Origin of the sequence: Pseudomonas sp. NPDC089534 (assembly GCF_044749305.1) — a bacterium.
Lineage (GTDB): Bacteria > Pseudomonadota > Gammaproteobacteria > Pseudomonadales > Pseudomonadaceae > Aquipseudomonas > Aquipseudomonas ekonensis.
In genome coordinates this window covers 1-53,384 of sequence record NZ_JBIVHR010000031.1, presented here as the reverse complement: position 1 = coordinate 53,384, position 53,384 = coordinate 1, and the positions used below count along the sequence as shown (strand labels likewise).

Here is a 53,384-nt window from a genome sequence, read left to right as displayed (position 1 = left end):
TGCGTCTTGGCGACACAGCGGAAACAGCCGGGCCGGAATCAGCTTATTGCTTGCTGGTTGCGGCGCCATCATTGCGCATCGACAAGGCAATTCGTTCGGCGGTGCCGATCGGGATCTCACCGACCACGGTCACCATCATTTCGCCCTCAGGCGTCGTCAGGCGACGGGACACGGCAACGGTCGGCCCGAGCTGGGTGCGGGTGTCCGTGACTGTGGCGCCGTTCAACGGTTCCAGGAACACCGAGAAACGCGCCAGACCATCGTCGTACATCAGGCTGCTGACCTGGGTCTTGGTGTCCGGATCCTTGTGGGAGGAACTGCTGGTCAGCTCGAAGCCCGGCGGCAGCCAATCCGAGCGCCAGCCCTGGGCGGCCTTGACGGCAGACGCCTTGTCGCTGTCGAGGGTGACGGCCCGGCAGTCGGAACCTGCCTGCAGGTCACTGTCGGAAGGGATTTCGGCGGTATCGAGGCGGGTGAACTGGAATCGTTCGAGCAACTGGCCCTTGTCGTTGAGCAGAAGCGACTTCAGGGGCAGGCCCGTCTGCTTGTCCAGGTGCAGTTCGAAACCGTAGCGGTGCTGGTCGCGGGGCGTCAACGATACGATCACCGCTTCACGCCCGGCCACACGCGACTTGCCGATGACGGCAAGCTCATACCAATTCTTGAGTTTCTGAGGATCGAGGGGGCGGGCGGCGGAATTCGGCGAATCCCCCAGCCCCGCAATCAGTGCGCCACTGACACATTGGGTACGTCCATCCACCCGCACAACTTCCTGCGCCGATCCATCGAGCTGAAGCAACCGCTCGCGAACCTGGCCGTTCTGGACGCGGTGCCAGATGTTGTGGGTAGAGAAACTACCGTTACGCTCGTAGACGAAAGTGCCGTGAAAGCTCTGCTGCTGTTCGGCCTGGCCCAGACGGGTCAACCAATCCTGGGCGTCGTCGGCATGGGCTGGAACGATGAACCAGCCGCCAAGCAGAAGCGAGAGTAGAGGTATGGCGCGCATGATCCTCCTTAACGGTTTTCCAGGCTGGCTGCACGCGCGTAAGGCAAGGCGCTTTCAGTACCCTTGAGTGCGGCCTGCTGGGCATGTTGGCGCAGGTAGCCTGGCAGACGCTGGTCGTGCCAACCCGGCTGGCCCTGCAGAACGCCGTTGGCCATGGGGCCGGTGGCTTCCGAGCTTTCATTGTAGCCTGCCAATACCGCTGGGCCCTTGACCTGTGGCACGGCCAGGGTCGGCTGGTTGGACTGCTGAGCCAACTCAACGCCAGCGATTTCGTCGTGGTTGTACAGACGCACACCCGCCAGCACCGCAACGGTCACCGATGCCGCAACGGCCAGGCGACCCAGGTTGCGCCAAGGGCCGCGGGAGACCTTGGCCGGAGCGGCCTCGTCTTCCAGCGCAGCGGAGACCGCCGCAGCGAGATCCAGACGCGGAAGCAGCAGATCCTTGTGCATGGCTGCACGGGCAATCTGGTAGCGAGCCCAGGTTTCACGGGTTTCAACATCGTCAAATGCGTTGAGCACCCGACGCAGTTCCAGTTCGTCCGCTTCGTTATCCATCACTGCGGACAGCGATTCCTGCAGGGCTTCCCGACTCATGGCGTTCCTCTCTTGGCTGTCGCCGCTGTCTTTAGTTTTCCTGCAACAACGGCTGCAGGGCTTTGTCGATGGCCTCCCGGGCGCGGAAGATCCGGGAGCGCACGGTACCCACCGGACATTGCATGACGCTCGCAATGTCCTCATAACTCAGACCGTCGAACTCGCGCAAAGTCAAAGCCGTGCGCAAATCTTCCGGCAGTTGCTGAATGGTTCGATGGACGGTGCCTTCGATCTCATCCCGCAGCAATGCGCGTTCTGGCGACTCGAGATCCTTGAGGCCGTGGTCGCCGTCATAGAACTCCGCGTCTTCGGAACTGACATCGCTATCCGGCGGCCGACGGCCGCGTGAAACCAGATAGTTTTTCGCCGTGTTGATGGCGATGCGGTAAAGCCACGTGTAAAACGCACTGTCTCCGCGAAAGTTGCCAAGCGCTCGGAATGCCTTGATGAAGGCCTCTTGCGCAACGTCCTGGGCTTCATGGGTGTCGTGCACGAAACGCACGATCAACCCGAGAATTTTGTGCTGATACTTCAGCACCAGCAGATCGAACGCCCGCTTGTCGCCGCGCTGAACGCGCTCGACCAGCTGCTGATCCTCTTCCTGGGTTAGCATGAACACTCCTCGATGAGCTCGGAGGAGGCTTGCATTACCAAACGACCGGACTTGCAAACATAGACTCGGGCTTTTCGCAAAAGTTCTCCCCCTCCAAGCAAGTTTCCTGCGGGGCTCTGATTAGGCACGCACGAAAAACGCAGCGCGGCATGAACCGGCTGCGCGAATAATCTTGTCATCGGTTCGCCGGCAGGAACCCGCTCGCAGGTTCCGCTTCGAAGCCGACACTGTCCCTTGTCTCAGGCACCTGTCTATTGATCTTGGGCCCTTGGCAAAAGTTCCAAATATTTATAGCCGCGCCACACCGACATTGGGCAACCGTGAGCGGAAAAAGTGTGTTTCATCCCCGATACGGTCGTCTTTTCGCAAAACCTGCAAAAAACTCTTCCGACGAAACGTTCGGATTTCTCCGTCACGGTAGTTTCACAATGCCATACGGGCCCGGCTATTGTGCCGATCCCCCCCTCTATATACTAGTGGGCTGTGTGGCGGTCCCGACGTGCCGATCCAGCTGTCTTGCGCCACCCCCGACCCGGGTCGCTTTGAGCGGAATCCTGAAATGAGCCAACAGTTTCAACACGATGTTCTGGTCATTGGCAGCGGCGCTGCCGGTTTGAGTCTTGCGCTGACCCTGCCGGGCCATTTGCGCATTGCCGTCCTGAGCAAGGGCGATCTGGCCAACGGCTCCACCTATTGGGCCCAGGGCGGCGTTGCGGCCGTACTGGACGACACCGACACCGTCGAATCCCACGTCGACGACACCCTGAACGCCGGCGGTGGCCTTTGCCATGAAGACGCCGTGCGCTTCACCGTCGAGCACAGCCGCGAAGCGATCCAGTGGCTGATCGACCAAGGCGTGCCCTTCACCCGCGACGAACAGTCCAGCGGAGAAGACGGCGGCTTCGAATTCCACCTGACCCGAGAAGGCGGCCACAGCCACCGGCGCATCATCCACGCCGCCGATGCCACCGGCGCGGCGATTTTCACGACGCTGCTGGCCCAGGCCAAGGAGCGCCCGAACATCGAACTGCTGGAGCAGCGGGTCGCCGTCGACCTGATCACCGAACGCCGACTGGGCCTGGACGGCGACCGCTGCCTCGGCGCCTACGTGCTCAACCGCCGCACCGGCGAGGTCGACACCTACGGTGCCAGGTTCGTGATCCTGGCCTCCGGCGGCGCGGCCAAGGTCTACCTCTACACCAGCAACCCCGACGGCGCCTGCGGCGACGGCATCGCCATGGCCTGGCGGGCGGGTTGCCGGGTGGCGAACCTGGAATTCAACCAGTTCCACCCCACTTGCCTGTATCACCCGCAGGCCAAGAGTTTCCTGATCACCGAGGCCCTGCGCGGCGAAGGTGCCCACCTGAAGCTGCCGAACGGCGAGCGCTTCATGCAGCGTTTCGACCCGCGCGCCGAATTGGCGCCCCGGGACATCGTGGCCCGGGCCATCGACCATGAAATGAAACGGCTGGGCGTGGACTGCGTTTTCCTGGACATCAGCCACAAGCCCGAAGCCTTCGTCAAAAGCCACTTCCCGACTGTCTACGAGCGCTGCCTCGGGTTCGGCATCGACATCACCAAACAACCGATCCCGGTCGTTCCGGCAGCGCACTACACCTGCGGCGGCGTGATGGTCGACCAGCAGGGCCGCACCGACGTGCCGGGCCTCTATGCCATCGGCGAAACCAGCTTCACCGGCCTGCACGGCGCCAACCGCATGGCCAGCAACTCGCTGCTGGAGTGTTTCGTCTATGCCCGTTCGGCCGCGGCCGACATTCTGGGGCAACTGGACGACATCAGTGCGCCCAGCGCCCTGCCCGCCTGGGACGCCAGCCAGGTGACCGATTCGGACGAAGACGTGATCATCGCGCACAACTGGGACGAACTGCGGCGGTTCATGTGGGACTACGTCGGCATCGTGCGCACCAACAAGCGCCTGCAGCGGGCCCAGCACCGCGTGCGCCTGCTGCTGGACGAGATCGACGAGTTCTACAGCAACTACAAGGTCAGCCGCGACCTGATCGAGCTGCGCAACCTGGCCCAGGTGGCGCAACTGATGATCCGCTCGGCCATGGAGCGCAAGGAAAGCCGGGGGCTGCATTTCACCCTCGACTACCCGGACCTGCTGCCCGAAGCGCTGGACACTATTCTGGTGCCGCCCACCTACGCCGGCTGAACTTGAGGCGCACGCGCAGGCGACGGTGCACATCCGCCGTCAGCGCGTCGCGGGGCACGCAGACCGACCGTGTGCGCCGCTCTCCCCGCAGACGGAAACGCAGCACCACGATCAGCGGCAGCGCCAGGCTGTCCGGCCGCAGCTGCACCGGCTGCCAGCCATCGGCGCGGTTCCACAGCCGCCAACCGTCCGCGGCGCGGCGCAAACCGCTGAAGGCTTTGGGATGGCTGAGAAGAATCTGGCGCGGCAACACCCACGCGGCATGGCCCAGACAGGCCAAAGCCCCGGGCAGGCTGGCCCAGAGCGGTACGGATAGAAAAAACACGGCCCCCAGGGCGAACGCCTGGGTCAGCAGATACGCCGCCAGCAGTTGCCCTGAGGCCTGCCAGCGGCATTCAAACACGTTACTTGGGCTGGACACGGTCCAGGATCATGCGAACCATGCGCTGCAGCTCCGGATCATCCGATTCGCTGCGCTCCATGAACCAGCCGAACATGTCCTGATCCTCGCATTCGAGCAGACGGACATACAGTGCGCGGTCCACGTCGTTCAGGTTCGCGTAGACCTCTTTGACGAACGGCACCAGCAGCACGTCCAGCTCGAGCATGCCGCGGCGGCTGTGCCAAAAGAGGCGGTTCAGTTCAACTTGTTCGACCATGGAGCGCTCCTCAAATAGGCCGCAAGTATACAGACCGGGCGCGCATCGAACAGTCGGCTTTGGTCGGGCGCCACCGATCCTTTATGAACTATCCATTTCAACGTGCCCCCCTTATGATGTGCCCCAGTCTATTTACCCTGCGATGACCCATGGCCGATTCTGCTTTTTTCTGCACCCTGTCACATGAAGGCGTTCTCGCGGTCCGCGGCGCGGATGCCGGCAAGTTCCTGCAAGGCCAGCTGACCTGCAACATCAACTACCTGAGCGACAGCCAATCCAGCCTCGGCGCCCGCTGCACGCAGAAAGGCCGGATGCAGTCGAGCTTCCGCATCCTGCTCGAAGGCGACGGCGTCCTGATGGCGATGGCCGGTGGGCTGCTGGAACCGCAGTTGGCGGACCTGAAGAAATACGCGGTGTTCTCCAAATCGAAGCTGACCGACGAAAGCGCAGCCTGGGTGCGCTTTGGCCTGGTTAACGGGGACGCGGCCCTGAACGGCCTCGGCCTGAACCTGCCGGCCGAGACCGACAGCGTGGCGCGCCACGAAGGCCTGATCGCGATCCGCGTCTCGCCGGACCGCGCCGAACTGTGGGTGCCCGCCGATCAGGCCGACGCCATCAAGGCCCGGCTGTCCGCCGCACTGGCCGAAGGCGACCTGAACGGTTGGCTGCTGGGCCAGATCCGCGCCGGCATCGGCCAGGTCATGCCGAGCACCCGCGAGCTGTTCATTCCGCAGATGCTCAACCTGCAGGCCGTCGGCGGCGTGAGCTTCAAGAAAGGCTGCTACACCGGCCAGGAAATCGTCGCGCGCATGCAGTACCTGGGCAAGCTCAAGCGTCGCCAATACCGCGTCAGCCTGGAGGCCGGCGAATTGCCGGAGCCCGGCACCCCGCTGTTTGCGCCAAGCCACGGCAGCTCCATCGGCGAAGTGGTGCTGGCCGCCCGCGCCGAACAGAACATCGAACTGCTCGCGGTGCTGCAGGCCGAAGCCGCCGACGAGGGCGCCGTGCATCTGGGCACGCTCGAAGGCCCGGCGCTGCACGTGCTCGATCTGCCTTACGAACTGGATCGCGACCGCGAGATCCAGCGCTGAGCGCGGCCTTTGGTGCAAGACCTAGAGATACGACATGAGCGAGCTGGCGGATAAGGTCCAACAGGATTTGGTTGAGGCCATCGACAACGATGATCTGGTTCTGCCGACCTTGCCGGAAGTGGCGTTGCAGATCCGCAAGGCCGCCGAAGACCCGGAAATCAGCGTCAGCGACCTGAGCAAGGTGATCGGCCGGGACACCGCGCTGTCGGCGCGCCTGATCAAGGTGGTCAACAGCCCGCTGCTGCGCGCGACGCAGGAAGTCACCGACCTGCACACGGCCATCACCCGGCTGGGGGTCAACTACAGCAGCAACCTGGCGATCGGTCTGGTGATGGAGCAGATCTTCCATGCCCGCTCCGACGTGGTGGAACAGAAGATGCGCGAAGTCTGGCGCAAGAGCCTGGAGATCGCCGGGGTCAGCTACGCGCTGTGCCGCCGCCACACCCAGCTCAAGCCTGACCAGGCCGCCCTCGGCGGGCTGGTGCACCAGATCGGCGTCCTGCCGATCCTGACCTACGCCGAAGACCATTACGAGCTGCTGTCGGACCCGGTCAGCCTCAACCACGTGATCGACCACATTCACCCGCTGCTCGGCGACAAGCTGCTGCGCGTCTGGGAGTTCCCGGAGCGGCTGGTGGAGCTGCCGGGGCTGTATCAGGACTTCAAGCGGGAATCGGCCGAGATCGATTACGTCGATCTGGTGCAGGTGGCCAGCCTGTACTGCCACAAGGACACCGAGCACCCGTTCGCGCGCATCGACCCCTTCAGCGTTCCGGCGTTCCGCAAGCTGGGGATCGACACGGAGAACAAGGAAATGTGCGCGGACCTGGAAGAATCGCGGTCGATGTTCTACTGACCGATGTGGCGAGGGAGCTTGCTCCCGCTGGGCTGCGAAGCAGCCCCGATGCTCGGCGGCGCTGCCTTCCAGAATCAATCCTAAAAAGCCTCATCCGGCGATGAAGCTGACCCTGACCTTCAACCCCCCGTGCTCGCCATCATGCAGCGAGATCTGCGCCAGGTGCGCCCGGCAGATCTCGCCGACGATCGCCAGCCCCAACCCCGATCCCGCCACCTGCTGGTTGCGCCGGTAGAAGCGCTCGAACACCCGGTCGCGCTCGTGCAGCGGAATCCCCGGTCCGTCATCCTCGACTTCCAGCACCGCCGGCGCCGTGACCCGCAGGATCACGTTGCCGCCCGACGGCGTGTGCGCCAACGCGTTGTCCACCAGATTGCTCAGCAGTTCGTTGAGCAGCGTCGGCTCGCCGCGCAGCCACACCGGCTGATCCGCCTCCAGCGCCAGCGCGACGCCTCGGGCATGGGCCAGCGGCGCCATGGCCATGCCCAGCTCCCTGGCCAACTGGCTCAGGTCGAGCAGCTCGGCGCCGCCTTCGGCGATGGCCCGCGCGCCGTTTTCCACCCGCGCCAGCGACAGCAACTGATTGGCCAGGTGGGTCAGCCGGTCCGTGCTTTGCGCCGAGGACTGCAGGGTGTCTCGCCAGACCTGCGGCTGATTCGATCGCAGGCCCAACTCCAGCCGCGCCTTGAGCGCCGCCAGCGGCGTGCGCAACTCGTGCGCCGCATCGGCGATGAACTGCGCCTGACGCTCGAACTGCCCGCGCAGGCGCTCGGTGAAATGGTTGAGCGCCCGCACCAGCGGCCATAGCTCGTGCTGCACCTGCACCAGCGGCAAGGGCCGCAGATCGTCAGGCTGGCGCTCTTCCACCGCCGTGCGCAAACGCTCCAGCGGCCGCAGCGCGGCGCTCACCGCGAACCACACCAGCAGCAACGCGCCGCCGGCCAGCATGCCCAGGCGCAGCAGCGTATCGGCCGCCAGGCTTTGCGCCATGCTGACCCGCGCTTCGTCGGTTTCGGCGACGCGGATTTCCGCCATGCCGTTCATGTTCGGTTCGCTGACGGCCTTGAGCAGGCTCACCACCCGCACGTTCTGCCCGCGGTAGGTGGCGTCGTAGAACCGCGCCAGGGCCGGATAGCTGTCGGTGCGCGGCGTGCCAGGCGGCGGGCCGGGGAGGTTCTCGTAGCCGGAGATCAGCTTCTGGTGGATGTCGTTGACCTGGTAGTAGATGCGCCCGGCGCTGTCGTAGGCGAAGGTGTCGAGGGCCACGTAGGGCACGTCGGCGCTGAGGCTGCCGTCACGCTGCGAGAGGCCGGCGGCGATGGTGCGGGCCGACGCCAGCAGCGTGCGGTCGTAAGCGGTGTCGGCGGCTTCGCGTCCGTTCCAGTAGGCGCTCAGGCCGCTGGCGAGCATCAGCACCACCAGCAGCAGCGCCAGGTTCCACAGCAACCGCCAGCGCAGGCTGCTGGGCTTATGCATCGCGGCTTTCCAGCAGGTAGCCCAGGCCACGGAACGTCACGATGGCCACCGCTTGCCCGTCGAGCTTCTTGCGCAGGCGGTGCACGTAGATTTCGATGGCGTCGGGGCTCGCTTCCTCATCCAGGCCGAACACCTGCGCCGCCAACTGCTCCTTGCTCATCACCCGCCCCGGCCGCGCGATCAGCGCTTCGAGCACGGCCTGTTCGCGGGAGGTCAGCGTCAGCAGTTCTTCGCCGAGGGTGAAGCGCCGGGTGTCGAGGTCGTAGGCCAGCACGCCGCAGCGCTGCTGGCGTTCGCCGCCGAGCACGCTGCGGCGCAACAGGGCCTTGACCCGCGCCTCCAGCTCGGTCAGCTCGAACGGCTTGGCCAGGTAATCGTCGGCGCCGAGGTTGAGGCCATGCACCCGGTCCTTGACGTCGCTGCGGGCGGTCAGCATCAGCACCGGCAGGTTCTTGCCGCGTGCGCGCAGGCGCGCCAGCACCTCGAACCCGTCCATGCGCGGCAGGCCCACGTCGAGGATCGCCATGGCGTATTCCTCGCTGCCCAGCGCCAGGTCGGCGGCCACGCCGTCGTGCAGCACATCCACGGTCAGACCGGTGCCCTTGAGCGCCTGCGCCACGCTTTCGGCGAGCGGCAAATGGTCTTCGACGAGCAGAACACGCATGGATCCTTACCTCATTCAGGGGGTGGCCGACGCCACTCTTTGGCGCGGAGTTTACCGCCGCCACCGCCGCTGTGAAGCCCGAAAACCGTGAAAGTCAACTGAAAGGTTAGCGAAAGGTTGGGCCGTTAGAGTCGGGTAACGGAATGTTTCGACTTCCGTCGCTGCCGCACACAGCGCTGCGAAAAACGCCACGAAGCGTTTTCGACCAATAAGAACAATAAACGGAGTACAGCATCCATGCAGTCCTTGCAGAGCCGGGCCTTCGCGCCTGTCCGTCCTTCCCGCTTCAGCCGCACCGCCCTCGCCAGCGCCGCCGCCCTTGCCGGCTTTTCCCCGCTGAGCCATGCCGACTTCATCGAAGACAGCAGCGCCACCTTCGAAACCCGCAACATGTACTTCAACCGCGACTTCCGCGACGGCACCAGCGCCCAGCAATCCAAGCGGGACGAATGGGCCCAGGGCTTCATGCTCAACCTGCAGTCGGGCTACACCGACGGCACCGTGGGGTTCGGAGTCGATGCGCTGGGCATGCTGGGGGTCAAGCTCGATTCGAGCCCGGACCGCACCGGCACCGGCCTGTTGCCGACCCACGATGACGGTCGCGCGGCGGACGAATACGCCAAGCTCGGCCTGACCGGCAAGGTCAAGATCTCCGCCACCGAACTGAAGATCGGCAGCCTGATCCCGGAACTGCCGATCCTCAAGCCCAACGACGGGCGCATCCTGCCGCAGACCTTCGAAGGCGGCCTGCTGACCTCCAAGGAGATCAAGAACCTGACGTTCACCGGCGGGCGCCTGGAGAAGGCCAAGGACCGCGACAGCACCGATTTCGAGGACATCGCCCTCAACAACAAGAACGGCCGCTTCGCCGGCACCGTCGCCGGCAAGCACTTCGACTTCGGCGGCCTGGACTACAAGTTCACCGACAAGATCACCGGCAGCTACCACTTCGCCCAACTCGCCGAGGTCTATAACCAGCACTTCCTCGGCCTGGTCGCCTCGCAGCCGATGGGGCCCGGCACCTTCGCCACCGACCTGCGGTTCGCCCTCAGCGACGACCAGGGCGCGGCCCGCGGCGGCAAGATCGACAACCGCTCGCTCAACGGCCTGGTCAGCTACGCCCTGAGCGGCCACAAGTTCACCGCCGGCTACCAGCACATGTCCGGCGACAGCGCGTTCCCTTATGTCGACGGCAGCGACCCGTACCTGGTCAACTTCGTGCAGATCAACGACTTCGCCGGCGCCGAAGAACGCTCCTGGCAAGCTCGCTACGACTTCGACTTCGCCAGGCTCGGCATCCCCGGCCTGAGCTTCATGACCCGTTACCTGAGCGGCGACAACATCCAGCTCAAGAACGGCGACGAAGGCAAGGAGTGGGAGCGCAACACCGAGATCAAATATGTAGTACAAAGCGGCGCCCTCAAGGACGTCGCCGTGCGCCTGCGCAATGCCACCTACCGCTCCAACTACTCCGCCCGCGATGCCGATGAAGTGCGTCTGCTGGTGAGCTACAGCGTTGCCCTTTGGTAATTCAGTACGTCCATAACAACAACTCCCAAGGAGACATAGATGAACTTATCACTGCGTAAAGTCGCTCTGGCCGCCGGCCTCATGGTGTTCGCCGGCCAATTGATGGCCGAACCCAAACGCCCGGAATGCATCGCGCCGGCCTCCCCCGGCGGCGGTTTCGACCTGACCTGCAAACTGGCGCAAAGCGCGCTGGTGAACGAAAAGCTGCTGACCAAGCCGATGCGCGTGACCTATATGCCCGGCGGCGTCGGCGCGGTGGCGTACAACGCGGTGGTCGCCCAGCGTCCGGCCGATGCGGGCACGCTGGTGGCGTGGTCGAGCGGTTCGTTGCTGAACCTGGCTCAGGGCAAGTTCGGCCGTTTCGATGAGACCAACGTGCGCTGGCTGGCGGCGGTCGGCACCAGCTACGGCGCCATCGCGGTGAAAAGCGATTCGCCCTACAAGACCCTCGACGACCTGGTCAAGGCGCTGAAAAAAGACCCGAGCGCCGTGGTGATCGGCTCCGGCGGCACCGTCGGCAGCCAGGACTGGATGCAGACCGCCCTGATCGCCAAGGCCGCCGGGATCAACCCGCGCGACCTGCGCTACGTCGCCCTCGAAGGCGGCGGCGAGATCGCCACCGCCCTGCTCGGCGGCCACATCCAGGTCGGCAGCACCGACATCTCCGACTCCATGCCGCACATCCTCAGCGGCGACATGCGCCTGCTGGCGGTGTTCGCCGAGAACCGCCTCGACGAGCCGGAAATGAAAAACATCCCGACCGCCCGCGAGCAAGGCTACGACATCGTCTGGCCGGTGGTGCGCGGCTTCTACCTGGGGCCGAAGGTCAGCGACGAAGACTACGCCTGGTGGAAAGCCTCCTTCGACAAACTGCTGGCCTCCGACGAGTTCGCCAAGCTGCGCGATCAGCGCGAGCTGTTCCCGTTCGCCATGACCGGCCCGGAGCTGGACACCTACGTGAAGAAGCAAGTCGCGGACTACAAGGTGCTGGCCAAAGAGTTCGGCCTGATCCAGTGATCTCTGTCTAGCGGCCGCCGCTGCCGGTTGCGCGGCGGCGGCCCAGGAGTTTCCCATGCTCGTTCAACGCCTCTTCGCGTCGGTACTGCTGCTGGCCTGCGCCGGCCTCGTGCTGATGGCCTGGCCCTACCAGGCACCGTTTTCCTACGAACCGATCGGCCCCCGGGCCTTTCCGCTGCTGATGCTCGGGCTGATGGGCCTGGCGCTGATCTACATGATCTACCGCCCCTCCCCCATCAAGCACACCGAAGAAGACCCGCCGCTGGACCGCGAAACGCTGAAGAAGATCGGCGTGTGCGTGTTGCTGCTGGTGGTGTTCGCCGGTCTGTTCGAACCCCTGGGCTTCATCCTCAGCAGCACCCTGATCGGCATTCCGATGGCGCGCCTGTACGGCGGCCGCTGGCTGCCCGGCGCGGTCATCATCAGCCTGCTGAGCGTCGGCCTGTACCTGCTGTTCGACAAAGTCATGGACGTCCCGCTGCCGCTGGGCCTGCTCGACGTCCTGGAGAACTGATATGGATACGCTTGGATACCTGAGTCACGGTTTCGGGGTGGCGATGACCCCCTACAACCTCGTCACCGCCCTGAGCGGCACCCTCATCGGCACCATCGTCGGCCTGTTGCCGGGCCTGGGCCCGATCAACGGCGTGGCGCTGCTGATCCCCATCGCGTTCGCCCTGGGCCTGCCGCCGGAGTCGGCGCTGATCCTGCTGGCGGCGGTCTACCTGGGCTGCGAGTACGGCGGCCGGATCAGCTCGATCCTGCTGAACATCCCCGGCGAAGCCTCCACCGTGATGACCACCCTCGACGGTTACCCGATGGCCCGCCAGGGCCTGGCCGGGGTGGCGCTGTCGCTGTCGGCCTGGAGCTCGTTCATCGGCGCCTTCATCGCCACCTGCGGCATGGTGGTGTTCGCGCCGATGCTGGCGAAGTGGGCCATCGCCTTCGGCCCCGCCGAATACTTCGTGCTGATGGTGTTCGCGATCGTCTGCCTGGGCGGCATGGCCGGCGACCGGCCGATGAAGACCTTCATCGCGGCGCTGATCGGCCTGTTCCTGTCCACGGTCGGGATCGACGCCAACAGCGGCGTGTACCGCTTCACCGGCGACAACATCCACCTCACCGACGGCATCCAGTTCGTGGTGCTGGTGCTGGGCCTGTTCTCCATCAGCGAAATCCTGCTGCTGCTGGAAAAGACCCACCGCGGCCAGGAAGCGTTCAAGGCCACCGGGCGCATGCTGTTCAACTTCAAGGAAGCCGCTTCGGTGTTCGCGGTGAACCTGCGCTGCGGCGTGCTGGGCTTCATCATGGGCGTGCTGCCCGGCGCCGGCGCGACCCTGGCCAGCGCCGTGGCGTACATGACCGAGAAGCGCATCGCCGGCCCCGGCGGCAAGTTCGGCCAGGGCGACAAGCGCGGCCTGGCCGCACCGGAAACCGCCATCGGCGCCGAAGCCTGCGGCGCCCTGGTGCCGATGCTGACCCTCGGCGTGCCGGGTTCGGGCACCACGGCGGTGATGATCGGCGCGCTGTCGCTGTACAACATCACGCCGGGCCCCCTGCTGTTCCAGCAGCAGCCGGACATCGTCTGGGGCCTGATCGCCTCGCTGTTCATCGCCAACATCATGCTGGTGATCCTGAACATCCCGATGATCCGCGTCTTCACCCGCATCCTCGCCGTGCCGAACTGGGCGCTGGTGCCGATGATCGCGATCATCACCGCCATCGGCGTCTACGCGGTGCACGCCACCACGTTCGACCTGTTCCTGATGATCGGCATCGGCATCTTCGGCTACATCCTGCGCAAGCTCGACTTCCCGCTGTCGCCGGTGCTGCTGGGCTTCATCCTCGGCGGCCTGATGGAGCAGAACCTGCGCCGGGCACTGTCGATCTCCAACGGTTCGCTGGAGATCCTCTGGTCGAGCGGCATCACCCTGGGTGTCTGGGCGCTGATCGTGGTGATGCTGCTGGTGCCGATCGTGCGCATCTGGCGCAAGCGTTCGGGCGCACGGCGCGTCGTCGCCGATGCCTGACCGGACGTTCAAATCCTGGTGGGGCACCCCGCTGGTCGGTCTGCTGGGCGGCTATGTCGCCAGCCAGATCGGCTGGCCGCTGCCGTGGATGGTCGGCTCGCTCCTGGCGATCATCCTCGTGCGCTGCCTGACGCCGTGGCAACTGACTGAAATCCCCGGCGGCCGCAAATGCGGCCAATGGATCGTCGGCATCGGCATCGGCCTGCACTTCACTCCGCTGGTGATGGAGCAGGTGCTGAGCCACTTCGGCCTGATTTTCTTCGGGGCGTTGGTCACCAGCCTGTCGGCGGTGGTCGGCGTGTGGCTGATGCGACGCACCGGCGAGGACCGCGCCACCGCGTTTTTCTCCAGCATGCCCGGCGGCTCGGGCGAGATGGTCAACCTCGGCGCCCGCAACGGCGCGATGCTCAGCCATGTGGCGGCGGGGCAGAGCCTGCGGGTGCTGGTGGTGGTGCTGTGCGTGCCGGCGGCGTTCAAGTATCTGCTTGGCGACGGCACACCGATTTCCCACGCCGGCAGCGTCGATTGGCGCTGGCTGGCGTTGCTGTTTCCGGCAGGCGCCCTGCTCGCCTGGCTCTGGCAGCGCCTGCGCCAGCCCAACCCCTGGCTGTTCGGGCCGTTGCTGGTGAGCGCGGCGGTCAGCATCGGCTGGGACCTGCACATCGGCCTGCCCAACGGCGGCAGCCAGATCGGCCAGTGGCTGATCGGCAGCGGCCTGGGCTGTCACTTCAACCGGCAGTTCTTCCGCCGCGCGCCGTCGTTCATGGGCCGCACCCTGATCGGCACGGCGCTGACCATGCTGATCGCCACGCTGGCGGCACTGGGGTTGAGTGCGCTGACCCATCTGGACCTGCGCTCGCTGACCCTGGGGATGATGCCCGGCGGGATCGCCGAGATGAGCCTGACGGCGGAAACCCTGCAACTGTCGGTGCCGCTGGTCACGGCGATGCAGGTGATGCGCTTGCTGTTCGTGCTGTTTCTGGCGGAGCCGTTGTTCCGGTACTGGAACCGCAGCCCCGAATGACACTGAGCCCATGTGGCGAGGGAGCCTGCTCCCTCACCTCAAGTTTCAGAGCGGCGGCAATTGCCACCGGATCGGCGTCTCGCCGTTCTGCTCAAGGAACTTGTTGGTGCGGCTGAAGTGCCCGCAACCGAGAAAGCCCCGATAGGCCGACAGCGGCGACGGATGCACCGAGGTCAGCACCAGATGCTTGGTCGCGTCGATCAGCTTCTGTTTGCTCTGGGCGTGGGAGCCCCACAGCATGAACACCAGGTGCGGCTGCCGCTGGCTGACCACCTCGATGATCCGGTCGGTGAAGAACTGCCAGCCCTTGTCCTTGTGCGCATTGGCGTTGGCGCGCTCGACGGTCATGGTGGTGTTGAGCATCAGCACGCCCTGATCGGCCCAACTCTGCAGGTAGCCGTGGTTTGGGATGTCGATGTTCAGGTCGCGCTTGAGCTCTTTGTAGATGTTGACCAGCGACGGCGGCGCCGGCACGCCCGGCTGCACCGAGAAGCACAGGCCATGGGCCTGGCCCGGGCCGTGGTACGGGTCCTGGCCGAGGATGACCACTTTCACCTTGTCCAGCGGCGTCGAGTTCAGCGCGTTGAAGATCAGCGGCCCCGGCGGATAGATCTCCTTGCCGGCCGCCCGCTCCTGCTGCAGGAAAGTGCGCAACTCCGCCATGTAGGGCTGGTCGAACTCGGCACGCAGTGCCTCCTTCCAGCTCGGTTCGAGTTTGATACGGTCGTCAGCAGTCATGGTCATACCCGGCAAAAACAATGGGGCGAACCCTAGGAAAGCCGACAACGCTTGTCAATTGATCTGACACGGAACCGGCACTTTCCCGTACAGCGATCATACTGAACGCTCAAATTCCCGATCGAGGTCACGATGAACCTGCACTTCGAAGAACGCACCGGCACCGACGGCGCCCGCCTGGGCATCGCCAGCCTGGATGCGGAAAAGTCGCTCAACGCGCTGTCCCTGCCGATGATCCACGCCCTGAGCGACAAACTGAGCGCCTGGGCCAAGGATCCGCAAATCGTCTGCGTACTGTTGCGCGGCAACGGCGCCAAGGCGTTCTGCGCCGGCGGCGAAGTGCGCAGCCTGGTGGAGGCCTGCCGCGCCCACCCCGGTGAAGTGCCGCCCCTGGCCGCACAGTTTTTCAACGCCGAATACCGGCTCGACTACAGCCTGCACACCTACCCCAAGCCGCTGATCTGCTGGGGCCACGGTTACGTGCTCGGCGGCGGCATGGGCCTGCTGCAAGGCGCCGGCACCCGCATCGTCACACCGAGCAGCCGCCTGGCCATGCCGGAAATCAGCATCGGCCTGTACCCGGACGTCGGCGCCAGTTGGTTCCTGTCGCGGCTGCCGGGCAAGCTCGGCCTGTTCCTCGGCCTCACCGGCGCACAGATGAACGGCCGCGATGCGCTGGACCTGGACCTGGCCGACCGGTTCCTGCTCGACGAACAGCAGCCGGAACTGATCGAGCGCCTGCTGCAACTGAACTGGCAGGAACAGACCGCCATGCAGCTCAACAGCCTGCTCAAGGCCCTGCAGCAGGAGGCGGCGGCGCAGATGCCCGACGCTCAGTGGCTGCCGCGGCGCCGGCAGATCGACGAACTGCTGGACGTCAGCGACGTGGCCTGCGCCTGGAAAGCCATCAGCCTGCAACGCGACAGCGCCGACCTGCTGATCGCCCGCGCGGCGAAGACCCTGAGCGAAGGCTCGCCGCTGACGGCGCACCTGGTCTGGGAACAGATCGTCCGCGCCCGCCACTTGTCGTTGGCCGAAGTCTTTCAGATGGAATACACCTTGAGCCTCAACTGCTGCCGCCACCCGGAATTCAGCGAAGGGGTGCGGGCACGGCTGATCGACAAGGACCAGAAGCCGCACTGGCATTGGCCGGATGTCAGCCGCGTGCCGGAGGCGGTGGTGGAGGCGCATTTTCACAAGGTCTGGGAGGGGCGGCATCCGTTGGCGGATCTGTCGGCTTACTGAGGCCTGCGGCCAATCTCGGACACAAAAAAAGCGGCGCTCGATGCGCCGCTTTTTTTGCGGTGAGTTACCAGCGTCCGCGACCGTTATGGTCTCCCCGGTCGCCGTGACGGTCGTGGTCGCCACGTCCCCGGTGGTCATCCCAGCCACCGCGATGGCCGTCCCAGCGTCCGCGGTCATTGTCGTGCCAGCGCCGGCTCTCGTAGTAGCGCGGGGCTGCCTGGTAGTAGCGCGGCGCCGAATAGTAGCGCGGAGCCGGTTGGTAATAGCGCGGCGCCGAGTAATAGCGGGGAGCCGGCTGGTAGTAGCGCGGAGCAGAGTAATAGGTGCTGCCCCCGCTGTAGTAAGTGCCACCACTGTTGTAGTACGACGGCGACTGTGACGTGTAGACCTCCGAACTGTAGTAGCCATCTCCGTAGGAGTAAGGGACGCATCCGCCAATGGAAAACAGCATCACGGCAAGCAGAAGAATTCGGCGATACATGGCGGCCTCCTGGACCGCGGGTGGGCCACGCCAGCGACGCTGGCAGGCGTCAGTCGTTTATTCGGTGACTGACGAATGATCTGACAGCGTTTTCGGAATCTGGTGCGTTTCGGTAACAACTTGAAACACGTAGCCGATGAAAGGTTGTTCATCTGCCACGATCCGATTCACGGGGTGATTAATGGTGCCAGCGGTGGTATCCGCCGCCGTAATAACGGGGCCCGTGACCGCCGTAATAGTAGTAGCGGGCGCCGCCGTAGTAGCGCGGGCCGTAGTAGCCGCCGTAGGAGTAAGGCGAGTAGTAGCCGGGATAGTAGTAAGGGGCGGAATAGGCATCGTAGGTGCCGGCGTAGTAATAGCATCCCGACAAACCAAGACCGAGCACCAGACCCAGCAGGATTCGACGAAACATGATGGCCTCCTGAAAGACCTGCGACCGACGACGAAGGAATCCGGCCGACACCTCTTTTGACTGATTGGCGGCCCCCAAGTGCCGATGCCGCCCGGGGTTCGGATCAGTGGCGCAGGCGCCTGGCGAGAGGCCAAAACGGACGAAGGTTCCTGCGAATCGGATTCGCTCCGCACAGGGGCAACCATTTCCCCCGCCGTGCCACTAGAATGCCTGCCATCAGGTCACCGCCAAGGGAATCGCCCATGCCGCTCAGATCCGCGCTGTACTCCCAACGCTCGCTGGTGATCACCGTGGTCATCCTGCTCGGCGCCGGTTTCCTGGCCACCTCGCTGCTCAGCTATTACGCCTCGCGCACCTCGATCCGCGACAACATCGTCAACACCGAACTGCCGCTGACGTCCGACACCGTTTACTCGGAAATCCAGAAGGATCTCGTCAGACCGATCCTGATTTCGTCGATGATGTCCCGCGACACCTTCATGCGCGACTGGGTGGTGAACGGTGAAAAAGACACCGACCAGATGACCCGTTACCTCGACGAAGTCATGACCCATTACGGCGCCTACACCGCGTTCTTCGTCTCCAACAGCACCCACACCTACTACCACGCCAAAGGCGTGCTCAAGCAGGTGAGGATCGACGAGCCCCGCGATGCCTGGTACTTCCGCGTGCGCGACATGAAGGATCCGTACGAGATCAACGTCGACCCGGACCTGGCGAACAAGGACAACATGACCTTTTTCATCAACTACAAGGTCTACGACTATCACGGCCGCTTCATCGGCGCGGCCGGCGTGGGGCTGACGGTGGACGCGGTGATCAAGCTGATCGACAAGTACCAGCAGCGCTACCAGCGCAGCGTGTACTTCGTCGACACCTTCGGCCGGCTGGTGCTCACCGGCGCCGAAGGCGGCCCGGAAGGCGCCCGCACCGGCAAAAGCCTGAACGACCTGGACAGCATGAAGAACCTGGTCAGCCAGTTGCCCAAGCCCCACAGCGGCAGCTACGAATATTCCGCCCACGGTCAGGGACATTTCCTCAACGTGCGGTTCATTCCGGAACTCAACTGGTACTTGTTCGTCGACAAGCGCGAAGACGGCGCCCTGAGCGAAATCCGCCAGTCGCTGTACCTCAACCTGCTGATCTGCCTGCTGGTGACGCTGATCGTGCTGGCCCTGCTCAACCGGGTGATCCGCCGCTTCCAGGAAAAGATCCACGCCCAGGCCACCCTCGACAGCCTCACCGAACTGCCGAACCGGCGCGGCTTCGACCTGCTCGCCGTGCAGGCCCTGCACGAGGCGCAGCGGGAGCCGAAACCGCTGACCGCGCTGCTGCTGGACCTGGATCACTTCAAGGCGCTGAACGACACCTACGGCCACATGGCCGGCGACCAGGTGCTGATCGGATTCGCCCGCGACCTGCAAAGCTGCCTGCGCCATTCCGACATCGTCTGCCGCTGGGGCGGTGAGGAATTCATCGTTTTGCTGAAGGACACCGACAGCGCCACCGGTCAGAAAATTGCCGAGAAGATCCGTCGGCATGTCGAGCAGCACGAATATGCCTACAACGGCCAAGCCTTGAATCTGACCGTCAGCATCGGCGCCACCACCCTGCAACGGGACGACACCTTGCACAGCCTGCTGTCCCGGGCCGATCATGCGATGTACCGGGCCAAACAATCCGGCCGCAACCGCACCTGCATGGAAATGCCGCACTCGACCTATGCCTGACATCCCTCGACCTGACCTCTGCCCGGCCTGTGGCGCCCGCAACGACTGCACCCTGGCCGACCCGCGCACCGCCGACCGCGCCTGCTGGTGCTACGGCGTGACCATCGATGCGGCGGTGCTCCAGGCCCTGCCGCCCGAGCTGCGCGACCGCGCCTGCCTGTGCCCGCGTTGCGCGCAGGTCGAAGCGCAACTGCAAGCGTCCGGGACGCCGATCCCGTAAGATGCGCCCCCCTTTGCCCACCGATTCCTGACCATGCGCGTCGACCGTTTCCTCAGCAACCTGCCCCGCTACAACCGTCAGCAAGTTCGCCTGCTGCTGGTGGAGAAGCGCGTGCGCATCGACGGAAACATCGTCAGCAACCCGCACAGCGACGTGCTGGAATTCAGCCGCGTCGAGGTCGACGGCGAAGTGCTGCAGGCCGGCAAACCGGCGCGCTACTTCATGCTGCACAAGCCGCCGGGCTGCGTCAGCGCCACCCGCGATCCGCAGCATCCGACCGTGCTGGACCTGATCCTGGAAGCGGACAAGGACGACCTGCACATCGCCGGCCGGCTGGACTTCAACACCACCGGACTGATGCTGATCACCAACGACGGCGCCTGGTCGCGGCGCCTCACCCAGCCGCAGACCAAACTGCCGAAGGTCTACTACGTAGAGACCGAACAGGAAATCGGCCCGGAATATGCGAGCACCTTCGCCAAGGGGATCTACTTCGCCTTCGAGGACCTGACCACGCAGCCGGCGGTGCTGGACGTGATCGGCCCGAAAACGGCGCGGTTGAGCATCGTCGAGGGCCGCTACCATCAGGTGAAGCGCATGTTCGGTCACTTCAACAACAAAGTGCTGCGCCTGCACCGCGAATCCATGGGCCCGCTGCATTTGGACGATGCGCTAAAACCGGGCGAGTACCGGGCTTTGCGCACCGAAGAGATCCATTTGTTCTAAGCCTGCGACCGCTCAGCAGAAGTTGTCGAACAATTTACCGACGGCACTTGCGCGATCCTGATCCCCCTGCTTGAATCAGGACGTCGGCCAAAATGTGACCGATGAGTCACAACATACTTCTAAGAAACCTTTTGCCGGTAGAGAGCCCCAAGGCTCCGCCTCCCCCGGCAGATCGCCCGCCAATAACAACACCCGTCGACCTGCCGTAACGGATCGACATGGGCCCGCAAAATTCCAGGCGTATGCCTACCTGTCACAAAGCTCGTGCAATCTTTTGCGCGCATACCCGCTTGCCAGGAGTCTTATGACATGAGGCCAGAAATCGCTGTGCTGGATATACAGGGTCAGTATCGGGTTTACACGGAGTTCTATCGCGCAGACGCCGCAGAGAAGACCATCATCTTGGTCAACGGCTCGATGGCCACGACTGCGTCGTTTGCGCAAACCGTCAAGAACCTGCACCCGCAATTCAACGTGGTCTGCTACGACCAGCCCTACGCTGGCCGCTCCAAGGCGCACAACCGCCACGACAGGATGCTGACCAAGGAAGTCGAGGCCCAGATCCTGCTGGAGCTGATCGACCACTTCGCCGCCGAGCATGTGCTGTCGTTCTCCTGGGGCGGCGCCGCCACCATGATGGCCTTGGCGCATCGTCCCCGGCGCATCGAAAGGGCCGTGATCAGCTCGTTCTCGCCGGTGATCAACGAACCGATGCGCGACTACCTCGAACGCGGCGTCGAACACCTCGGCAACCTGGACCGCGACCGCGTCGGCCACCTGGTGAACAACACCATCGGCAAGCACCTGCCGTCGCTGTTCAAGCGCTTCAACTACCGCCACGTCAGCAGCCTGGCCGAGCACGAATACGGGCAGATGCACTTTCACATCAACGAAGTGCTGAACAACGACCGCGACTGCTACCTGCGCGCCGCCAAGCAAATCGACGTGCCGGTGCTGTTCATGAACGGCGAATGGGACGAGTACACCTCGGCCGTGGACGCCAAGCTGTTCGGCAACCATGTGCAACTGAGCACCTTCACCACACTGCAGGCCACCGGCCACTTCCTCGACATGGAACACAAGGCCGCCTGCGAAGGCAGCCGCAAGGCATTGCTGGGTTTCCTGAAACCTGCGCAACACAGCAGCCGCGCGCGCAACGCGTTCGCCCAGGACTACCATGCATTGGCCATCTGAAAAAACGTCGTCGCGAGCAAGCCTGCGCCACTGAAGCCGTTACCGACTTCACGCCCGCAGCGCTTGCCCGCGAATGACCGACTGCACGTCTGCTTCAGGACTTTCAGAGCACCGCGCGCAAAGAAAACTTCAATTCCGCGCCCGAGTCTGGTACAAAGTCAGCCGTTCCGAGCGGGTGTCGTATAATGGCATTACTCCAGCTTCCCAAGCTGATAACGAGGGTTCGATTCCCTTCACCCGCTCCAATCAGATTTCAGTCCCGCGTCATTTGACGGGGATGAAAAAAACCGGCCTATAGGGCCGGTTTTTTTGTGTCTTGGATTCTCTGTTTCGTGGGCGGGCATCCGACCGCAACGGCATGCAACACACGCCTCTCGCCTCGGTTTCACCGCTGCCTAGACTGATCGACGCCACCGTTTGTCACTGAGCGAGCCACCGCCTGGTGGTTATGGTGTTGATCATAAAAAGCTCGTAGGTATAGTACCCACCAAGCACACCACAAGGAGGTGTTGTGAACAGCCGTTTTCTAATCGGCCAACTCGTCGCGGACGGTTGGTATCTGGTGCGGGTCCGCGGCAGCCATCATCACTTCAAGCACCCGACCAAACCCGGTCTGGTGACGGTGCCGCATCCGAAGAAGGATCTGCTCAAGAAGACGGCCATCAGCATTCTGCAACAGGCGCTGCTTTGACCCGCAAGGCCAGTCGCCATGGAGGACAATGAACATGCTTTACCCGATTGCGATTTCGGTGGGCGATGACGAACAGGCTTGGGGCGTGGAGGTGCCTGACATTCCGGGGTGCTTCTCCGCCGGCGACGACCTGGACGATGCGATGGCCATGGCCCGTGAAGCCATTGAAGGCCATTTCGAGATTCTGGCGGAGGACGGTTCGCCCATCCCGCCGGCCAACAAGGTCACGCTGCACGCCGCCAATCCCAAGTACGCAGGCTGCACTTGGGCTGTCGTGGACATCGATGTGACCAAGTACCTGGGCAAGGCACAGAAACTCAACATCACGCTGCCGGGGTATCTGCTCAACCGGATCGATGAATACGTGCTGCATCATCCCGAGGAAAAGAGCCGCTCGGGGTTTCTGGCGTCGGCGGCGCTCAAGGTGCTGCAGCAGAGCGGCAACTGAAAGAGAAAACCGGTCGCGATGACCGGTTTTTTTGTGCCTGCCCCAAAAGCCTCGTCACCCCTTCGGTTCGACGTTATCCAACGCCTGGTTCACCGCCACTTCCCCCAGCGCCACCAGTTGCGCAATGCCCAGCGCGGTCCGGCGGTGGCCGGCGTCCAGCACGGCGGCGAAGTTGTTGAGCATTTCCGAGGCCGAGCCGAGGTTCTCGCTGGCGTTGGCCAGCAGGGATTCGGTGTCGTAGACGGGGTTGGGGAGGTACATGGGTTCGGCGTCGAGGGACGTGGCCATGATCCCGGCGGCCGGATTCAGGTAATGGTCGAGCGCGCGTTCTGCGGCTTCGTGGAGTTTTCGTGAGTCGATCGAGGTGTAGGGGGATGTTGGATCGGTGGGGGTTTCGGGCGGATTCGGTGTTGGTTTTTTCATGATTTTTTACTCAGCGTGATGGTCAGAGCTGCCGCCTTCGGTTCCACGCGAAGGGTGGCAGCTGTACGCAGGTTGGAACCCGGGCCACTGAGCAAAACCCGGCAGACTCGAAGTCTCCCGCGCACAGCCGCCATAGCGGAGCGCACACCATCAAGGTGCGCAGCATACGTCATGAAAGGTGCGTTTGCTTTCAGTGATGTTCGGGGTTCCAATCCCGGTCGCCGATTTGTCAGCGACCCGCTCAGGCTAGAGAGCCAGCTTCCGACGGACAACCTGAAAACCGTGTGGGAAGCTTCGGCAAATCATGAACCTGCATTAAACATCCCGGATCAAACTATCGCCCTCAGAAAGCGCCCCGTCCGGCGCCCACCACCGCTTCCTCAACGCGTAGCGACAATGAACAGCCGAGGAAACGGCAACAGCACCGAACCGTCAGGCAACGCCGGATAGGCCTTAGCCACGGCCGCCAGATACTGCTCCAGGTACTGCGCCCGCTCCGTTTCCGTGAGGGGGCTGAGGAACGGAATCAGGCCGCTGCCCTTGAACCACTCCACCACCCCTGCCGCCCCGCCAGGCAGCGGATGGTGATAGGTAGTGCGCCACACATCGACCCGTGCGCAGTGCGGCCGCAGCATCGAAAAGTAACCGCTGGCATCCGCCATTTCGGTGCGCTGCCCGGCGGCGCCCGCCAATTTGTCGGCCCAGGGCCCGTTGGCGGCGACTTCGCGCATCAGCCGGTGGGACGGTTCATTGAGGTTGTCCGGCATCTGGATCGCCAGACTGCCCCCGGACGCAAGCTTGCCCGCCAGCGCCGGCAGCAACGTCGCGTGGTCGGGCACCCACTGCAACACCGCGTTGGCGAAGATCACATCGAACGGGCCTTCCTCGGCCCACGCATCGATGTCTGCCACCTCGAACCGCAACTGCGGCAGGCGCTTGCGGGCGGCCTCGATCATGTCCGGCGAACTGTCCAGCCCGCGCACCTGCGCCCCCGGAAAGCGCGGCACCAGCAGCTCGGTCGAATTGCCGGGGCCGCAGCCGATGTCGACCACCGTGCGCGCCTCGGGCGTGGGGATCGCCGCCAACAGGTCACGGGCCGGACGGGTGCGTTCATCTTCGAAAGCGACGTATTGCTTGGCGGACCAGCTCATTGCGTACTCCTGTCGGTGGGCGTTCCAGCGGTTCGCTACGATACCCCCTCCCTTGCGCTCAGCTCCAGAGCGACACGTTGCAATCCGTGTCCGCAGCCAAACCGTCGAACCGCTCCGAAGCGTCGCTTTGCCATGACGCCAAAGCGACCGTTCGTCGAACCGTCGATGACTCAGTTTTGACAGCTAAAAAAAGCTACCTATAGTCAATGGGCGGCAGTCGGAAGGAACCCGACGCATTCGATTTCGTGCAGGGAGCACGGCCAGCTCAAACCCCATGACCGGTGGGTTCCGTCCGTAGTGTGCTAGCAACGGCCAAGCGACAGGCAAGCGTTGCCGGGCTCGTCAACAGCCAGGCATTCACTATGAACAAGGAGCTTTACCATGTCTCGAGTCACGGATGTGCTGGTCTCTATCGACACCGAAACCATTCTGAAAAACTACCCCGGCATCAGCAAGAACCCGGCCTCGCCGACGCTGATCGACTGGAAACACGTCTACATGGTCACCAACCAGGACAACGTGGTCAGCGGTCAGGCCGGGGGCGAACTGGACATCAAGGCCCAGGTCGGCGACCTGATCCGCTGGCGTGAGACCAGCCTGTCGCAGAGCTTCGAAAACGCGGTGATCTTCTACAAGTTCATCGGCAACCAGGGCAACGACCTGATCTCGCCGCCCTCGCCGCGCAAGGCCACGGCGTGCGTCGCCGTGCCGAACACCAGCAATCCGTCGGTGCCCAGCTGCCAGAAGGTCGACAACCACTACTGGTCGTCCGAAACCCTGGCATGCGGCCGCGTGACCTACCATTTCCATTTCCTGATCGTCGACCGCAACTGCCAGATCGTCGGCTGCTGCTCCTGGGATCCGTTCATCTCCATCCACAACTGACGAGGCTCCGGGCCTCCCGGCGACGGGGGGCCTGCCGGATCCGCCACCGCCCCGCACGGAACAGGATGCCTGTCATGGCCGGGGCGGTCGCACTTCGCCAACATCATGAAAGGAATCCATGATGACTTCCGAACCGATCCCACCGCCGTCGACCCGCCCTGCCAAGGCGCTCAGCGCACTGTTGATCGTCGATGCCGAGTCCCTGCTGGCGAGATACCCGGACCCCAGCCTGGATCCCGACAACCCCACGGTCATCGATGCAGGTTTCGTTCTTGCGATCAGCGGAAACGCCGTTGGCAAAAAAAGCGGAAATGACAGCAAATTGACACTCCCGATGAACATCGGCGACGAATGTCACCTGCGCGGAAGATCCATCAGCCTGATCGCCGAACATAGCGTGGTGTTCTACGCCATGGACATCGGCGACAGCAGCGTTCTTTCCGCACCCAAGCTGGTCGTCAAACCCGGCCTGACCGTTCCCGCCCCCGATCCCGCCAACCCGACCGAACCGGGCAGCCACCAGGCCGATGACCATTACTGGCATTGCTCGGCAACGGCAAAGGGCTCGACGCCCTGCCGGTTCGATTTCATGTTGGTCAATCAGCGCTGCGAGGTGGCGGGGTGTTTCAGCTGGTCGGTTGAATTGGTGATCACCCAATGATTTGTACCCACAAAAAAACCGGCCAGACAGGCCGGTCCTTTTTGAATTGAATCAGTTGTAGAAACCCACTGTCTTTTTCAGTTGGTCTGAGTACTCGTAGATATCGTCCACCGAATTGATGGGATGTCGGGTTTCGTTCTTTTCTTCGTCGAAAATGCCGATGTATTTCTGGGAACGATTGAAATGCAGACGACAAATTGGCTTGCGATTGTTGTCATCAAGCAGGATCCCGAAATAGCTCTGAGTATCACGCTGGACAATTCTTTTGGCATCGACGACAGACCGCACGACCGCACGAACGATGTGGTAACCCTCCAGCTCCTCCAGCGTCGTCAGTACCTTGTCGTCGGACTCATCCCGCGGTTCAACTGGATCGGTTCCATTCGTTGCTGTGGGAATAGAAGCCAAGGCCGGCTGAATAGCGCCGCTCATGGCCGACTTGAGTCGATCATTGATTTGATCGTTGAGAAACTGAACAACAGCCTTCTTCGTCAACTCATGAAACTGATCCCGTACTTTCTGCGTGATCACGCCGTCGTAAACCCGGGATGCAAATACTTTGACGAAATCGTCATCCGGTTGGCTGACCTGTGAAGCGATGACCTTTTTTATCTGACTGACATACTTCAACTCCCCAGCAGCATTGATGATCGAATCAACATCGAAAGCAGACTTGGTCAGTTTGATCAGCTCGGGAACCGAGTATTCGTCGATATCCAGCAGATCCAGTTCGAGGAACGGTTTCTCATCCATCTTGTTAGGGGCATCCAGATCAGTGAAAAACTTGTAGACCTGCCCATTGGTAAGAATGGAAATGCGAGCGCTGGTGACGTGAAAGTAGCGAAACAGTTGGGAGGCATGGTTGATATGAAGCGGCTCTCCGATTTTCTTGCATTCGATGAGAATCTGAACTTCACCTTCCTTCATGATGGCGTAGTCAATCTTCTCTCCCTTTTTTGTACCGATGTCGCAAACAAACTCTGGCATTACCTCAGTCGGATCGAACACGTCGTAGCCCAGGACGGTGCTGATGAAGGGCATGACAAACGCATTTTTCGTAGCCTCCTCTGTCTGGATGGCTGCACTTTGCAACCGGACTTTGGCGGCAAGACTGACTAGTTTTTCGAAGAATTCCATGTGTGACCCCTAGCTAGGTTTCTATCCGTGCATTTGCGTACTGGCAAATTGACTGCCACTTGAGCCTAGACGCAAACCCAAACAAGGAAAGCTCCCTCCGCAAAAGGCATTTGGCCGACGAAACAGAAATCCTTCCGGGCAAGCACAGACCTGGCCATAGAGAATTTTCATCTCACTACCGATGTCAGAATTTCAAGCACATCCGCTAGAGGATCACCGCCATGAAATTCGCCAAGATCTCCCAGACACTCGCCCTGTGGGCCGGCAGCCCCAAGACGTTCATGGGCGCGTTGATCCTGATCGGGCTATGGGGGTTGAGCGGGCCGTTGTTCGGTTACAACGACACCTGGCAACTGATCATCAACACCTCGACCACCATCATCACGTTCCTGATGGTGTTCTTGATCCAGAACACCCAGAACCGTGACACGGACATCCTGCACCTGAAGCTGGACGAGTTGCTGCGGGTCACCCAGGAGGCGCAGAACGCGATGCTGGGGCTGGAGTCGCTGGATCTGAAGCAGTTGGAGGCGTTGCGCAAGCATTACCGCTCACTGGGCGAAAACGAGGTGTTCGACCTGGAGGGGCTGGGGGGCAAGAGCAAGCCGAAGCAGAACCTGAACGACTGTTGATGCGATGCCTGGGGTGCGGCGCACCACAGGCATCGGCGTCAGCGGCTGGCCTGCAGGGCCCTGGCCATTTCCAGGTGGTTCTGCAGTTTGGGCAGGGTCTCGGCGGCGAAGGCCTTGATCTCAGGCACGTCGGTGGTCTGCGCCTCCTGCTCGATCTGCTGGATGGCCTCCTCCGTCGCCTTGACCTGACTGGCGGCGTAGGCCTGGTCGAAGGTCGCGCCCTCCAGGGCTTCTGGCATCAGCGTCTTGGCCTTGTCGGCCATGTCGTCGCGGGACGCCACCGGCAAGTCGAGTTTCCTGGCGATCTTCGCCAGGTGCTGGTTGGCGGTGGTGCGGTCGTTGATGACCACGATGGTGTAGTCCTTAACCTCTTTGGATTCGGACTTCTGGTGCGCCAGGCGGCTGGCTTCGATGTCGGCCATGCCTTTGGCCGACGCGTCGTTGATGAAGTCGGCGGGCGACTGGGCGAGCGCGTTGCCTGCGCCCAGCGCCAGCAGGGTGAAGAAACTGATGTTGCGGACTCGGCAGGCCTTGCGGCTCATGGTCGCGCCCTCCTTCTCTGAAGCATTCAAGCGGGAGCTCGCGCCCCCGCCTCTCAATCAAACGGCTACTTCGACTTCTGCGCAGGCTTGCGGCCCATTTCGGCCTTGCCCGGATCCTTGTCGACGGTCGTGGTGGTGGTTTTCCCACCCTTGCGGCCGGCCTCGGACGCCTTGCTCCGGTCGTTGGCGAAGTTTCCCGAGTTCGAGTTTCTTGAATTAGGCATGATTCTCTACCTCTTGGCGTTGATCGTGGCGAGCAGGTGCCCGCCTAGGTTGAGAATTGCCTGACCGTCAAAGGTTTAGAAAAGTTGCCGGTGCCGCGACGAACGGCGAGCGTCGTTCAGCTGTCCAGGGCACGGTGGTTCAGGCGTTTGGCGGCGTACATGGCCTGGTCGGCGTGGCGGAACAGTTGCTGTTCTTCGCTGCCGTGCTCGGGATAGCGGGCGACGCCGATGCTCGGCTGGATGTGCAGGTTGTGGCCGTCCAGGCGCATGGGTTGCACCAGCACCTGTCGGATCTTTTCCGCCACGCCGTCGGCATCGTCGGCGGCGTGAATGCTGTGCAGCAGCACGATGAACTCGTCGCCGCCGATCCGCGCCACCGTGTCGGTTTCGCGCACGCAGCCTGTGAGGCGGTTGGCCACGGTCTGCAGCAGCATGTCGCCGACCGGGTGGCCCAGCGTGTCGTTGACCTGCTTGAAGCGGTCCAGGTCGACATACAGCAGCGCCATGTACCCCGACTGCTCCCGCGCAAAGGCCAGGGAGGCCTTGAGCCGCTCGCGCAGCAGTTCACGGTTGGGCAGTTGGGTGAGCTGGTCGTATTGCGCCATGTGGCGCAGGCGGGCGTGCAGTTGCTGGCGCTCGATGGCCGTGGCGATCTGGGCGCAGACGTATTGCAGCAGTTCCTTGTCCCGCTCGGTGTAGCGTTCGCCGCCGGGCAGGCTCTTGACGATCAGCGCACCGATGGTGCCGTTCTTCGAGTTCAGCGGCACGCCCAGCCAGCACGGGCCGTGCTGCCCGGCCACCAGTTCCTCGAACCCCGCAGGCGCGTCGGCGCTGTCGGGCGTCAACAGAATCGGCTGCCCGGTGCGGATCACCTCCGCGCACAGGCGTCCGGTCACCGTGCCGGGCTGCTCCGGTCGGCGCTCATCGTCGACGACGTGATAGGGAAAGTTCAGCTGCGCGCAGTGCTCGTCATACAGCGCCACGGAAAAATTCAGCGCCGGCAACCATTCGCCGATGATCAGGTGGATGCGCTTGAACAGCGCCAGCAGATCCTCCGCCGCATGGGCCGCTTCGGAGATCGCGTAGAGCGCGGCCTGCCGGGACTCGGCCTGCTTGCGTTCGGTGATGTCCCGCGCCACGGCGATGCGCAGTTGGTCGACCTCCGACCAGCGCGCCGACCACAGGATGTGCACGACGCTGCCGTCCTTGCGCACGTAGCGGTTCTCGAAGTTGTGCTTGGGCTCGCCGCCCATGATCTCGCGGGCCGCCCCCAGGGTGCGCTCGCGGTCGGCCGGGTGGACGAAGTCGATCATCGCTTGGCCGATCAGTTCGTCGGGCGTGTAGCCGAGAATCCGTTCGCAGGCGGCACTGACAAAAACGAAACGGCCCTGTTTATCCACCGCGCAGACGGCGTCCAGCAACAGATCGATGTAGCTCGCCAGCGGCGCGGAGTTTCGGCTTTCCATGGTTCGGCGTAGGTGTCCGGACAATACAGCACTGATCAACCGTCCCTGACCTGGCTACTGCGCATCCTTGCGTTCGGTTTCAAGCCTTGTTCGGCATCAGCCCCGGCAACGCATGCACCAGCGCGTTGACGGCGAAGCCGATGAACATCACCCCGCACAGCCGGGTGATCGCCAGCTCATGGCGCTGATACAGCGTGCGCACCTGACGGGCGCCGACGATGCCGATGAGAATAGCGTAGGCCAGCAGGCCGCCCAGGAAGCTCAAGGCGATGAGCATCGGCAGCATCGACCAGTTGAGCAGCTCGGCGCGGCTCGACAGCAGCGCGGTGAAGGTCGCCACCGCCACCGGGTAGGCCTTGGGGTTGGTCAGGCCGAACAGGATGCCGTGCCAGAACGGCTGGCGCGCCGCGCCCTGGGGCTGGTCGCCGTTGCTGCGCCGGGCCCGCACCGCACGCCAGCCGAGCCAGAACAGGTACAGGCCGCTGAGCACGCCGAGCACGTCGAACGCCGTGCTGCCGATTTCCCGGGCGCCGACGATGGCGATCAGCGCGGTGCTGCACCACACCACATCGCCCAACAGGTGCCCGCACAGGAACCCTGCCCCGGCCCGCCGCCCGCGGGCCGCGCCGATGCCGAACACCGCCAGCACGCCAGGACCTGGCGTGATGCCGTAGATGAACCCCGAGGCCAGCACGGCCATCAGCAACGATGAAGTCATGGAAAACCTGCAAGCGCCGGAAAACGTGGCCGCCAGTCTATCCCAGCGTTTGGCGAATATTCACGGTCCGTTGAAAAAACGCATGCCTGCATAGGGCTTTTGCCGACATGCGGCCAACCGCGAAGCCAGGTCGCCGACATGGGCCTCAAGCTTGTGGCCGTCCGGGTCGAGAAAGTAGAACGACGCACCTTCGCTGCGGTTGTCCCGCCATTCCCGCACGTTCGCGGCACGGAGCCTCTGCACGAACGGCAGGAAATCGACTTCGCCGAGGCTGAAGGCGTAATGGGTGTAGTCGGCGGCGGGTTCGGAGTTGCGCTCGGGATCCAACGACAGGCACAGCCAAAGGCCCGGCAGCGACAGGTAGGCACCGGCGTCCCAGGTGGCCTCGACACGCAGGCCCAGCAGGTCCCGGTAGAACGCCAGGCTGCTCGCAAGGTCGGTGACCGCGAGGGTCAGGTGATTGAGCCCGGTGAGCATCGTTTCAGTAACCTCGCAGGTCTTCGGGGACGGTGTACTGCCGGCCGTCGTAGCTCAGGGTGATTTGGGTGGCGGCCAGTTCCGTGGTGCTGGACACGCACGCCTGGCCCGACTTGACGGTCTTCAGTTGCGTGCCTTTGGTGGTCACGATCAGGTCGGAAAACCCGTGGTGGGTCTGCGGCCCGACCTCAAGGGTACGGCGAAGCGTCTTGCCCTCGCCTTCGCAATTGGCCATCCACTCGCCGCTGTTCTTGTAGACCACCAGTCCCTCCAGCACCGGCCGCAGCTTGTCGCCCTCGCGGACATACAGCGCCAGGTCGGTTTTCTCGTAGGGGTTGGCCCGGGAGCTATGGCCGAAACTGGAACGCAGCCCGAACGCCCGCACTTCCGTCGCCAAGCGGTAACGGGCGGTATCGATCTTGAGGTCGTCGAAGCGGATGGCATCGGAGTTGAAGGCGCCGGGTTTGACGTAGGTGACCAACGGCTTGAGGCTGGAGGCGTTGACGACCGACAGTTCCAGGTCGAATACGCCGTCCTGACCGCCGTCCGCATCCGGCACGAACGAGGACTTGGCGGAAATCGCCTGATTCGCGAAGGCCGGCCAAATCTTGCAGCGGGACAGGGAATGGCCGTTGAAGGGCTTGGTTTCGCAGGCGGCCTGGGCTTGGGCGGTGATGGCCAGAAGGCCCAGGACGATGAGCAGTCGGGTTGGAGTCAGCATGGGTCTTCCTTGAAAAAGTCGTGTATCAGGCATCCGTCAGACACCTTTGAAGCCTGCGGGCAGCACATAGGACTTCCCGTCGTATCGAAGCGTGGTGAGGACGGGTTTACCCGTCGTGGTTTTCAGCTCGCACGTCTGCGGGTCGCCCTCACCGACGAGCCAGGTAGTGACCGACTTTACGATCAGGTCGGCGTAACCGTGTGAACGGGTCTGGCCGATCTCAAGGGTGCGAACCGTACCCGCGCGCTCACCTGCGCAGTTGCCGTCCCACTCGCCACCGAAGTCGGAGACGACAAGTCGATCCAACACCGGGCGCAACTTGTCGCCCTCCTTTACATACAGGGTCAGCCAGGTTTCATCCATCGGATTGACGCGGGAGGAGCCCTTGAAGCTGGCCCTGACACCAAACGCACGAAGTTCAGGGGTGAGCCTGTACCTGGCGGTATCGAGATCAACGGCACTCAACGCAATGGCATCAGACAGGAACGCAGCGGGTTGGCGGTAGGTGGCAATCGGCTCAGAACGACCGGTCGATAGCACGGCCAAGCTCAAATCGTAGCTTCCGACCCGACCGTTTTTGCCGTACACCGGATCCGGCTCAAACGTTGAAACGGCAGAAAGCGTCAGACCGGGGTAGGCCGGCCAAGCCTTGCAAACGGAAAAATCCAGCGATCCCGTTACCGGTTCAGGCGCACAGTCAGCGAGCACTGTCCCTGCCATCAGCCCACCGCAAAGCGCCACGCAGCCCATCCAAGCCAACTTCACTGTCACGTCCCGCTCCTTGATGAATATCAGCCGCGCACTATCCCCTCCCCGATCCGCCGATTCAACCAATTCAACGCCTGATCCCCACCCCGCCGCCCATGCCACGCCAGCACAAAGGTGAACGGCGCGATCTCGAACGGCGGCGGCACGACAGCCAGCGATGTCCGGTCGATGCCATTCAACGCCCGTGAAGCCACGGTCAGGATCAGGTCCGTGCCGCTGATCAACTGCGGGGCGACGCTCCAGTGCGGCAGGCTGACGGCGACGCGGCGGCGTTCGCGCAGGGCCGTCAGGGTGCGTTCGATTTCCGGGGTGCCGCTGCCGCGCATTTCCAGCAGGACGTGGGGACGGGACAGGTAGGTGGGCAGGTCGAGCACGCCGTCGGCGGGCAGGCTCTGGCGATCCAGCAGGCAGGCGTAGCGCTCTTCGAACAACGGCGTGCTGCGCAGCTCGCCGGGCAGGTCGGGGAAGACGCCGGCGGCGACGTCGATGTCACCGTTGAGCACGCCTTCGAGCATGCCTTCGCGGCTGGCGTGGCAGATCTGCAGGTCGATGCCCGGCGCTTCGTGACGCAGGGTGCGGATCAGCCCCGGCAGGATGATCGCGGCGCCGTAGTCGGACATTGCAACGCGGAAGGTGCGCCGGGCGCTGGCCGGGTCGAAGGCGTTCGGCGCCAGCAGCGTCTGCACCTGCGCCAGGGTCTCGGCCAGCGGCGCCGCCAGTTCCAGCGCCCGGGCCGTGGGCGCCAGGCCGGCGCCGGCCCGCACCAGCAGCGGATCGCCGAGCAGGTCGCGCAAGCGGGCCAGCGCATGGCTGACCGCCGGCTGGCTCAGATGCAGGCGCTCGGCGGCGCGGGTGACGTGGCGCTCGCCGAGCAAGGCGTCGAGGATCACCAGCAGGTTGAGGTCGATGCGGCGCAGATCATTCATCCGATGCATGTTCCGGATAGCAAAACGGAATTTAAATCTGCGCGACGAATACCTTAGAGTCCAGCGAAACCTTCCTGGAGAACGTACATGGGAACTTTGCAGTGGGCTGGACTGTTGCTGTTGGCGGCGTTTGCCGGCGCCGTGGTGCCGTTTCAGAGTGCGATCAACCTCAACCTGGCGCGGGGCCTGGGGCATCCGTTGTGGGCGACGATGGCGTCGCTGGTGGTGAGTGTGCTGGTGTTGTTGCCGGTGATGGTCGCGATGCGCCTGCCGCTGCCGTCGCTGGCGCAGATCGGAGTTGCGCCGCTGTGGATGTGGACCGGCGGGGCGTTCGGGGTGTGTTTCGTCGGGCTGGCGGTGGTGCTGGTGCCCAGGCTCGGCGCCTCGGGGTTTGTGGCCCTGGCGCTGGCCGGGCAAGTGGTTTCCTCGATGATGCTCGATCACTTCGGGCTGTTCGGCCTCGTCCAGCGGCAGGTGACGCCGTCGCGAGCGGTGGCCGCCCTGCTGCTGATCGCCGGTGTGGCGCTGATGCAGTTCAGCGCCACACCGGCGAAGGGCCTCACCGAAGCGCCCCGGAAGGCTATGTCAGCATCCGAATGATTTGCGCCGAGTCGGTCGTTGAACCGATCACGAGCAACCTGCCGTCCTGTGCGCAGCAATCGTCGGGCGTCCATTTCAGTTCGGCAACCCCCGCCGCATCGAAGTCCGGATCGACCGCCCCGTCAGCCAGGTAGCCTCCGCTCAGCAACAGCCGTCCGGCGTGGGTGGTCTGCCCGACGGCGATGATCCGCTGGGCGGCCTGCTCACGGAACACCGCCCCCGACAGCCAATGCCTCAGATCGAAGGCACCCGCCGCTTCGGCAATCACCGGCGCGCCGCCGTTGAACGTACTGTCGGTGGCCCCTTGCGGCGTCAGTCCGACCATCAGGGCATGCTGAACGTTAGAACTGTCCACCCTGACCGACACCTCGCCGACAGCCAGCAACCGAGACGGGGATTGCACCAGCAGATCCCTGACATGGCTTCCCGCCGTCCCGCCCTGATACTGAACATTCAGCAACAGCACTCCGTTCAGCCCGAAGTCCGTGTCCACCTCACCCAGGTTGCCGTAGGCCAGCACCAGCCCCTGCACCTGCACTCCGTCGGCCTTGCCGCAGAGCAGGATCCGCCCCGTTTCAAGCTCAAGGAGCCGATTCAGTGTGATGGCACGCCCCGGCACCTCGATGTGCACCCAGCCTTGCGAAAACTCCAAGTCTTGCCGGCCGGCGAGATCGTAGCGCGCGAGCAGGCCCACGCCCTTTTCGGCGACCATGTACAGGATTCTGTCGTGGACAGCGGCACCGGGCCTGGACCGGGCCAACAGGATCCGCCCCGAAACCGAACCCTCCAGCGCCGGAACGCGCATGGGGACGATCAAGTAACCGTTCTGATCTTCACCGAAGGAAAGATCCGGCGAACCGTCCGCCAGAAACCTGGCAATGACTTGCCGCCAGCGCAGGGCGGTGTCCTGGAAAGCGGCGCACAACAGAATGGCGCCGTCGGCCTGGATCGCCAGCGGCCCGCCCCGGGAAGGCCTTGCATTGGCGAACTGCCCGCTGAGGTAGCCGTCTTCGCCAAACGACGGGTCGACACGGCCATCGGCCAACAGACGTGCCAGGCCGTAGGACGTCTGGCCCGATTCGGAGGTCAACAGGGCGCTGACCATGACCGCCCCCGACGGCCCGACCGCGAGGCCCATGCCTTGGGTTTTCACGTACCCGGGAAACTTCAGCGTCTGGATACCTGCATCCGCAAAGTCGGGATCCAGCGACCCCGCCTGCGATGCGCTTGCATTGAAAGGTGCCATTTGTCGCCGCTCCTCACACTTGGGATGGACTGGACTCCGGGCCCATTGGATCCCCAAAGCGCCTCGGCAACAACTGACAGAATTGACAGTCCTTCATAAGCCGTTCGAATAAACGCAAGCGCCAAATGCACTTAGCGGCTGTTATTTCTTACAGGTTCAACGACAGCGCGTTCATGCAACCCTCGCTGCACTGCCTCCAGGTCATCGTCAGGAACTGCGCATGAAAACGTCCCGCACCAAAACGCTTCTGCCTCCGGTCATCGACAGTCCGCCGCTCAACGGCATCACCGGCCCTTTGCCGCAGATAGCCGGCACAGGCGTGCCGGGCTACACGGTAACGGTGATCAACGTCGACAACCCCGGATCACCCTTGAACACCGCGCCGGTGGACACCTCCGGACGCTGGTCCATGCGGCCGGTCACGCCGTTCGGGCAAGGGCTCGTGACGATCACGGCCTCGCAATCCGACGGCAACGTCGATTCGGGGCCGGGCGATCTTCGCTCCTTCAACGTCGTGCAACTGTCCTCTGCCCCCGCCTTCATGCTGCCGGAGTCCGGCTCGACCGTCGGGCCGGCGACCTTGCTGCTCGGCACCGGCGTGCCGAATGCCCTGGTGGAGGTCTGGGCCGTCACGCCAACCGAAATGCACCTCGGCAACGGCTACGCCGGACAGAACGGACGATGGCTTTTCAACGCAGCGGTGCCATTGCCTGCCGGCCTTGTCGGGATCCGCGCCCGGCAGACGCTCGATGGCTCGACATCGCCTTGGAGCTCGACCCGGCAATTGAACGTCAACCCGAACCCCGTCATACCTGCGCCGCAGATCGACTTGCCCAAGGAGGGGGCGCAGACGGGGCCGATGCCGGAGCTTCGTGGACAAGGATCGGCAGGCCTGCAGATCGACCTGTTCGACCTGCAGACCGACACGCTCCTGGCAACCACGCAGACGAATGGGGCCGGAGCCTGGTTTGCCCAGCCCCGAGAGCCCTTGCGCCCCGGCCGGCAGATGATTTCGGTCAAACAGCGCGAGGGCAACGATATTTCCGACTGGGCCCTGCTCCGCACCTTTGAAGTGCCGCAACCGGAGTGAACGTCGCCGACAGGTTGGCGAGCATCCGCACGTAGCCGCGCACGCCTCAGAATGCGTTGCGGAAAATCTCCTCGATCTGCCGCTGATCCGCCGCCCGCGGATTGGTGAAGCCGCACGCGTCTTTCAGGGCGTTGGCGGCGAGCACCGGGATGTCGGTGCATTTGGCGCCCAGGTCGCGCAGGCCACCGGGGATCTCGACGTCCTTGGCCAGGCAGCGGATCGCGGCGATGGCCGCCTGTGCGCCCTCCTCCGGGCTGAAGCCGCGGATGTCCGCGCCCATGGCGTGGGCGACGTCGGTGAGGCGGTCGGCGCACACCAGCGCGTTGAACGTCTGCACATGGGGCAACAGCACGGCGTTGCAGACGCCGTGGGGCAGATCGTAGAAGCCGCCCAACTGGTGCGCCATCGCATGCACGTAGCCCAGCGACGCATTGTTGAACGCCATGCCGGCCAGAAACTGCGCGTAGGCCATGTTCTCCCGCGCCGCCAGGTCGCTGCCGTCGCGCACCGCCAGGCGCAGGTTGTTGCTGATCAGGGTCATGGCCTTGAGCGCGCAGGCGTCGGTGATCGGGTTGGCGGCGGTGGACACGTAGGCCTCGATGGCGTGGGTCAGCGCGTCCATGCCGGTGGCGGCGGTCAGGCCCTTGGGCATCGCCACCATCAGCGCCGGGTCGTTGACCGACAGCAGCGGCGTGACGTTGCGGTCGACGATGGCCATTTTCACGTGGCGCGATTCGTCGGTGATGATGCAGAAGCGGGTCATCTCGCTGGCGGTGCCGGCGGTGGTATTGATGGCGACCAGCGGCAGCTGCGGCTTGGCGGAGCGGTCGACGCCCTCGTAGTCGCAGATGTGCCCGCCGTTGGTCGCGCACAGGGCGATGCCCTTGGCGCAGTCGTGGGGCGAGCCGCCGCCCAGGGACACCACGAAATCGCAACGGCCGGCCTTGAGCATCTCCAGCCCCGCCTCGACGTTGGCGATGCTCGGGTTGGGCTTGGCGCCGTCGAAGGTCACCGAATCGATGTCCTGCATCGCCAGTTTCTCGGCGATCATCTGCGCCACGCCGGCCTTGGCCAGGCCGGCGTCGGTGACGATCAGCGCCTTGCGAAAACCATGGTTGCGAATCGCGCCCATGGCCTCGTCCAGGCAGCCGCTGCCCATGATGTTGACGGCGGGAATGAAGAACGTGCTGCTCATGAACGGGTCTCCTGATTAGGGGGCAAACCGGCTGCTCCGATCCGGCGGATGCGCACAGGATCGACCGAACGGTCACGGCCGTTGTTGATCTGGCTCAATGCCCGCTCGTGATAAAGTCGCCGCCCATCTGCCCCTTTGTTTGAGACCTGCCCTGCAATGACCGACTTTCTGGATGTCGACGACCGCCTCGAAGACTGGAATGCCCTGCGCGACACCGTGGCCTTCGGCGGCCTGCTCACGGGCAACGGCGCCAGCCGCGCGGTGTGGGACGACTTCGGCTACGACTCGCTGTTCGAGAATGCCCGCACGGTGGAAGAGAAACCGCTGAGCCCGTCGGAGCTGAGCGTGTTCGACGCCCTGCAGACCCGCAGCTTCGAGCAGGTGCTGAGCGCGCTGAAGACCACCAGCCGGGTGAACAAGGCCCTGGCCGTCAGCTCGGCGGCGCCGCGCAACCGCTACTACGCGATCAAGGAAGCGCTGATCAACACGGTGCATGCGGTGCACATCCCCTGGCGCCTGGTCGAGGCCTCGACCCTGACGGTGCTGAGCGAGGAACTGGCCCGCTACCGCACGGTGTTCACCACCAATTACGACCTGCTCAGCCACTGGGCGGTCCAGCACGGCGGCGAGGCGGTCGACGACCTGTTCAGCGGCCCCGACGCCGGTTTCGACCTGTGCGCGAACGCCACGCGCAAGCCGCGCCTGCTGTACCTGCACGGCGGCCTGCACCTGGTGCGCAACCAGGACGGCACGGCGCGCAAACTGACCTCCACCGAGGGCACACTGCTGGGCCTGTTCGCGATCAACAATACGATCAAGACCCTCGACGACGTGCCGCTGTTCGTCAACGAAGGGCCGGCGGCGGACAAGCTCAAGACCATCCGCGGCTCGGACTACCTGTCGTTCTGCCTGGACCAGTTGCAGCGGCACAGCGACAACGTGTGCCTGTTCGGCCATGCCTTGGGCGAGCAGGACGCGCACATCGTCCGCGCCTTGCGCCTGGCCCAACCCAAGGTCCTGGCGATCTCGGTCTACCCGCGCAGCAGCGCGTTCATCCAGCACCAGAAGCGCCATTACGCCAGGCTGTTCGAGGGGACGGGAATCGAACTGCGCTTCTTCGACGCCAAGAGCCATGCGCTGGGGAATCCGAAGCTGTCGGTGCCCGTCGAGCTCTGAACTGTGGCGAGGGAGCTTGCTCCCGCTCGGCTGCGCAGCGGCCGCCAATGCAAGGGGCCGCTGCGCAGCCCGGCGGGAGCAAGCTCCCTCGCCACAGGGGTTGTCACTCTTCGGCGCTGTGCACCACCACCAGCAACTGCGCCTGCTCCTCGCCCACCGAGCGGATCCGGTGCGGTTTCTGCGCGTTGAAGTGCAGCGCGTCGCCCTTCTCCAGCAGCACCCGCTCGGTCATGAAGTCCACTTCCACCCGGCCTTCGTGGACGAACAGGAACTCCTCGCCCAGGTGCTCCTTGAACGTCTTGTCGGTGAACTCGGCGGGCGGATAGATGATGAACGGCAGCAGGCTGCGCTCGCTCACCTGATGGGCCAGCACCGCGTAGCCGTGGCTGTGGTCGTTGGCGGCCAGCGACTGGCGCTCGTGGCTGCGCACCAGGCTGTAGCTGTCGAGGCTGACGTTGTCCTCGGAGAACAGTTCCTCGACCTTCACGTTCAACGCCTTGGCCAGTTTCAGCGCGGCGGCGATCGACGGCGTGTTGAGCCCGCGCTCGACCTTCGACAAATAACTCTTGGTCATGCCGGATTTCTCGGCCAAGGCCTCAAGCGTCACGCCAAGTTTTTTTCTCAATAATTTCAAACGGATAGACATGCGAAGCGATTAATCCATCAAGGAAGCGACGATTATTCCTTGCCAATGACACAAAGTGTCATATAGCCTCTTTAGTGTCATTTGCAGTCACCCACGACCTTGCGAGCAGCGGAGCGACAGCAAACCCGACGTCCATTGAACCACCCAAAGGACACCGATATGGCCAAGACATTAGCACTACCCAAAGAGCAGCTGGTCAAGCAGGCGCTGACGCAGATGCAGAACACCCTGGCGGATAATACGTGGACAGACCGGCAAAAGCTGGCCCTGACCTGCCGCATCCTGTTCGAGAACGGCCACGACGCCGGCCTCGCCGGACAGATCACCGCCCGCGGGCCGCAGCCCGGCACTTACTGGACCCAGCAACTGGGCCTGGGCTTCGACGAGATCACCGCAGGCAACCTGCTGCTGGTCAACGAGGACCTGGAAGTGCTCGAAGGCCACGGCATGGCCAACCCGGCCAACCGTTTCCACAGCTGGGTGTACCGCGCCCGGCCGGACGTGAACTGCATCATCCACACGCACCCGACGCACATCGCCGCGCTGTCGATGCTGGAGGTGCCGCTGGAGATCTCCCACATGGACCTGTGCCCGCTGTACGACGACTGCGCCTTCCTCGAAGGCTGGCCGGGCGTGCCGGTGGGCAACGAAGAAGGCGAGCTGATCGCCGGCGCACTGGGCGACAAGCGGGCGATCCTGCTGTCCCACCACGGCCAGCTGTCCACCGGCGCCACCATCGAGGAAGCCTGCGTGATCGCGCAACTGATCGAGCGCGCCGCCAAACTGCAACTGCTGGCGATGGCGGCGGGCACCGTCAAGCCGATCATCCCGGCGCTGGGCCGCGAAGCCCATGACTGGGTGTCCAAGCCCAAACGCCATGCCGCCGCCTTCAACTACTACGCCCGGCAGAATCTGCGCCAGCACGCCGATTGCCTGAACTGAAGCCCCCTTTCCACGGAGACACCCCCATGTCCAAGACCGACATTCACGGCATCATCGGCTACACCGTCACCCCGTTCGGCGCCCATGGCGAAGGCCTCGACCTGCCGGCCCTCGGCCGCTCCATCGACCGGATGATCGACAGCGGCGTCCACGCCATCGCCCCGCTGGGCAGCACCGGCGAAGGCGCCTACCTCAGCGACGCCGAATGGGACCAGGTCGCCGAGTTCAGCATCCGCCACGTGGCCAAACGGGTGCCGACCATCGTCAGCGTGTCCGACCTGACCACCGCCAAGGCCATCCGCCGCGCCCGCTTCGCCGAAGCCCACGGCGCCGACGTGGTGATGGTGCTGCCGGCCTCCTACTGGAAGCTCAGCGAGGCGGAGATCCTCGCCCACTACCGCGCCATCGGCGACAGCATCGGCGTGCCGATCATGCTCTACAACAACCCGGCCACCAGCGGCACCGACATGTCGGTGGAGCTGATCCTGCGCATCGTCAACGGCGTGGAGAACGTGACCATGGTCAAGGAGAGCACCGGCGACATCCAGCGCATGCACAAGCTGCAATTGCTCGGCGAAGGCCGGGTGCCGTTCTACAACGGCTGCAACCCGCTGGCCCTGGAAGCGTTCGCCGCCGGGGCACGAGGCTGGTGCACGGCGGCGCCGAACCTGATCGCGCAGCTCAACCTGGACCTGTACGACGCCACGCTGGCGGGTGACCTGGCCAAGGCGCGGGAGCTGTTCTACCGCCAGTTGCCGCTGCTGGACTTCATCCTCAAGGGCGGTCTGCCGGCGACGATCAAGGCCGGTCTGCGCGAGACCGGGCTGGAGGCCGGAGACCCGCGCCTGCCGGTGTTCCCGCTGAGCGAGGCCGGACGCACGCAACTCAAGGCGCTTCTCAAGCACCTGCGCTGACCCCGCCCCTCCTGCCCGCGATGGGGCCGGCACATTCAAGGCCGCCATCGCGGGCACGCCCGCGCCCGCATCAGCGCTTCAGAGGACCGGCCGCGCCTTGTCCTTGACCGTCTTCGAAGGCCCGTTGGCCTTGACGCTGGCGATGCCCTTTTCACACGCGGCATCGGACGAATAGGCCTCGCTGCTGCCGATGACCTGGTGGTTGGCGGCCTTGAGGTTGAAGTACGGGTGGCCGTCCTTCGTGGTCTTTCTCTCGTAGCGCTCGTCCAGCGGACTGTTGGCCTGCACCGAGGCGATGCCGTTCTCGGCCGCCGCATGGGTGGCGTAGAGCTCGCTGGTCAAAACGGTCTCGGCGTTGGCGGCCTTCAGGACGAACCTGAACTGGCCGTTGCTGCTTTTACTCAATTCGTACCATCCGGACATGTTCGTTTCTCCTTGGCGATCGGAAAGTGGCGCGCCGATGAGTAAAGACCAGTCCGCAAGGTCTGTCGCCCGCTTGCGCAGGGCGCCTGCCTGCGGCGGCCTTATTGACGCCATCGCCAGCAGGCTGGCTCCCACAGGGTTGCAGGGTGCAGGCAACCTCTGTGGCCAGCGCAAATCAGTGTGGGAGCCAGCCTGCTGGCGATGGCGTCAGCCGCCGTCCCCCGTCACAGCGTGATCCGCGTGCCCAGCAACCCGAGGAAACCGGCCAGCCAGTGCGGATGCGCCGGCCAGGCCGGGGCGGTGGCCAGGTTGCCCTGGACATGGCCCTCGGTCACCGGGATGTCGATGTACGTGCCGCCGGCCAGGCGCACCTCCGGCGCACAGGCCGGGTAGGCGCTGCACTCGCGCCCCTCCAGAACGCCCGCCGCCGCCAGCAGCTGCGCCCCGTGGCACACCGCCGCGATCGGCTTGCCGGCCTGGTCGAAGGCGCGCACCAGTTCCAGCACCTTCTCGTTGAGCCGCAGGTACTCCGGCGCACGGCCGCCGGGGATCAGCAAGGCGTCGTAGTCCTTGGCCTCGACCTTGGCGAAATCGAAGTTCAGGGCGAACAGGTGACCGGGCTTCTCGCTGTAGGTCTGGTCGCCTTCGAAATCATGGATTGCGGTGCGCACCGTCTTGCCCGCCGCCTTGTCCGGGCAGACGGCATGCACGGTGTGACCGACCATCTGCAGGGCCTGGAACGGCACCATCACTTCATAGTCTTCGACGTAATCGCCGACCAGCATCAGGATTTTCTTTGCGGCCATGGCCGAGGCTCCTCAGGTAAATGCACAGGAACCTACAAGGTAGACCGGATCCGCCGCCTCTGCGGATTTGAGACCTGTGACCTGTGACCTGTGGCGAGGGAGCTTGCTCCCTCGCCACATGGACATCAGCGGAGCACTCTCCTTCACCACAAGGACATCATCCGAACTGTACCGACCATTCAGCAGCCAGCTGTAAGCGCCAAACCCGGCGGTTTATGGCTAGATGAACCCACCTCCCTGCCACCTTCATTACCGGTCGCCAACATGTCCTCCCGCGAAAACACCGGCATGGCCCTGGGCCTGCTCGGGGTTGTGATCTTCAGCCTCACCCTGCCCTTCACCCGGATCGTGGTGCAGGAACTGCACCCGCTGCTCAACGGCCTGGGCCGCGCCCTGTTCGCGGCGGTGCCGGCGGCGTTGCTGCTGTTGTGGCGACGGGAAAAGTGGCCGACCTGGCATCAGGTCAAAGGCCTGAGCCTGGTGATCGCCGGCGTGATCCTGGGCTTTCCGGTGCTGTCGGCCTGGGCCATGCAGACCTTGCCGGCGTCCCACGGTGCGCTGGTCAACGGCCTGCAACCGTTGTGCGTGGCGCTGTACGCCGCGTGGCTGTCCCACGAGCGGCCGTCGAAGGCGTTCTGGGCCTGCGCGGCCCTGGGCAGCGCGTTGGTGCTCGGCTACGCGCTGCTCAGCGGCGCCGGCAGCATCCAGGCCGGCGACCTGCTGATGCTCGCCGCCATCGCGGTGGGCGGACTGGGCTACGCCGAGGGCGGCCGGTTGGCCAAGGAGATGGGCGGCTGGCAGGTGATCTGCTGGGCGCTGGTGCTGTCGACGCCGTTGCTGATCGGCCCGGTGCTGTACCTGGCGCTGCAGCATCAGGGCGCGGTGTCGGCCAAGACCTGGTGGGCGTTCGGCTACGTCGCGCTGTTCTCCCAGTTCATCGGTTTCTTCGCCTGGTACGCCGGCCTGGCCATGGGCGGCATCGCCCGGGTCAGCCAGATCCAGCTGCTGCAGATCTTCTTCACCATCGCGTTTTCGGCGCTGTTCTTCGGCGAGCATGTGGAGCCGGTCACCTGGGTGTTCGCCTGCGGTGTGATCGCGACGGTGATGCTCGGGCGCAAGACGGCGGTGCAATCGAAGGTGAGAGCCACTGCCTAGGTTTTGGCCGGCGGTGATTTGACTGACCCCATCGCCAGCAGGCTGGCTCCCACAGGGGTTCTCGGTTGAATGCCGAAACGGCGGTGACTGCAAAACAAAGTGGGAGCCAGCCTGCTGGCGATGGCGTCAGCCCAGGCCCCCCACCCTTCAGGTCAGGCCAGATAGCCGTCGGCGCGCAGCAGGGTTTCCAGGCAGTGCTCGCTGATGTGGTAGAACGCCTTCAGCTCCTGGATCTTCTCCAGCAGCCGGGCCGGATCCACCGGCTCGGCGCGCTTCACCGCCAGGATCATCTTGTTCTTGTTGGTGTGCTCCAGCGAGATGAACTCGAACACCTTGGTCTCGTAGCCGCAGGCCTCCAGGAACAGCGCGCGCAGGCTGTCGGTGACCATTTCCGCCTGCTGCCCCAGGTGCAGGCCGTATTGCAGCATCGGCTTGAGCAGCGCCGGGCTCTGGATCTGCAGGCGGATCTGCTTGTGGCAGCACGGCGAGCACAGAATGATCGACGCCCCGGAACGAATGCCGGTATGGATCGCGTAATCGGTGGCGATGTCGCAGGCATGCAGGGCGATCATCACCTCCAGCTCGCTCGGCGCCACGCTGCGCACGTCGCCGCACTTGAACGCCAGGCCCGGGTGCGCCAGTTTCTGCGCGGCGGCATTGCACAGGTCGACCATCTCTTGGCGCAGCTCGACGCCGGTGACTTCGCCCTCGGCCTTGAGGGTGTTGCGCAGGTAGTCATGGATGGCGAAGGTCAGGTAGCCCTTGCCCGAGCCGAAGTCCGCCACCCGCACCGGCTTGTCCAGCGCCAGCGGCGACGAAGTCAGCGCATGGCTGAACACCTCGATGAACTTGTTGATCTGCTTCCACTTGCGCGACATCGCCGGGATCAGCTCGCCCTGGGCGTTGGTCACGCCCAGGTCCTTGAGGAACGGCCGGTTCAGTTCGAGGAAGCGGTGCTTCTCGCGGTTGTGGCCGGCGGTCGGCACTTCGCGCAATTGCTGGGGCTTGCTCATGAACAGCGAAGGCTTGCCCTTCTTGCTGTATTCGAGCTGGGCTTCGTCGGTCAGCGTCAGCAGGTGCGCGTTCTTGAACGACTCGGGCAACAGACCGGCGACCGCCGCCACGCCGTCGGCCAGGGCCAGGTTCTTGGTGATGTCGCGGGTCTTGTAGCGGTAGACGAAGGACAGGCTCGGCTGGCCCTTGACCGTCACCGGTTTGATGATGACCCGCTGCAGGTCCGCCTCGTCGCCGACGTACCGGGCCAGCACCAGTTTGATGAAGCCGTTCTGATCGAGGCTGGTTTGCAGCAGCCCGATGAACCTGGCGTGCTGATCGGGGGAGGAAGCGGCGGTGACGGACATGCGGGAAACGGCCTCGGACGGGGCAAATCGGGAATGGCGCACAGTTTAGGGGGGATGGGCGCCGGGGACACGCAGTTATTTGCCCAACGGCGCAGATTCCCGCTGTGCCGGATCGCCACCGGCCTCAGCCCAGCACCACCAGGCGGTTCGGTAACTCGTTGCGCACCTGGGTCACCGGCACATGCACCTTGAGCAACTCGCCGCAGGCCTCGATGCACGCGACGAACCCCTGCAACGTCTGCCCCTGGCGCACCTGTTCGGTGAACGTCGCGACGATCGCGTCCCAGTTCCTGTTGTCCAGCCGGCTGGAAATCCCTTCGTCCACCAGGATCTCCACATAGCGTTCGGCCTCGCAGACGAAGATCAGCATCCCGGTGCCGCCCACCGTGTGGTGCAGGTTCTGCTCCAGGAACTGCCGGCGCGCCAGGTTCGACGCCCGCCAGTGGCGCACCCGGCGCGGCACCAGGTGGGTGGTGACCTTCGGCAGGCGGAACACCAGGCACAGCACGATGAACACGCCCCACTGCACCACCAGCAGGCTGCGCAGGGTCAACCAGCCGGTGAAGTAATGCACGATCCCCGGCAGCACCAGCGCCAGCAGGCTGGCCCACAGCAGCGGGACGTAGGCGTAGTCGTCGGCGCGGGCGGCCAGCACCGTCACCAGTTCGGCGTCGGTTTCGCGCTCGACCCGGGCGATCGCCTCGGCGACTTTGCGTTGTTCGTGTTCGGTCAGTAATGCCATGTCGTGAAATGCCCAGTCTTTATTGTTATGTCACCAGCCGCCGGACGATCCGCCGCCGCCGAAACTGCCCCCGCCGCCGCTGAAGCCTCCGCCCCCGCCGCCACCGAAGCCGCCACCGCCGAAACCGCCGCCCGATCCCCCGGAACCGCCCCGGCCGGCGGGAAGGATACCGAGCATCTGGCAGACAAAGACAGTCAGGATCAACAACATGACGAGAAACACGAACAGGGTCGGATGGCGGGAGACGAAATCGTCCGCCGGATCGCCGGCCGGCTCGTACACCGTCGACGGCTCGTCCAGCGGATTGCCGCCCAGCACCACCAGCATCGCCGCCACGCCGTCGCTGATGCCCTTGCTGAAGTTTCCGGCCTTGAAGGCCGGCGTGATGACCTGATGGATGATCACCGAACCCTGGGCGTCGGTCAGCCGGTCCTCCAGGCCGTAGCCGACTTCGATGCGCAACTTGCGCTCGGCGCGGGCGACGATCAGCAGCGCGCCGTTGTTCTTGTCTTTCTGGCCGATGCCCCAGTGCCGGCCGAGCTGCACGCCGAAGTCCTCGATGGTGTCGCCCTGCAGGTCCGGCAGCGTGACCACGACCACCTGCTCGCCGGTGGCCTGCTCGTGGGCCTGCAACTGCTGGCTCAACTGGGCGCGCACCGACGGCTCGATCATCTGCGCCTGATCCACCACCCGCCCGGTCAGGGCCGGGAACGTCAGTTCGGCCAACGCGCTGCCGGCCAACAACCAAAGCGTCAGCGCCAGACCCGCCTTCAGCGTGCGCATGGCCGGCCCCGGATCAGAACTTCACTTCCGGGGCCTTGTCCGCGCCGGGGCTGGTGGCCTCGAAGGTCTCGCGCACCGGCAGGTCGCTGTACATCACCTTGTGCCAGAGCAGGCCGGGGAAGGTGCGGATCTCGGTGTTGTACTTCTGCACCGCCAGGATGAAATCGCGCCGGGCCACGCTGATGCGGTTCTCCGTGCCTTCGAGCTGGGACTGCAGGGCGAGGAAGTTCTGGTTGGCCTTAAGGTCCGGGTAGCGCTCGGACACCACCATCAACCGGCTCAAGGCACCGCTGAGCTGATCCTGGGCCTGCTGGAACTGCTTGAGCTTTTCCGGGTTGTCGAGGGTGCTGGCGTCGACCTGGATCGAGGTGGCCTTGGCCCTGGCCTCGACCACCGCGGTCAGGGTCGCCTCCTCGTGCTTGGCGTAGCCCTTGACCGTCTCCACCAGGTTGGGGATCAGGTCGGCGCGCCGCTGGTACTGGTTCTGCACCTGGCCCCAGGCGGCCTTGGCCTGTTCGTCGAGGGTCGGGATGTTGTTGATGCCGCAGGCGGTCAACAGCGTGGCCAGCACCAGCAGGGTGGCGATCTGCAAACGCGAACGGCGGGCGGGACTGACATTCATCGCACGGGTGCTCCCTGGCGCATTCCATTAAAAGGCGATCGCGAAACATTCTCGGCGGGCTCTTGGGGCATAATCGCCCGCGCCACTGGATTGCCGCAGGCCGATGGGCTACAAAGAGGCCCTGCGCGATCGCGTCGCCGAACACCGGCGACGTTTTTTTCGGCTGTCGTTTTTTCAATCAGCACCCGAACAACAATAGTCGCTCCCTAAATTTTGGCTGGCCGGCATCGCATTGCCGTTTAGGCCCTTGAGAAGTCCATTCATGAAGAAGCTGTGTTTGCTGGGCCTGTTCGTCAGCCTGGCCAGTCATCAGGCATTGGCCGCCACGACCCCGGTTCCCCTGGAAAACAAGGACGCTTTCATCAGCAACCTGATGAAGCAGATGACCCTCGACGAAAAGATCGGCCAACTGCGCCTGATCAGCATCGGCCCGGAAATGCCCCGCGAGCTGATCCGCAAGGAAATCGCCGCCGGCAACATCGGCGGCACCTTCAACTCGATCACCCGTCCGGAAAACCGTCCGATGCAGGACGCCGCGATGCGCAGCCGGCTGAAGATCCCGATGTTTTTCGCGTACGACGTCATCCACGGCCACCGTACGATTTTCCCGATTCCCCTGGCCCTCGCCTCCAGCTGGGACATGGACGCCATCGGCCGCTCCGGCCGCGTGGCCGCCAACGAGGCGGCGGCCGACAGCCTCGACATCACCTTCGCGCCGATGGTCGACATCTCCCGCGACCCGCGCTGGGGCCGCAGCTCCGAAGGCTTCGGCGAAGACACCTACCTGACCTCGCGCATCGCCAAGGTGATGGTCAAGGCCTACCAGGGCGAATCGCCGAGCGCGGCGGACAGCATCATGGCCAGCGTCAAGCACTTCGCCCTGTACGGCGCGGTCGAGGGCGGCCGCGACTACAACACCGTGGACATGAGCCCGGTGAAGATGTACCAGGACTACCTGCCGCCGTACCGCGCGGCCATCGACGCCGGCGCCGGCGGGGTGATGGTGGCGCTGAACTCGGTCAACGGCATCCCGGCCACCGCCAACACCTGGCTGATGAACGACCTGCTGCGCAAGGAGTGGGGCTTCAAGGGCCTGGCGGTCAGCGACCACGGCGCGATCTTCGAACTGATCAAGCACGGCGTGGCCCGTGACGGCCGCGAAGCGGCGAAGCTGGCGATCAAGGCCGGCATCGACATGAGCATGAACGACACCCTGTACGGCAAGGAACTGCCGGGGCTGCTCAAGTCCGGCGAGATCAAGCAGAAGGACATCGACAACGCCGTGCGCGAAGTGCTCGCGGCCAAGTACGACATGGGCCTGTTCAAGGATCCGTACCTGCGCATCGGCAAGGCCGAGGACGATCCGGCCGACACCTACGCCGACAGCCGCCTGCACCGCAGCGAGGCCCGCGACGTGGCCCGCCGCAGCCTGGTGCTGCTGACCAACCGCAACCAGACCCTGCCGTTGAAGAAGTCCGCGAAGGTTGCCCTGGTCGGCCCGCTGGCCAAGGCGCCGATCGACATGATGGGCAGCTGGGCCGCCGCCGGCCGTCCGGCCCAGTCGGTCACCCTGTTCGACGGCATGAGCGCGGTCATCGGCGACAAGTCGAACCTGACCTACGCCCGCGGCGCCAACATCACCAGCGACAAGAAGGTGCTCGACTACCTCAACTTCCTCAACTTCGATGCGCCGGAAGTGGTCGATGACCCGCGTCCGGCCAACGTGCTGATCGACGAAGCGGTGAAGGCCGCCAAGGACGCCGACGTGGTCGTGGCCGCCGTGGGCGAATCCCGCGGCATGTCCCACGAGTCCTCCAGCCGCACCGACCTGAACATCCCGGAAAACCAGCGCGCGCTGATCCGCGCCCTCAAGGCCACCGGCAAGCCGCTGGTGCTGGTGCTGATGAACGGCCGTCCGCTGACGATCCTGGAGGAGAAGGAACAGGCCGACGCGATCCTGGAGACCTGGTTCAGCGGCACCGAGGGCGGCAACGCCATCGCCGACGTGCTGTTCGGCGACTACAACCCGTCGGGCAAGCTGCCGGTGACCTTCCCGCGCTCCGTGGGCCAGATCCCGACCTACTACAACCACCTGAGCATCGGCCGGCCGTTCACGCCGGGCAAGCCGGGCAACTACACCTCGCAGTACTTCGATGACACCACAGGCCCCCTGTTCCCGTTCGGCTACGGCCTGAGCTACACCGACTTCAGCCTGAGCGACATGGCGCTGTCGTCCACCACCCTGAACGCCACCGGCAAGCTCGACGCCAGCGTCGTGGTGAAGAACACCGGCCAGCGTGACGGCGAAACCGTGGTGCAGCTGTACATCCAGGACGTCACCGGCTCGATGATCCGTCCGGTGAAGGAGCTGAAGAACTTCCAGAAAGTCATGCTCAAGGCCGGCGAACAGAAGGTCGTGCACTTCACCATCACCGAAGACGACCTGAAGTTCTACAACGCCCAGCTCAAGTACGCCGCCGAGCCCGGCAAGTTCAACGTGCAGATCGGCCTGGATTCCCAGGACGTGACGCAGCAGAGCTTCGAACTGCTGTAATCAGCCAAGCACTGCAAAACCTGTGGGAGCTGGCTTGCCAGCTCCCACAGGTTTTCTGTGTAACAACTATCCCCGCCGATCCAGCAGATTGACCACCACCCGATCCACCCACCCCCACAGCCGCTGCTTGATGCGCCGCCACAACGGCCGGCGCCGCCATTCCTCCAGGCTCACCTGCTGGCTCAGACCGAAATCCCGCTCGAAGCTCGAAGCCACCGCCGCCGTCAACGGCGGATCCAGCGCCTCCAGGTTCGCCTCCAGGTTGAAGCGCAGGTTCCAGTGGTCGAAGTTGCACGAACCGATGCTCACCCAATCGTCCACCAGCACCATCTTCAGGTGCAGGAAACACGGCTGGTACTCGAAGATCTTCACCCCGGCCTTGAGCAGGCGCGGGTAGTAGCGGTGCCCGGCGTAGCGCACGGAAGGGTGATCGGTGCGCGGCCCGGTCAGCAGCAGGCGCACGTCGAGGCCACGGGCGGCGGCCTTGCGCAGGGAGCGGCGGATCTTCCAGGTCGGCAGGAAATACGGCGTGGCCAGCCAGATGCGGCGCTGGCCGCTGTTGAGCGCGCGGAACAGCGACTGCAGGATGTCCCGGTGCTGGCGGGCGTCGGCATAGGCCACCCGGCCCATGCCCTCCCCCGCGTCCGGCACCCGGGGCAGGCGCGGCAGGCCGAAATGCGCATTGGGCCGCCAGGCGCGGCGATGGCGGTTGGCGATCCACTGGCGGTCGAACAGCAGTTGCCAGTCGAGCACCAGGGGGCCTGTGATCTGCACCATCACCTCGTGCCATTCGCTGGTGTCGTGGCCCGGCGTCCAGAACTCGTCGGTGACCCCGGTGCCGCCCACCACCGCCAGGCATTGATCCACCAGCAGCAGCTTGCGGTGGTCGCGATAGAAATTGCCGACCCAGCGCCGCCAGTTCAGGCGGTTGTAGAAACGCAGTTCGACGCCGGCGCCGGTCAGCCGCTGACGCAGGTTCAGGGTGAAGGCCAGGCTGCCGTAGTCGTCGAACAGGCAGCGCACCCGCACGCCCCGCTCCGCCGCCAGCACCAGCGCCTGCACCACGGTTTCGGCGCAGGCGCCGGCCTCCACCAGGTACAGCTCCAGCTCGATCTGCTCGCGGGCGCCGGCGATGGCGTCGAGCATGCGCGGGAAGAACTGCGGCCCGTCGATCAGCAGTTCGAAGCGGTTGCCGTCGCGCCAGGGAAACACCGCGCCGCGCATGTCAGCGCGCCGCGAAGATCAGCACCGCACCCACCGGCACCGACAGGCTGATGGCCGACAGGCCGGCCAGGTTGCGCAGGGTTTCCAGGCCCGGCGCCAGGTCGAAGTCCTCGGCGTTGATCACCAGCGGCTCCAGGGTCACCACCTGAAAGCGCCGGTCGTCGAGACGGGTGGCGAGCAGTTCGGCGGGGTATTCGCGCTGTTTGCCGTGCAGGCTGACGGTCAGCGGCAGGCGCAGCTCCAGTTGCGCGCCGGGCGCCAGGTCGTTGATCGGGCGCAGGTCGATCCGGGTGGAGATGGTGGCGTCGGGAAATTGCTCGATCTGGAACAGCTCCTTGCGCATGCGCTCGTCGCGCAGCGGGATGCCGCTGTTGATCGAGTCCAGCTCGACCTCGACCTCGGCCCGGCCGTCCGGATCGACCTTGCCGTGCAGCACCAGGAAGCGCTGCACTTCGGCGATGTTGGCGTTTTTCGTGCTGACGAACGACAGCCGCGAGGACTCGCCGTCCAAATACCAGTTGGCCTGGGCCGGCAGGGCGGCAGCAGCCAGCAGCAGGCCGGCGGCGGTGCAGAGAGAACGGTTGAGCATTGAAGACCCGTGGGGCAGAAAAACCTGCACGAACCTTAACCGGCCCGGGCCGTTCCGGCAAAGCCCAATCCTGTGGCGAGGGAGCTTGCTCCCGCTGGGGTGCGGAGCAGCCCCAAAATCTGTGCATGCGGCCTGGCCGGTATTGCGCGGAGAATGGGTTGGGGCCTGCTGCGCAGTCCAGCGGGAGCAAGCTCCCTCGCGACAGGTCTCAAGCCACAAGCCACAGATCCCAAGTCACAGGTCACAGCATCAGGGCGCCAAGCGACAGCCCTGACGCTCGCCCATCCACCGGGCGCTGTTGCTGCGGCCCAGGCCGCTGACGGTGACCGTCTTGCTCGACGGCTCGTCGGCAAAGCCGCTGGTGCCCAGCCACTGCTTCACATACCCGCGGCAGTACTCGGCGCCGTTGTTCATCACATACCGGCACGAGCAGTATTCCTTGGCGGTGTAGGCGCTGATGATGTCCGGGAACGCCCACAGCGCCTGGCGTTCGAGCCAGCCCCAGCCCAGCAGCGCGACGAACGCCAGCAGCAACACACGCCCCAGCAGCTTCATGGCCGCACCGTCCCGGCGAATGCCGCAAGGGCCCGCTTGAGCAGTTCGTTGTGCCGGTAGCGGCCGTCACGGTCGTCGCCGTAGCGCACGATCACCAGGTTCGCGCTCGGGATCACATACAAGGCCTGCCCCCAATGGCCGAGGGCGGCGAAGGTATCGGGCGGCGCGTCGGGCCAGGGCGGTGGCGCGCCGTCCGCCGGACGGTTGAGCCACCAGTGGCCGCCGGGCACGGCCTCGTCCTGGCCGGCCTTGTAGCCGGTAAACGGGGTGCGGTTGAAGGCGACCCACTCGGCGGGCAGTAATTGCCGTTCGCCCCAGCGTCCGTTCCGGGCCATCAGCAGGCCGATCCGCGCCAGGTCGCGGGCGGTGAGGTAGACATACGACGAAGCGACGAAGGTGCCGGCGGCATCGGTCTCCCACACGGCACGGCGGATGCCCAGCGGCTCGAACAGAGCGGTCCAGGGATAGTCCGCATAGCGCTGCGGGCCGACGATGCCCTTGAGCGCCGCCGCCAGCAGGTTGCTGTCGCCGCTGGAATAACGGAACGCCGTGCCCGGTGCGGCATAGGCCTCGTGGCCCGCCGTGAACGCGGCCATGTCGCGATGGCCGCGGGTGTAGAGCATCGCCACCACCGAGGACTTGAGCGGCGCGTATTCGTAGTCTTCCTGCCAGTCCAGGCCGGACGCCCAGTGCAGCAGATCGCCCAAGGTGACGGTCGGGTGCCGTTCCAGCGCCGGGCAGTACTTCGACGCCGGGTCTTCGAGGCGGAACCGGCCTTCGCCGTAGGCCACGCCCAGCACCGTGGCCATCAGGCTCTTGCTGATCGACCAGGTCAGGTGCGGGGTGTCGGCGGTGGTCGGCCCGGCGTAGCGCTCATAGACCAATCGGCCGTCGCGGATCACCAGCAAGGCGTCGGTGCGGATGCCCTGGCGGGTGCTGTCATCGCGGGGCGGAAAAGCGTAGGCCTCCAGGGCCTCGATGGCCGGGCCGGCCGCTTGCGGGTCGACCGGCCACTCCTCGGCGCGCACCGCAAGGCTGATCAGCAGCAGACACAGGGACAAGCCTTTGAACATGGCAGGGGCTCTGGGGATGAACCCGACGAGGGTAGCCGGCATTGGTGACAGATCGGAGACGGACGGTGGCCTTATGCAGAGTCTGCGGTCACCCCAGAACAGTGTGAGAGCCAGCCTGCTGGCGATGACGGCGGCACATCCGGCATTGAGGTGTCTGCCAGACCGCTATCGCCAGCAGGCTGGCTCCCACAGGGGACTTGGCCTGATGCAGAGTCTGCGGTCACCCCAGAACGGTGTGGGAGCCAGCCTGCTGGCGATGACGGCGGCACATCCGGCAACGAGGTGTCTGCCAGACCGCTATCGCCAGCAGGCTGGCTCCCACAGGGGACTTGGC

59 protein-coding genes and 1 tRNA gene are annotated in these 53,384 nt (G+C 64.4%); 26 read left to right on the top strand and 34 right to left on the bottom strand.

What is annotated here, in order from left to right; translation table 11 throughout:
• Positions 1–43 precede the first annotated feature (43 nt).
• Genes ACIP0B_RS12385 through rpoE form a run of 3 tightly spaced genes read right to left on the bottom strand, consistent with a single transcriptional unit; the run spans position 44 to position 2,215 of the window.
• Positions 44–1,006 (bottom strand): MucB/RseB C-terminal domain-containing protein, encoded by a 963-nt coding sequence (locus tag ACIP0B_RS12385; protein WP_400832209.1) that lies wholly within the window; start codon positions 1,004–1,006, stop codon positions 44–46.
• 8 nt (positions 1,007–1,014) lie between these two features.
• Positions 1,015–1,602, bottom strand: a complete 588-nt coding sequence (locus ACIP0B_RS12380) for a sigma-E factor negative regulatory protein (RefSeq protein ID WP_400832208.1) — start codon at positions 1,600–1,602, stop codon at positions 1,015–1,017.
• Positions 1,603–1,633: 31 nt separating this feature from the next.
• Positions 1,634–2,215, bottom strand: a complete 582-nt coding sequence (gene rpoE, locus ACIP0B_RS12375) for an RNA polymerase sigma factor RpoE (protein ID WP_085585129.1) — start codon at positions 2,213–2,215, stop codon at positions 1,634–1,636.
• Positions 2,216–2,774: 559 nt separating this feature from the next.
• Between rpoE and nadB the strand changes: the two genes are divergently transcribed.
• Entirely contained in the window at positions 2,775–4,391 is a 1,617-nt protein-coding gene (gene nadB / locus ACIP0B_RS12370; protein WP_400832207.1) for an L-aspartate oxidase, read from the top strand.
• Here nadB and ACIP0B_RS12365 read toward each other — a convergent pair.
• On the bottom strand, positions 4,360–4,812 hold the full coding sequence (locus tag ACIP0B_RS12365) for a protein YgfX (RefSeq protein WP_400832205.1): 453 nt from the start codon (positions 4,810–4,812) through the stop codon (positions 4,360–4,362). The two genes, nadB and ACIP0B_RS12365, sit on opposite strands and share 32 nt — an antisense overlap.
• The gene (locus ACIP0B_RS12360) at positions 4,796–5,050 is read right to left on the bottom strand and encodes a succinate dehydrogenase assembly factor 2 (RefSeq protein WP_085585135.1); all 255 of its coding nucleotides are present in this window, start codon (positions 5,048–5,050) and stop codon (positions 4,796–4,798) included. Before ACIP0B_RS12360 ends, ACIP0B_RS12365 begins: the two co-directional genes overlap by 17 nt.
• 149 nt (positions 5,051–5,199) lie before the next feature.
• On the opposite strand from ACIP0B_RS12360, the gene ACIP0B_RS12355 reads away from it, so the two are divergent.
• Together ACIP0B_RS12355 and ACIP0B_RS12350 are read left to right on the top strand one after the other, a co-directional pair.
• Positions 5,200–6,141 (top strand): YgfZ/GcvT domain-containing protein, encoded by a 942-nt coding sequence (locus ACIP0B_RS12355; RefSeq protein WP_400832204.1) that lies wholly within the window; start codon positions 5,200–5,202, stop codon positions 6,139–6,141.
• A 34-nt stretch (positions 6,142–6,175) separates the two neighbouring features.
• Positions 6,176–6,997, top strand: a complete 822-nt coding sequence (locus ACIP0B_RS12350) for an HDOD domain-containing protein (protein WP_085585139.1) — start codon at positions 6,176–6,178, stop codon at positions 6,995–6,997.
• Positions 6,998–7,087: 90 nt separating this feature from the next.
• Here ACIP0B_RS12350 and ACIP0B_RS12345 read toward each other — a convergent pair whose 3' ends face one another.
• Together ACIP0B_RS12345 and ACIP0B_RS12340 are read right to left on the bottom strand one after the other, a co-directional pair.
• On the bottom strand, positions 7,088–8,473 hold the full coding sequence (locus ACIP0B_RS12345) for a sensor histidine kinase (protein WP_400832202.1): 1,386 nt from the start codon (positions 8,471–8,473) through the stop codon (positions 7,088–7,090).
• On the bottom strand, positions 8,466–9,137 hold the full coding sequence (locus tag ACIP0B_RS12340; protein ID WP_217893272.1) for a response regulator: 672 nt from the start codon (positions 9,135–9,137) through the stop codon (positions 8,466–8,468). The genes ACIP0B_RS12345 and ACIP0B_RS12340 overlap by 8 nt, the downstream gene beginning before the upstream one ends.
• A 237-nt stretch (positions 9,138–9,374) precedes the next feature.
• On the opposite strand from ACIP0B_RS12340, the gene ACIP0B_RS12335 reads away from it, so the two are divergent.
• Genes ACIP0B_RS12335 through ACIP0B_RS12315 form a run of 5 tightly spaced genes read left to right on the top strand, consistent with a single transcriptional unit; the run spans position 9,375 to position 14,738 of the window.
• Complete coding sequence (locus tag ACIP0B_RS12335) at positions 9,375–10,667, top strand: OprD family porin (protein WP_400832200.1); 1,293 nt, start codon at positions 9,375–9,377, stop codon at positions 10,665–10,667.
• Positions 10,668–10,706: 39 nt separating this feature from the next.
• Positions 10,707–11,684, top strand: coding sequence for a Bug family tripartite tricarboxylate transporter substrate binding protein (locus ACIP0B_RS12330; RefSeq protein ID WP_400832198.1), 978 nt, complete (start codon positions 10,707–10,709; stop codon positions 11,682–11,684).
• Between the two features lie 55 nt (positions 11,685–11,739).
• A complete protein-coding gene (locus tag ACIP0B_RS12325) occupies positions 11,740–12,198 on the top strand; it encodes a tripartite tricarboxylate transporter TctB family protein (protein WP_400832197.1) in 459 nt (152 codons plus the stop codon).
• Position 12,199: 1 nt separating this feature from the next.
• A complete protein-coding gene (locus ACIP0B_RS12320) occupies positions 12,200–13,714 on the top strand; it encodes a tripartite tricarboxylate transporter permease (protein WP_400832196.1) in 1,515 nt (504 codons plus the stop codon).
• Positions 13,707–14,738, top strand: a complete 1,032-nt coding sequence (locus tag ACIP0B_RS12315; RefSeq protein WP_400832195.1) for an AbrB family transcriptional regulator — start codon at positions 13,707–13,709, stop codon at positions 14,736–14,738. The genes ACIP0B_RS12320 and ACIP0B_RS12315 overlap by 8 nt, the downstream gene beginning before the upstream one ends.
• A gap of 45 nt (positions 14,739–14,783) precedes the next feature.
• On the opposite strand, the gene ung is transcribed toward ACIP0B_RS12315, so the two are convergent.
• Positions 14,784–15,476, bottom strand: a complete 693-nt coding sequence (ung, locus tag ACIP0B_RS12310; protein ID WP_085633092.1) for a uracil-DNA glycosylase — start codon at positions 15,474–15,476, stop codon at positions 14,784–14,786.
• Positions 15,477–15,608: 132 nt separating this feature from the next.
• Here ung and ACIP0B_RS12305 point away from each other — a divergent pair, with 132 nt between their 5' ends.
• Entirely contained in the window at positions 15,609–16,721 is a 1,113-nt protein-coding gene (locus tag ACIP0B_RS12305; RefSeq protein ID WP_400832193.1) for an enoyl-CoA hydratase/isomerase family protein, read from the top strand.
• A gap of 64 nt (positions 16,722–16,785) precedes the next feature.
• Here the strand turns inward: ACIP0B_RS12305 and ACIP0B_RS12300 are convergent, their stop codons facing one another.
• Complete coding sequence (locus ACIP0B_RS12300; protein WP_400832191.1) at positions 16,786–17,202, bottom strand: hypothetical protein; 417 nt, start codon at positions 17,200–17,202, stop codon at positions 16,786–16,788.
• 178 nt (positions 17,203–17,380) lie between these two features.
• Positions 17,381–17,614, bottom strand: a complete 234-nt coding sequence (locus ACIP0B_RS12295) for a hypothetical protein (protein ID WP_400832190.1) — start codon at positions 17,612–17,614, stop codon at positions 17,381–17,383.
• 242 nt (positions 17,615–17,856) lie between these two features.
• On the opposite strand from ACIP0B_RS12295, the gene ACIP0B_RS12290 reads away from it, so the two are divergent.
• The 7 genes from ACIP0B_RS12290 (at position 17,857) to ACIP0B_RS12260 (ending at position 22,623) form a co-directional block, all read left to right on the top strand.
• Positions 17,857–19,344, top strand: coding sequence for a diguanylate cyclase domain-containing protein (locus ACIP0B_RS12290; RefSeq protein WP_400832189.1), 1,488 nt, complete (start codon positions 17,857–17,859; stop codon positions 19,342–19,344).
• A 1-nt stretch (position 19,345) separates the two neighbouring features.
• Positions 19,346–19,564, top strand: coding sequence for a cysteine-rich CWC family protein (locus tag ACIP0B_RS12285; protein WP_400832218.1), 219 nt, complete (start codon positions 19,346–19,348; stop codon positions 19,562–19,564).
• 33 nt (positions 19,565–19,597) lie between these two features.
• Positions 19,598–20,290, top strand: coding sequence for a pseudouridine synthase (locus ACIP0B_RS12280; protein WP_400832188.1), 693 nt, complete (start codon positions 19,598–19,600; stop codon positions 20,288–20,290).
• A 309-nt stretch (positions 20,291–20,599) separates the two neighbouring features.
• A complete protein-coding gene (locus ACIP0B_RS12275) occupies positions 20,600–21,484 on the top strand; it encodes an alpha/beta fold hydrolase (protein ID WP_217893284.1) in 885 nt (294 codons plus the stop codon).
• Between the two features lie 171 nt (positions 21,485–21,655).
• Positions 21,656–21,729: transfer RNA gene (locus tag ACIP0B_RS12270), tRNA-Gly, on the top strand.
• A 266-nt stretch (positions 21,730–21,995) separates the two neighbouring features.
• Positions 21,996–22,175: a type II toxin-antitoxin system HicA family toxin gene (locus tag ACIP0B_RS12265; protein WP_007957952.1), complete on the top strand. Its 180-nt coding sequence runs from the start codon at positions 21,996–21,998 to the stop codon at positions 22,173–22,175.
• Positions 22,176–22,209: 34 nt separating this feature from the next.
• Positions 22,210–22,623: a type II toxin-antitoxin system HicB family antitoxin gene (locus ACIP0B_RS12260; protein ID WP_085585188.1), complete on the top strand. Its 414-nt coding sequence runs from the start codon at positions 22,210–22,212 to the stop codon at positions 22,621–22,623.
• A gap of 54 nt (positions 22,624–22,677) precedes the next feature.
• Here the strand turns inward: ACIP0B_RS12260 and ACIP0B_RS12255 are convergent, their stop codons facing one another.
• Positions 22,678–23,046, bottom strand: coding sequence for a DUF6124 family protein (locus ACIP0B_RS12255; RefSeq protein ID WP_400832186.1), 369 nt, complete (start codon positions 23,044–23,046; stop codon positions 22,678–22,680).
• A 380-nt stretch (positions 23,047–23,426) separates the two neighbouring features.
• Positions 23,427–24,197, bottom strand: a complete 771-nt coding sequence (gene tam, locus ACIP0B_RS12250; protein WP_400832185.1) for a trans-aconitate 2-methyltransferase — start codon at positions 24,195–24,197, stop codon at positions 23,427–23,429.
• Positions 24,198–24,578: 381 nt separating this feature from the next.
• Here tam and ACIP0B_RS12245 point away from each other — a divergent pair, with 381 nt between their 5' ends.
• Both ACIP0B_RS12245 and ACIP0B_RS12240 read left to right on the top strand, forming a co-directional pair.
• Positions 24,579–25,082 (top strand): inclusion body family protein, encoded by a 504-nt coding sequence (locus ACIP0B_RS12245; protein WP_400832184.1) that lies wholly within the window; start codon positions 24,579–24,581, stop codon positions 25,080–25,082.
• 121 nt (positions 25,083–25,203) lie between these two features.
• Positions 25,204–25,743 (top strand): AidA/PixA family protein, encoded by a 540-nt coding sequence (locus ACIP0B_RS12240; protein WP_400832182.1) that lies wholly within the window; start codon positions 25,204–25,206, stop codon positions 25,741–25,743.
• A gap of 51 nt (positions 25,744–25,794) precedes the next feature.
• Here ACIP0B_RS12240 and ACIP0B_RS12235 read toward each other — a convergent pair whose 3' ends face one another.
• Positions 25,795–26,880, bottom strand: coding sequence for a type I restriction endonuclease (locus ACIP0B_RS12235; RefSeq protein WP_400832181.1), 1,086 nt, complete (start codon positions 26,878–26,880; stop codon positions 25,795–25,797).
• A 221-nt stretch (positions 26,881–27,101) separates the two neighbouring features.
• On the opposite strand from ACIP0B_RS12235, the gene ACIP0B_RS12230 reads away from it, so the two are divergent.
• The gene (locus tag ACIP0B_RS12230) at positions 27,102–27,512 is read left to right on the top strand and encodes a low affinity iron permease family protein (RefSeq protein WP_400832179.1); all 411 of its coding nucleotides are present in this window, start codon (positions 27,102–27,104) and stop codon (positions 27,510–27,512) included.
• Positions 27,513–27,550: 38 nt separating this feature from the next.
• Here the strand turns inward: ACIP0B_RS12230 and ACIP0B_RS12225 are convergent, their stop codons facing one another.
• From ACIP0B_RS12225 to ACIP0B_RS12190, 8 genes are all read right to left on the bottom strand, one after another.
• Positions 27,551–28,054 carry a DUF4142 domain-containing protein gene (locus tag ACIP0B_RS12225; RefSeq protein WP_400832178.1) on the bottom strand — a complete coding sequence of 168 codons (504 nt, stop codon included), beginning with the start codon at positions 28,052–28,054 and terminating at the stop codon, positions 27,551–27,553.
• A 65-nt stretch (positions 28,055–28,119) separates the two neighbouring features.
• The gene (locus tag ACIP0B_RS12220; RefSeq protein ID WP_400832176.1) at positions 28,120–28,278 is read right to left on the bottom strand and encodes a KGG domain-containing protein; all 159 of its coding nucleotides are present in this window, start codon (positions 28,276–28,278) and stop codon (positions 28,120–28,122) included.
• A 116-nt stretch (positions 28,279–28,394) separates the two neighbouring features.
• Positions 28,395–29,744 (bottom strand): diguanylate cyclase domain-containing protein, encoded by a 1,350-nt coding sequence (locus ACIP0B_RS12215; protein ID WP_400832175.1) that lies wholly within the window; start codon positions 29,742–29,744, stop codon positions 28,395–28,397.
• 79 nt (positions 29,745–29,823) lie between these two features.
• Positions 29,824–30,462, bottom strand: a complete 639-nt coding sequence (locus ACIP0B_RS12210) for a LysE family translocator (protein WP_085585204.1) — start codon at positions 30,460–30,462, stop codon at positions 29,824–29,826.
• 60 nt (positions 30,463–30,522) lie between these two features.
• The gene (gene fos / locus ACIP0B_RS12205) at positions 30,523–30,939 is read right to left on the bottom strand and encodes a fosfomycin resistance glutathione transferase (protein WP_400832173.1); all 417 of its coding nucleotides are present in this window, start codon (positions 30,937–30,939) and stop codon (positions 30,523–30,525) included.
• A 4-nt stretch (positions 30,940–30,943) separates the two neighbouring features.
• Positions 30,944–31,660, bottom strand: coding sequence for a hypothetical protein (locus ACIP0B_RS12200; RefSeq protein WP_400832172.1), 717 nt, complete (start codon positions 31,658–31,660; stop codon positions 30,944–30,946).
• Positions 31,661–31,696: 36 nt separating this feature from the next.
• Positions 31,697–32,431, bottom strand: a complete 735-nt coding sequence (locus ACIP0B_RS12195) for a hypothetical protein (RefSeq protein WP_400832171.1) — start codon at positions 32,429–32,431, stop codon at positions 31,697–31,699.
• A gap of 20 nt (positions 32,432–32,451) precedes the next feature.
• Positions 32,452–33,363 (bottom strand): LysR family transcriptional regulator, encoded by a 912-nt coding sequence (locus ACIP0B_RS12190; RefSeq protein ID WP_400832170.1) that lies wholly within the window; start codon positions 33,361–33,363, stop codon positions 32,452–32,454.
• Positions 33,364–33,441: 78 nt separating this feature from the next.
• On the opposite strand from ACIP0B_RS12190, the gene ACIP0B_RS12185 reads away from it, so the two are divergent.
• On the top strand, positions 33,442–33,954 hold the full coding sequence (locus tag ACIP0B_RS12185; protein WP_400832168.1) for a DMT family transporter: 513 nt from the start codon (positions 33,442–33,444) through the stop codon (positions 33,952–33,954).
• On the opposite strand, the gene ACIP0B_RS12180 is transcribed toward ACIP0B_RS12185, so the two are convergent.
• Positions 33,935–35,200, bottom strand: coding sequence for a delta-60 repeat domain-containing protein (locus ACIP0B_RS12180; RefSeq protein WP_400832167.1), 1,266 nt, complete (start codon positions 35,198–35,200; stop codon positions 33,935–33,937). The genes ACIP0B_RS12185 and ACIP0B_RS12180 overlap by 20 nt on opposite strands.
• Before the next feature lie 220 nt (positions 35,201–35,420).
• On the opposite strand from ACIP0B_RS12180, the gene ACIP0B_RS12175 reads away from it, so the two are divergent.
• Positions 35,421–36,290, top strand: a complete 870-nt coding sequence (locus ACIP0B_RS12175; RefSeq protein ID WP_400832166.1) for a hypothetical protein — start codon at positions 35,421–35,423, stop codon at positions 36,288–36,290.
• Positions 36,291–36,336: 46 nt separating this feature from the next.
• On the opposite strand, the gene yiaY is transcribed toward ACIP0B_RS12175, so the two are convergent.
• Complete coding sequence (yiaY, locus tag ACIP0B_RS12170) at positions 36,337–37,485, bottom strand: L-threonine dehydrogenase (RefSeq protein WP_400832164.1); 1,149 nt, start codon at positions 37,483–37,485, stop codon at positions 36,337–36,339.
• A gap of 156 nt (positions 37,486–37,641) precedes the next feature.
• Here yiaY and ACIP0B_RS12165 point away from each other — a divergent pair, with 156 nt between their 5' ends.
• Positions 37,642–38,661 carry a DUF4917 family protein gene (locus ACIP0B_RS12165; protein WP_400832162.1) on the top strand — a complete coding sequence of 340 codons (1,020 nt, stop codon included), beginning with the start codon at positions 37,642–37,644 and terminating at the stop codon, positions 38,659–38,661.
• A 103-nt stretch (positions 38,662–38,764) separates the two neighbouring features.
• Here ACIP0B_RS12165 and ACIP0B_RS12160 read toward each other — a convergent pair whose 3' ends face one another.
• Positions 38,765–39,307, bottom strand: a complete 543-nt coding sequence (locus tag ACIP0B_RS12160; RefSeq protein ID WP_085585229.1) for a helix-turn-helix domain-containing protein — start codon at positions 39,305–39,307, stop codon at positions 38,765–38,767.
• 159 nt (positions 39,308–39,466) lie between these two features.
• Between ACIP0B_RS12160 and ACIP0B_RS12155 the strand changes: the two genes are divergently transcribed.
• Together ACIP0B_RS12155 and ACIP0B_RS12150 are read left to right on the top strand one after the other, a co-directional pair.
• Complete coding sequence (locus ACIP0B_RS12155; protein ID WP_085585231.1) at positions 39,467–40,249, top strand: aldolase; 783 nt, start codon at positions 39,467–39,469, stop codon at positions 40,247–40,249.
• Positions 40,250–40,275: 26 nt separating this feature from the next.
• Complete coding sequence (locus ACIP0B_RS12150) at positions 40,276–41,163, top strand: dihydrodipicolinate synthase family protein (RefSeq protein WP_400832160.1); 888 nt, start codon at positions 40,276–40,278, stop codon at positions 41,161–41,163.
• Positions 41,164–41,241: 78 nt separating this feature from the next.
• On the opposite strand, the gene ACIP0B_RS12145 is transcribed toward ACIP0B_RS12150, so the two are convergent.
• On the bottom strand, positions 41,242–41,586 hold the full coding sequence (locus tag ACIP0B_RS12145) for a YegP family protein (RefSeq protein ID WP_400832158.1): 345 nt from the start codon (positions 41,584–41,586) through the stop codon (positions 41,242–41,244).
• A 224-nt stretch (positions 41,587–41,810) separates the two neighbouring features.
• Entirely contained in the window at positions 41,811–42,392 is a 582-nt protein-coding gene (locus ACIP0B_RS12140; protein ID WP_400832157.1) for a DJ-1/PfpI family protein, read from the bottom strand.
• A 264-nt stretch (positions 42,393–42,656) separates the two neighbouring features.
• Here ACIP0B_RS12140 and ACIP0B_RS12135 point away from each other — a divergent pair, with 264 nt between their 5' ends.
• Positions 42,657–43,547: a DMT family transporter gene (locus tag ACIP0B_RS12135; RefSeq protein ID WP_400832156.1), complete on the top strand. Its 891-nt coding sequence runs from the start codon at positions 42,657–42,659 to the stop codon at positions 43,545–43,547.
• Between the two features lie 152 nt (positions 43,548–43,699).
• Here ACIP0B_RS12135 and ACIP0B_RS12130 read toward each other — a convergent pair whose 3' ends face one another.
• The 4 genes from ACIP0B_RS12130 to ACIP0B_RS12115 all read right to left on the bottom strand — a co-directional run bounded on the left by ACIP0B_RS12130 (position 43,700) and on the right by ACIP0B_RS12115 (position 47,055).
• Positions 43,700–44,908, bottom strand: coding sequence for a class I SAM-dependent methyltransferase (locus ACIP0B_RS12130; protein WP_400832155.1), 1,209 nt, complete (start codon positions 44,906–44,908; stop codon positions 43,700–43,702).
• A gap of 124 nt (positions 44,909–45,032) precedes the next feature.
• Positions 45,033–45,650 (bottom strand): TPM domain-containing protein, encoded by a 618-nt coding sequence (locus tag ACIP0B_RS12125; protein WP_400832153.1) that lies wholly within the window; start codon positions 45,648–45,650, stop codon positions 45,033–45,035.
• 30 nt (positions 45,651–45,680) lie between these two features.
• Positions 45,681–46,433, bottom strand: a complete 753-nt coding sequence (locus ACIP0B_RS12120; protein ID WP_400832152.1) for a TPM domain-containing protein — start codon at positions 46,431–46,433, stop codon at positions 45,681–45,683.
• Between the two features lie 13 nt (positions 46,434–46,446).
• Entirely contained in the window at positions 46,447–47,055 is a 609-nt protein-coding gene (locus ACIP0B_RS12115; protein ID WP_400832150.1) for a LemA family protein, read from the bottom strand.
• A gap of 262 nt (positions 47,056–47,317) precedes the next feature.
• Between ACIP0B_RS12115 and bglX the strand changes: the two genes are divergently transcribed.
• Positions 47,318–49,609: a beta-glucosidase BglX gene (gene bglX / locus ACIP0B_RS12110; protein ID WP_400832148.1), complete on the top strand. Its 2,292-nt coding sequence runs from the start codon at positions 47,318–47,320 to the stop codon at positions 49,607–49,609.
• A 66-nt stretch (positions 49,610–49,675) separates the two neighbouring features.
• Here the strand turns inward: bglX and ACIP0B_RS12105 are convergent, their stop codons facing one another.
• From ACIP0B_RS12105 to ACIP0B_RS12090, 4 genes are all read right to left on the bottom strand, one after another.
• The gene (locus ACIP0B_RS12105) at positions 49,676–50,833 is read right to left on the bottom strand and encodes a phosphatidylserine/phosphatidylglycerophosphate/cardiolipin synthase family protein (protein WP_400832146.1); all 1,158 of its coding nucleotides are present in this window, start codon (positions 50,831–50,833) and stop codon (positions 49,676–49,678) included.
• Between the two features lies 1 nt (position 50,834).
• The gene (locus tag ACIP0B_RS12100; RefSeq protein WP_400832145.1) at positions 50,835–51,422 is read right to left on the bottom strand and encodes a YceI family protein; all 588 of its coding nucleotides are present in this window, start codon (positions 51,420–51,422) and stop codon (positions 50,835–50,837) included.
• A gap of 249 nt (positions 51,423–51,671) precedes the next feature.
• A complete protein-coding gene (locus ACIP0B_RS12095; RefSeq protein WP_400832143.1) occupies positions 51,672–51,977 on the bottom strand; it encodes an amidase in 306 nt (101 codons plus the stop codon).
• Entirely contained in the window at positions 51,974–53,050 is a 1,077-nt protein-coding gene (locus ACIP0B_RS12090) for a serine hydrolase domain-containing protein (protein ID WP_400832142.1), read from the bottom strand. The genes ACIP0B_RS12095 and ACIP0B_RS12090 overlap by 4 nt, the downstream gene beginning before the upstream one ends.
• Positions 53,051–53,384: the final 334 nt, after the last annotated feature.

What these genes read in the sequence shown, in the direction of transcription:
- ACIP0B_RS12185 (WP_400832168.1), top strand. Translation starts at nt 33,442, where the DNA reads ATGGGAACTTTGCAGTGGGCTGGACTGTTGCTGTTGGCGGCGTTTGCC.
- ACIP0B_RS12130 (WP_400832155.1), bottom strand. Translation starts at nt 44,908, where the DNA reads ATGTCCGTCACCGCCGCTTCCTCCCCCGATCAGCACGCCAGGTTCATC.
- ACIP0B_RS12165 (WP_400832162.1), top strand. Translation starts at nt 37,642, where the DNA reads ATGACCGACTTTCTGGATGTCGACGACCGCCTCGAAGACTGGAATGCC.
- ACIP0B_RS12345 (WP_400832202.1), bottom strand. Translation starts at nt 8,473, where the DNA reads ATGCATAAGCCCAGCAGCCTGCGCTGGCGGTTGCTGTGGAACCTGGCG.
- ACIP0B_RS12125 (WP_400832153.1), bottom strand. Translation starts at nt 45,650, where the DNA reads ATGGCATTACTGACCGAACACGAACAACGCAAAGTCGCCGAGGCGATC.
- ACIP0B_RS12385 (WP_400832209.1), bottom strand. Translation starts at nt 1,006, where the DNA reads ATGCGCGCCATACCTCTACTCTCGCTTCTGCTTGGCGGCTGGTTCATC.
- ung (WP_085633092.1), bottom strand. Translation starts at nt 15,476, where the DNA reads ATGACTGCTGACGACCGTATCAAACTCGAACCGAGCTGGAAGGAGGCA.
- ACIP0B_RS12190 (WP_400832170.1), bottom strand. Translation starts at nt 33,363, where the DNA reads ATGCATCGGATGAATGATCTGCGCCGCATCGACCTCAACCTGCTGGTG.
- ACIP0B_RS12140 (WP_400832157.1), bottom strand. Translation starts at nt 42,392, where the DNA reads ATGGCCGCAAAGAAAATCCTGATGCTGGTCGGCGATTACGTCGAAGAC.
- ACIP0B_RS12200 (WP_400832172.1), bottom strand. Translation starts at nt 31,660, where the DNA reads ATGCTGACTCCAACCCGACTGCTCATCGTCCTGGGCCTTCTGGCCATC.
- ACIP0B_RS12120 (WP_400832152.1), bottom strand. Translation starts at nt 46,433, where the DNA reads ATGCGCACGCTGAAGGCGGGTCTGGCGCTGACGCTTTGGTTGTTGGCC.
- ACIP0B_RS12325 (WP_400832197.1), top strand. Translation starts at nt 11,740, where the DNA reads ATGCTCGTTCAACGCCTCTTCGCGTCGGTACTGCTGCTGGCCTGCGCC.
- ACIP0B_RS12220 (WP_400832176.1), bottom strand. Translation starts at nt 28,278, where the DNA reads ATGCCTAATTCAAGAAACTCGAACTCGGGAAACTTCGCCAACGACCGG.
- ACIP0B_RS12260 (WP_085585188.1), top strand. Translation starts at nt 22,210, where the DNA reads ATGCTTTACCCGATTGCGATTTCGGTGGGCGATGACGAACAGGCTTGG.
- ACIP0B_RS12350 (WP_085585139.1), top strand. Translation starts at nt 6,176, where the DNA reads ATGAGCGAGCTGGCGGATAAGGTCCAACAGGATTTGGTTGAGGCCATC.
- ACIP0B_RS12160 (WP_085585229.1), bottom strand. Translation starts at nt 39,307, where the DNA reads ATGTCTATCCGTTTGAAATTATTGAGAAAAAAACTTGGCGTGACGCTT.
- ACIP0B_RS12210 (WP_085585204.1), bottom strand. Translation starts at nt 30,462, where the DNA reads ATGACTTCATCGTTGCTGATGGCCGTGCTGGCCTCGGGGTTCATCTAC.
- ACIP0B_RS12150 (WP_400832160.1), top strand. Translation starts at nt 40,276, where the DNA reads ATGTCCAAGACCGACATTCACGGCATCATCGGCTACACCGTCACCCCG.
- ACIP0B_RS12305 (WP_400832193.1), top strand. Translation starts at nt 15,609, where the DNA reads ATGAACCTGCACTTCGAAGAACGCACCGGCACCGACGGCGCCCGCCTG.
- ACIP0B_RS12175 (WP_400832166.1), top strand. Translation starts at nt 35,421, where the DNA reads ATGAAAACGTCCCGCACCAAAACGCTTCTGCCTCCGGTCATCGACAGT.
- ACIP0B_RS12215 (WP_400832175.1), bottom strand. Translation starts at nt 29,744, where the DNA reads ATGGAAAGCCGAAACTCCGCGCCGCTGGCGAGCTACATCGATCTGTTG.
- ACIP0B_RS12090 (WP_400832142.1), bottom strand. Translation starts at nt 53,050, where the DNA reads ATGTTCAAAGGCTTGTCCCTGTGTCTGCTGCTGATCAGCCTTGCGGTG.
- ACIP0B_RS12295 (WP_400832190.1), bottom strand. Translation starts at nt 17,614, where the DNA reads ATGTTTCGTCGAATCCTGCTGGGTCTGGTGCTCGGTCTTGGTTTGTCG.
- ACIP0B_RS12290 (WP_400832189.1), top strand. Translation starts at nt 17,857, where the DNA reads ATGCCGCTCAGATCCGCGCTGTACTCCCAACGCTCGCTGGTGATCACC.
- ACIP0B_RS12230 (WP_400832179.1), top strand. Translation starts at nt 27,102, where the DNA reads ATGAAATTCGCCAAGATCTCCCAGACACTCGCCCTGTGGGCCGGCAGC.
- bglX (WP_400832148.1), top strand. Translation starts at nt 47,318, where the DNA reads ATGAAGAAGCTGTGTTTGCTGGGCCTGTTCGTCAGCCTGGCCAGTCAT.
- yiaY (WP_400832164.1), bottom strand. Translation starts at nt 37,485, where the DNA reads ATGAGCAGCACGTTCTTCATTCCCGCCGTCAACATCATGGGCAGCGGC.
- ACIP0B_RS12315 (WP_400832195.1), top strand. Translation starts at nt 13,707, where the DNA reads ATGCCTGACCGGACGTTCAAATCCTGGTGGGGCACCCCGCTGGTCGGT.
- ACIP0B_RS12255 (WP_400832186.1), bottom strand. Translation starts at nt 23,046, where the DNA reads ATGAAAAAACCAACACCGAATCCGCCCGAAACCCCCACCGATCCAACA.
- fos (WP_400832173.1), bottom strand. Translation starts at nt 30,939, where the DNA reads ATGCTCACCGGGCTCAATCACCTGACCCTCGCGGTCACCGACCTTGCG.
- ACIP0B_RS12300 (WP_400832191.1), bottom strand. Translation starts at nt 17,202, where the DNA reads ATGTATCGCCGAATTCTTCTGCTTGCCGTGATGCTGTTTTCCATTGGC.
- ACIP0B_RS12240 (WP_400832182.1), top strand. Translation starts at nt 25,204, where the DNA reads ATGACTTCCGAACCGATCCCACCGCCGTCGACCCGCCCTGCCAAGGCG.
- ACIP0B_RS12225 (WP_400832178.1), bottom strand. Translation starts at nt 28,054, where the DNA reads ATGAGCCGCAAGGCCTGCCGAGTCCGCAACATCAGTTTCTTCACCCTG.
- ACIP0B_RS12180 (WP_400832167.1), bottom strand. Translation starts at nt 35,200, where the DNA reads ATGGCACCTTTCAATGCAAGCGCATCGCAGGCGGGGTCGCTGGATCCC.
- ACIP0B_RS12235 (WP_400832181.1), bottom strand. Translation starts at nt 26,880, where the DNA reads ATGGAATTCTTCGAAAAACTAGTCAGTCTTGCCGCCAAAGTCCGGTTG.
- rpoE (WP_085585129.1), bottom strand. Translation starts at nt 2,215, where the DNA reads ATGCTAACCCAGGAAGAGGATCAGCAGCTGGTCGAGCGCGTTCAGCGC.
- ACIP0B_RS12105 (WP_400832146.1), bottom strand. Translation starts at nt 50,833, where the DNA reads ATGCGCGGCGCGGTGTTTCCCTGGCGCGACGGCAACCGCTTCGAACTG.
- nadB (WP_400832207.1), top strand. Translation starts at nt 2,775, where the DNA reads ATGAGCCAACAGTTTCAACACGATGTTCTGGTCATTGGCAGCGGCGCT.
- ACIP0B_RS12335 (WP_400832200.1), top strand. Translation starts at nt 9,375, where the DNA reads ATGCAGTCCTTGCAGAGCCGGGCCTTCGCGCCTGTCCGTCCTTCCCGC.
- tam (WP_400832185.1), bottom strand. Translation starts at nt 24,197, where the DNA reads ATGAGCTGGTCCGCCAAGCAATACGTCGCTTTCGAAGATGAACGCACC.
- ACIP0B_RS12320 (WP_400832196.1), top strand. Translation starts at nt 12,200, where the DNA reads ATGGATACGCTTGGATACCTGAGTCACGGTTTCGGGGTGGCGATGACC.
- ACIP0B_RS12145 (WP_400832158.1), bottom strand. Translation starts at nt 41,586, where the DNA reads ATGTCCGGATGGTACGAATTGAGTAAAAGCAGCAACGGCCAGTTCAGG.
- ACIP0B_RS12380 (WP_400832208.1), bottom strand. Translation starts at nt 1,602, where the DNA reads ATGAGTCGGGAAGCCCTGCAGGAATCGCTGTCCGCAGTGATGGATAAC.
- ACIP0B_RS12100 (WP_400832145.1), bottom strand. Translation starts at nt 51,422, where the DNA reads ATGCTCAACCGTTCTCTCTGCACCGCCGCCGGCCTGCTGCTGGCTGCT.
- ACIP0B_RS12245 (WP_400832184.1), top strand. Translation starts at nt 24,579, where the DNA reads ATGTCTCGAGTCACGGATGTGCTGGTCTCTATCGACACCGAAACCATT.
- ACIP0B_RS12275 (WP_217893284.1), top strand. Translation starts at nt 20,600, where the DNA reads ATGAGGCCAGAAATCGCTGTGCTGGATATACAGGGTCAGTATCGGGTT.
- ACIP0B_RS12360 (WP_085585135.1), bottom strand. Translation starts at nt 5,050, where the DNA reads ATGGTCGAACAAGTTGAACTGAACCGCCTCTTTTGGCACAGCCGCCGC.
- ACIP0B_RS12135 (WP_400832156.1), top strand. Translation starts at nt 42,657, where the DNA reads ATGTCCTCCCGCGAAAACACCGGCATGGCCCTGGGCCTGCTCGGGGTT.
- ACIP0B_RS12330 (WP_400832198.1), top strand. Translation starts at nt 10,707, where the DNA reads ATGAACTTATCACTGCGTAAAGTCGCTCTGGCCGCCGGCCTCATGGTG.
- ACIP0B_RS12095 (WP_400832143.1), bottom strand. Translation starts at nt 51,977, where the DNA reads ATGAAGCTGCTGGGGCGTGTGTTGCTGCTGGCGTTCGTCGCGCTGCTG.
- ACIP0B_RS12115 (WP_400832150.1), bottom strand. Translation starts at nt 47,055, where the DNA reads ATGAATGTCAGTCCCGCCCGCCGTTCGCGTTTGCAGATCGCCACCCTG.
- ACIP0B_RS12355 (WP_400832204.1), top strand. Translation starts at nt 5,200, where the DNA reads ATGGCCGATTCTGCTTTTTTCTGCACCCTGTCACATGAAGGCGTTCTC.
- ACIP0B_RS12280 (WP_400832188.1), top strand. Translation starts at nt 19,598, where the DNA reads ATGCGCGTCGACCGTTTCCTCAGCAACCTGCCCCGCTACAACCGTCAG.
- ACIP0B_RS12340 (WP_217893272.1), bottom strand. Translation starts at nt 9,137, where the DNA reads ATGCGTGTTCTGCTCGTCGAAGACCATTTGCCGCTCGCCGAAAGCGTG.
- ACIP0B_RS12155 (WP_085585231.1), top strand. Translation starts at nt 39,467, where the DNA reads ATGGCCAAGACATTAGCACTACCCAAAGAGCAGCTGGTCAAGCAGGCG.